We start from the raw sequence: 57,671 nt of genomic DNA on the forward strand, positions 1-57,671 counted from the left end.
TAAAGGATTCGGGTTTTTACCAAGTCGACCACCATGCCCCCGGGTATTTGCATAACGGAGTAGGTCCAGGCAAAGGCGGAAAACAAGATGCCCAACTGTACCGTCGACAGTCCCAGATCTTCCGACATCGCGCTGGCGGCCACCGAAATATTGGTCCGGTCCATGTAGTTGATGACCACACTGATGAAAATCAGCGCCAGGATGGTGCCTTTTTTACGGGGCTTGTGGGGTTGCTCGGATGCACTCATAAGATGGATACCGCGTTGTTATTGGGGGTTACCAGTTGGTGTAGGAGCCGTCCGGCTTGATCAACCGTGGTGGCTCCCAAAAGTTGAAGGTTTGCGACTGGATGGCGGCCTCATCGACGTCAATACCCAGGCCGGGGGAATCGCTGACCGTGAAGTGGTTGTCGCTCAGGGTCGGTAGGGTTCCGAAAACCCGCTCATGTTCGCTCATGTCTCCGTCGTAGGGGGAGAGCTCAAGCCAGGCAAGGTTGGGAATGGCCGCGCAGTAGTGAACAGATGCGGCCGTGCACAGCGGGCTTAGCGGGTTGTGCGGCATCATGTCAATGTAGTGGCTCTCGCACATCGCGGTGATTTTGGCCGCTTCGGTAAACCCGCCGGCATTGCATAAATCAATACGCCCGAACTGCGTCAGGTTCTGATTCACGTAGGGCGCAAAGGCCCACTTGCTGGTGAGCTCTTCACCAATGGCCAGGGGGATATCGACCGATTGGCGTAAGGCCTGGTATGCGGCGGGGCTTTCGTCCCGGATGGGCTCTTCCAGAAAGTCCAGAGTGCCGGTGGGCATGCGCTGACAAAAAGACAGGGTTTCCGCCACGGACAGTCGGTGGTGGTAGTCAATGCCCAACACGGTTTCCGGGCCAAGTTGCTCTCGGGCGCGCGTCAACCAGTGCGCCGCGCTGGCCAGTGAGCGCCGCGGGTCAAATTCGGTGGCCTGGCCCGGGCGACCGTGTTCACCGGTGGTGGCTCGTATGACGGACCAGCCCTCGCTCTGCTTTTGCAGAAGGTCGTCTACAAAAGCCTCGCCGAAGGCGAGGGTGGAGGTGATAAACAGAGGAATACGGTCGCGTTGCTTGCCGCCAAGCAACTGATACACCGGTTGGTTCAGGGCTTTACCCAGCAGGTCATGAAGCGCGATATCAATGGCGGAAATGGCGGCGGAGAGCACTCGTCCACCCTCGAAATACTGGCTCCGGTACATCTCTTGCCAGAGCGCTCCGATATCGGTGGCGGACCGCCCGATCAGAAATTCCCGGAAGTGCTCAATGGCCCCCACGACGGCCCGTTCGCGACCCGAAAGCCCGGACTCGCCCCATCCGTGAATTCCCTCGTCGGTTTCAACCTTGACCAGACAGACGTTTCGAAAGCCTAGCCAAAAGGCGTAGGGCTTGATGGCGGTAATTTTCATAGGCGTGACGTGACCTGCCGGGACCAATAGTCCCCGCCGTTGTGAATGTGTTGGACCAGCGCGGCGCGGGCAGAGGGTTTGTCACGCTGACGCAGTGGCGCAATGATGGCTTTATGCTCATCAATGGCGGCTTGAATACGCGAGTCACTGATGGGCATGTTGGCGTGCAGCGCCAGCAGTCTCAGCCGCTGGCGTTTCCAAAGGTCGACCACATCCCGGTTGTAGTGGTGGCGGTACATCTCCCAGTGGAACAGGGTGTCCAGCTCCTTGAACTGGTCGACGTCTTTGGCGGTGAGCGCCTTCATCTCTTCGAGCAAAGCCTCCAGGCGGGCCAGCGGGGCTTCCGTGTGCTCTTCGATAAACCAGTCCAGTAAATAGGGTTCCAGCAGCTGCAACAGTTCATAGACGTCGCGCATGGTGGAGTACTCAAAGTGCATGACCCGCGCGCCACTGTTGCGCTGAAAACTCACCAGACCTTCGCCCTGCAGTTGCTTGAGGGCTTCCCGCACCGGGTTGATGCTGGTGTCATAGCGTTGCGCCAGGGCGGTGGTCACCAGGCGGTCGCCACTGACGAACACCCTCTGGGCGATGTCCTCCAGGAGGCGGGTATAAACGCTTCCGGGCTCACTGAAGAGGCGGGAAAACAAAGAATATTGCGTGTTATTAGCCATAAATTATGTGCAATTATTGTATACAATAAACATAATAATGTCTGTGTTTTGATTGAATTGCAAGGGGTGAGCTAAGAGTTACCAGCGATTGCGGCTGTTCAGAGCCGTCGGGAGGCGGGGTTCAGGGGGGTAGAGCTAGGGGAGAGGCCTTATGGAGGATGAGCCCGCCCGGAAACGGGCGAGCCATAACTGGCCAACAGGAGGGGTTCATTTGGCATTTTGGACCGTTTTTAGAGGTTTTGATCCGCTTTTAGTAGCCACAGACGAGGAATCGCTGACATTGATTGCCAATCTGGCCGCCTTACCAGCGGATAGGCGATCCATCCAAGTCAAAAAAGCCACCGGACTGCTCGGGTCGGAGTTGTCCGATGGTTTGGACGATCGCTCGTGAAGCTTGCTCTACGGACGTCGGCGCCTCGTTGCCTCCCATATCGGTTTTGACCCAGCCGGGACTGATCGCCGCAGTAATGATGCCCCGCTCCGCAAGTTTGTGCGCAAGCCTGTGGGTCAGCAGATTCAGCGCCACTTTGCTCATGGCGTATTCCTCAAACGGTCCGTCGGCCCCGATATTTTCCGCAATTGACGCCAGGCCGGAACTGAGCTGGATAAGGCGGGCGCCTTGGGTGAGGTTGTCTCGCAAAACTTGTATTAGCAGTGCCGGCCCGACTGCGTTGCTCTGGTAGCTGTCGATAAAGGCGGCTCGTGTCCAGCTTCCCAGAGGCTGGTGGTTGGTGGTGCCGGCGTTGTTGATCATGATATCGATAGGACCCGCCGCCTTGAGGTGCTGAGCGCACTGTTCAATCGATAGGTCGTCCTGTAAGTCCAGCTCTACCGGCGTCAGCTGCCCGCTGGCGCTTTCCGCCAGTCCTTTCCAGCCCTCGGTGCTACTGCCGGGGCGGTGGGTCGCCAGTACCTGGTGCCCCTGGGCGAGGTATTGTTGCACCAGCCCCAGGCCGAGGCCCCGGTTGGCACCGGTAATCAGAATAGTGGCCATTGCTATTTCTCCCGTTAGTTAGTCGGTTGTATCGGCGGCCTGCGCAAACTGGTGCTCTATGGTGTCCAGGCTTAGGCCCAGCGTTGCTTGTGCGAGCCTGTTCAATGCTTGCCGATCACCCTGAAAGTGCAGGGTGGTCTGCTGGTGGCGGGCGCTTTCGCCCTGTGTGAGCCGTAGGGCGGGGGAGGAGGACTCGAGCTCGTAAAATGGACCGAAACGTTTACCGTCCTCCATTAAGCCGTCATTAAAAACGTTGATCACATCCCCTTGATAGGGCACTTGCTCTGGAGAAAGCGCCCCCGGCAGCCAGGTGGAGTTGACGTAGCGTTTGGCGGCCGGATCAAAGGAAAAGACCACGAGCGTGAGCCGCTCCAGGGCCGGGTCCCATGCGCTCATCATGGGCAGGGTATGTTCGGGTGGGAGGCCGATTTTATTCATGTACTGGGCATCGGCCCGGTAATACACAGTACCCTCCACTACTGTCGTGTGAGACGCGCGGGTGTCGTTGAAATAGGGTGTTACTCCTGTCGGTTGCCCTCGGGTCGGAATGACGACGGTGTTGTGCGGGCTGGTCTCAAAGGCACCCAGGTGCCACAGGGAGATCAGGCCGGTCTCGTCCCTCATGGCGCGCCCGGTATTGGTGATTTCCGTTTGCGCCTTGAAGCCGACGTAGTCCAGTCCCTGGGGAAGCTCGACCTTCAACGCGTTTTCGATATGGTTGGCGTCGAGAAGGTGGATACTGCGCTTAACGTCCAGATCAAGCACCTGCCCCTGATAGCTCTCCAGTTGTACCTGTTGGCTGAACACCGCTTCTGTGGCGGTGCGGTGGAGGAGTTGATAGCGCTGCGTGGAGATGGCGGGTTGAAAGCGCACGTTATCCCCCGTTTGTTCAACGCCCGGCTCAAAAAACAATGAATAGGGCCCCGTTTCCGGCCCGAAGCTCAGCCGGTCTGCGCCACCGACCGCCGCACCGGACACCCGTTCGGCTTGCGCCAAATAGTCCCGGTTGATCCAGCCGTGGCTTTCTCCTTGGTCCCCGCGGGCCGTGCTCACCATTACCCGACCTTGTAGCTCGGCGAGAGCCATCACTTTTCGATGGCCATCCTCCAATACGACCGGGGACTGGTGGCGAGAGAGAAGCGCTAAATCCTGCGCAAAGGTCGGACGTGCAGGCGCCTGAGAGCAACCCGTCATAAGCGAGATAGACATGAGCAAAACCAGAAAATGAAGAAAACAGGCGGAAATACATAGCACACCCTTAGTGTAGACAATTGTCAGTGTACAATAAGGGTGCAAGGTTGTTAACCGGCTCGGTGGATGCCCAGCCGCTGGTTGATCTTGTCCGCTGTGGCGAGCACCGCTGCCACAATGGACTCCCGGTCGTGGTGGCGCCCCAGGGTGGAGGTGAGCGAGGAGGCGGCGACCGCCGCCGTCAGCCCCGAACCCGCCATGCCCACAAAGGCCGCGCAGTCCGTAACGCCCATGGTGATGTCGCTGGGGGCGAAGTGGTAGCGGTCCCGCCGGATGGTCTCCAGTTCGGCGAGGAACTGCTGTTTTTGTTCGTCGCTGAGGTGAGGTTCCTGACCGGCGTCGATCAGCAGCTTTTCGAGCTGCTCTTCGCTGTAGTGCGCCAGCAGCACGCGCCCGGAGGTTGTCGAGAAGAGGGGAAACAGGGTTCCCTCGGAGATAGAGAGCGACACTGGCTCGGGGCTTTTTACCTGGCTGACCACCATCAGTTTTCCCTCGTAAGGCACGCTCAGGTGGCAGGACTGCCCCACGGTCTCGGCCAGCTCCATCATGGGAAGCTGCGCCGCTTGCGTCAGTTGTTCAATGGGGGAGTGGGTGTGCGAGAGCGTGTACAACTTTAGTGATAAGCGATATTTGCCGGAGGACTCGTCCCGCAGGATATAGCCGCGTGCCTCCAGCCCCACCAGAACCCGGTAGATTTCATTGGGGCTGCGCCCCAAGCCGGTAGCGATCTCCGCTTGTGACAAGGGGGCTACGTTGTCGGACAGGTGCTCAAGGATATCCAACCCCTTGTCCAGGGCCGGGGCAGAGTATTTGGTGGTTCGGTTCATCGTTGCGTAAGGGCTCCGTCGGTTAAGTGTCGGCAGTATCGCAAACTCCCGGTAGGGGCTCCACTTGGCTTGCTGGAACTCGTCAATGAATGACAAAAATGATTGTATGCTGACTGTCTACAATTTACCATAGAATTAATCATTTATATATGAATGAATTGAGCGGAGTTGAGATGAGTCAATCGGTTACTGAATTAAAAGGCATCACTTGGGGGCATACCCGGGGCTACGTGCCCATGACAGCGACGGCCCAACGCTTTGAAGAGTTGAATCCGGGGGTGCGCATTACCTGGAGCAAACGCTCCCTGCAGGCCTTTGCGGACCAGCCCATTGATGAGCTGGCGAGAGAGTATGACTTGCTGGTCATCGACCACCCCTGGGCCGGCTTTGCCGCTCAAACCGGGGTGATTGTGCCTCTGGAAGACTGGGTGGGTGAGGACTTTCTCGCAGACCAGGCGGCCAACACGGTTGGCCATTCCCACGAAAGCTACCGGTATGCCGATCAACAGTGGGCCTTGGCCATTGATGCCGCCACCCCGGTGGCTTCGGCGCGTATGGACTTGCTGGAAGAGGCGGGCGCGGGCATGCCCCAGACCTGGGATGATCTGATGGCCTTGGCCAGGCAAGGCAAGGTGGCCGTGCCCTCGATTCCGCAGGATACGTTGATGAACTTCTACATGCTGTGCTGCACCCTGGGGGAAGACCCCTGCGTGAGCGACGGGGAAGTGGTCAGCGAGGCCGTTGGCACCGAAGCCCTGCAGCGGTTGCGTGACCTGTCCGTACACCTGGATCGCCAGTGCTTTGACTGGAACCCCATCAAAGTTTACGAGGCAATGACGCAAACCGACGATTTCGCCTACTGCCCCTTCGCCTATGGGTATGCAAACTATGCCAAGCCCAATTACGCCCGTCGGCGCGTGAAGTTTGCGGACGTAGTGGTGCTGGAAAACGGCGAGCGCTGTCGCACCACTTTGGGTGGCACAGGCCTGGCCATTTCTGCCAGCTCCAGCCATAAAGAGATAGCGGCTAAATACGCCCGGTTTGTCGCCAATGCGGAAATGCAGAAAGGCTTCTATATTGAATTTGGTGGTCAGCCGGGTTATCGCCAGGCATGGTTGGATGAAACCGCCAACCAGGTTTCCGACAATTACTTTGTCGATACGCTGCCAGCACTGGATCGCGCGTTTTTGCGGCCCCGATACCACGGCCATATGAATTTTCAGGACAACGCCGGCGCCCCGATTCGCGAGTACCTGATGGACGGGGGCGACGAAAAGGCGCTGTTGAGGCACCTGAATAAACTGTACCAAACCCCGAAAGGCTGAACGTATGAAACTGCCGCTTGAGGGCCTGACGGTTCTCGAATTCAGTCAGTATTTGGCGGGGCCATACGCCGGTTTGAGACTGGCAGACCTCGGCGCGCGGGTGATCAAAGTCGAGCGCCCGGGCGCTGGCGATGCCTGTCGGAAGTCGGCGACCAAAAACCTGTGGGCGGACGGAGATTCCGTCCTGTTTCACACCATCAACCGTAACAAGGAAAGCTTTACAGCCAACCTGAAGGATCCGGACGACCTGGAGCGGGTGCGCCGCCTAGTGGCACAGGCGGATGTGATGACCCATAACTTTCGCCCGGGCATTATGGATCGTCTGGGGCTGGACTATGACAGCGTCTACGAGTTGAACCCGAGCATTGTGTACGGTGAGGTCAGCGGTTATGGCGAGTCAGGCCCCTGGCGCGACCGGCCGGGTCAGGACCTGCTGGCGCAATCGGTATCCGGGTTGACCTGGTTGAGCAACACGGCGGATAAACCGCCCACGCCCTTTGGTATTGCAGTGGCGGACATGCTGTGCGGCACCCACTTGGCGCAGGGCATTCTTGCCGCGCTGGTGCAACGCCGACGAAGTGGACAGGGCAGCAAGGTCAGCGTCAGTTTGCTGGAGTCCATACTGGATCTGCAGTTCGAAGGGCTGACGGTATTTCTGAATCAGGGGCAGCAACTGCCCCAGCGAAGCGCGGTGGCTGGAGCGCACGTCTACCTCGGTGCGCCATACGGCATTTACCCAACCGCCGATGGTCATATCGCGCTCTCTATGGGCTCCCTGGAGACACTCTGCCGTGCCCTCGGTTGTACCGGCCTGGAGACGTTCGATACGCCCCAGGCGCAGTTTGACCACCGCGATCACATCAAGGCCCACCTCTCCGAACATTTGCGCACGCAGACCACACGCCACTGGCTCTCGGTGTTGGAGCCAGAGGGCTACTGGTGCTCGGACGTGCTCGACCATCAGCGTTTGACGGAAGAAGAGGCTTACCAGGTTTTGGAAATGGAGCAGACGGTCTCCCGGGGAGACACGGTCAGTCTGCGGACGACTCGCTGCCCCATCCGAATCAACGGGGAAAAGCTGTTTTCTTCCCGGGCGGCACCGGTCTTGGGCGATTCGACCGAAAGCATTACGAAGGAGTTCTCGCTGTGACCAGACCACTTGAGGGGATACGTGTCCTCGACTTTACCCAGTTTCTGGCCGGCCCGGTCGCCACCTTGAGGCTGAGTGACCTGGGTGCGCGGGTCATAAAAGTGGAGCACCATGAGCAGGGTGATTTAACGCGGAAAATCTACGCTCCGCAGTTGAATCTCGATGGCGTGTCGGCGTTTTTTCAGGCCATAAACCGAAATAAGGAAAGCCTCAGGGTTAACCTCAAAAACGCGGAGGACTATGCGCTGATCTCTCGGCTCGTGGCGGCATCGGATGTAGTTGTTCACAATTTTCGCCCCGGTGTCATGAACCGTCTCGGCCTCGACTATGACACCCTGAAGAGCTCCAACCCGACGCTGGTGTACGGCGAGATTTCCGGCTACGGGGCGGACGGGCCCTGGCGTCACAAACCCGGTCAGGACCTTCTGGTTCAAGCGTTGTCCGGGTTGACTCAGCTCAGCGGTGCGGAGAGTGACGGCCCGGTGCCCATGGGACTGGCTATCGCCGACTACCTGGCGGGCTCGCAATTGGTGCAAGGCGTTCTGGCAGCACTGGTCAGTGGAGAAGGGACGCGTGTTGAAGTCAGTATGCTCGAAGCGATATTGGACTTTCAGTTCGAGCCGCTGACGCTGTTTTATCAGGATGGTGAACCGGTCAGTCGTGGCGAACAGAACCCCGCCCACTCACTGGTTGCCGCCCCCTATGGACTCTACCAAACGCAAAACGGTTATTTGGCACTGGCCATGGGCTCCATTACCGCATTGGCGGAACTGTTTGCGTGCGAGCCGTTAAAAGCGTACGCCGATCCGAGCCGTTGGTTTGAGCTGCGGGACCCCATCAAAAAAATATTGGCCGAGCACCTGAACACTCAAACCACTGAACACTGGCTGGGCATATTGGAGCCGGCGGACATTTGGTGCGCACCGGTGTTGAACTGGCGCGAGCTGGTTGAGCATGACGGCATTAAAGCGTTATCCATGTTGCAAAGCGTGACCAATAGCCGTGGCTTTGAGTACCAGACCACGCGTTGTCCGATCCGATTTAACAATGAGCCACTTACTTCCAGCCTCGCCGCGCCGGCATTGGGAGAGCACAGTGACGCCATAAAACAAGAGTCTGTAAAGGAGGCTCCCCATGGCGCCCAACGCTGAGACTGTCGTTTCCGTTAGCGTGGCCCGGGGCGTCGCGCAAATCACACTCAATCGCCCGCCCGCGAACGCTTACAACCTGTCGGTACAGCAAGCCCTTTACGACGCGGTGAGGGACGTCGACCAGCGCGACGATATTTTGGTGGCCGTGTTGCGTAGCGCCAGCGATCGGTTTTTCTGCGCGGGTGCGGACATCAAGGAGTTCCAGAGTAATTCCGTGGCGGACAATCAGGCCATGGTCGAGCAAGCCCGGCGAACGCTGGCCGCCATGGAATGCAGTGGTGTGTTCTTTATTGCGCAAATCGGCGGCCACGCCCTTGGCGGTGGCCTGGAGCTCGCGATGGCGTGTGATGTTCGGTTTGCCGCGCGCGGTTCGTACCGTTTGGGGCTGACGGAAATTAAGCTGGGGCTGATTCCCGGTAATGGCGGCACTCAGCGCCTGACCCGTCTGGTGGGAATGCCCCGCGCGCTGGAGCTATTGGCATCGGGCGATCCGTTTGGGGTGGAAGAGGCGGCCCAGTGGGGGTTGATCAACCGCCTCTATGAACCCGACGCGCTTGAGTCAGAAACGATGGCGTATGCCCAGCAGGTAGCGGCCGGCCCAGCGCTGGCGTTGGCGGCGAGCAAGCGGGCCGTTCGGGACGGCGGTGAACTGCCGTTGGCCGAGGGGCTGGCAAGAGAGCAGGCGCTGGCGGACGGCTTGTATGACACGCAGGACGCTGAGGAAGGTTTTCAGGCCTTCCTGGAAAAGCGGCCACCCCAATTCACCGGTCGCTAAGCCCTCGGGATTTAGGGGCTATCTGAAAGACATTGTTTGAAAAACATACTTCAATACTTGTATTCCAATAACAATCGGCGTGAACGAGGAGCAGAATCATGACTACGTCCCTGCAACACTACCCGTGTTATATCGATGGCCAGTGGGTGGACGCCTCCAATGGCGCCACCTTCACCGTAGAAAACCCGGCGACCGAAGAGGTTTGGGCAACCATCCCCGATTGCACTGTGGAAGACGCCGACCGCGCTCTGAAAAGTGCGCAAAAGGCTCAACTGGACTGGCAGTCGCTTCCCGCGATTGCGCGCGGCCGGCATTTGCTGGCAATCGTGGAAGGCTTGAAGGCACGACGAGAAGAACTTGTTCGCCTGTTGGTGCTGGAGCAGGGCAAAACCACACCGGAGGCGCAAGGGGAGGTCGACGATACACTGAATTACCTGACGTACTCCGCGGAAGCCGCCCGGCGCATTGAAGGCAATATATACCCGTCGGATAACCCCAATGAACAGATCTGGATTCAAAAAGTGCCGTACGGGGTAACGTTGGGTCTGTGCGCCTACAACTTCCCGCTGGCGTTGATCGGCCGGAAAGTCGGCCCTGCGCTGGTAACGGGCAACACCATGGTGCTCAAGCCCCACGAGGCGACGCCGGTAACGGCGTCACTGTTTTGCCAGGTTGCGCACGAGGCGGGTTTGCCGCCGGGCGTACTGAACCTGGTGAGCGGTACGGGCATTGCCCTTAGCTCCCACCTGGTCTCCAGCCCGATGACTCGCCTGGTCTCTTTAACCGGCAGCACACGTGCGGGGCAGGCGATCTATAAAGCTTCGTCTGAAAACGTCTCTGGCCTGGTACTTGAGCTGGGGGGCAAGGCGTCATTTGTGGTGCTTGAAGATGCCGACCTGGAGAAAGCGGCCGATGCCGCGGTGATTTCCCGCTTTGCCAATTGTGGCCAGGTGTGTATCTGTAACGAGCTGGTTCTGGTGCAGGAGTCCATTGCCGACAAGTTCGAAGCCATGGTGCTGGAGCGAGTCAAAAAGATTCGCTACGGCCGCCCGGACTCGGAGGTGGATATGGGGCCAAGCGTGACCGGTGCGAGCATCGAGCGGGTAAACGGCCTGGTTCAGGAAAGCATCAAAAAAGGCGCGCAGGTCGCCATCGGTGCAAAGCGTCCTGAGGGCTCCGAATTTGAAAAAGGTCACTGGTATGAACCCACGATACTGACTCAGGTAACGGCTGATATGCCAGTGGCAACGGACGAGATTTTCGGGCCGGTGCTGCCCATTATTCGGGTCAAGGATTACGAGCAAGCGCTGGCCATTACCAATGACCGGGAGGATGGTCTGTCGTCCTACATCTTCACCAATGACCTCAAGAAAATCATGCATGCCGTCCAACACATGCAAGTGGGTACGGTCTTCGTGAATCAGCCGATTTCCGGATATATTCAGGGTTATCACTCCGGCCACAAGCGCAGCGGCGTTGGTGGCGAGGACGGCGTTTACGGCATTGAGAACTATCTGCAAAAACGTGCCGTCTATTTTAATTACGAGTAATACGTTCAGTAACGAGGTTGTATCAATGTCTAGAATCAATTTGGACCTCAGCGGCCACCGCTGGCAAATGGAAAAAATGCGCCCGGGGCAGGGCATCAGGGAAGAGTTGCATCTTTTGCCCGCCGAATACCAGGGGACCACGTTCAGCTGGAATTTCGCCACGGTGCCCGGCGACGTCTACACTGACCTGTACCGCACCGGCGAGCTGGAAGACCCGTACTTTGGCCGCAATATGCACAAAGCCAAATGGGCTCAGGAATACGAGTGGTGGTACAGCCACCGGTTCGCGGTTCCGGAATCCATGAAGGGGAAAGTCATTCGGCTACTCTTTGAGGGCGTGGATTACAGCTGTGATGTCTGGCTGAATGGCCACCACCTGGGTCGCCACGAGGGCATGTTCTCCGGATTTGAGTTCGACATCACCGATTTCATCAATTTTGATGACTGGCGTGACGGCTCGAACATGCTGATGATCAAGCTGGACCCGCCGCCGAAGAACTATCGTTTGTGTGGTGGTAAGAAAGTCAACTTCTCCGGGGACTACTTTACCGGCCTGGTGCCCTTTGGCATCTGGCGACCAATCCGTATCGAAGCGACTGACGCCGTGCGAATCAAAAACGTTCGTGCTGATGTCAGCCTGCCGCAACCCGGCGAGGCGGCGGTGGATGTTCTTGTGGAGGTGTGGAACCACGGAGACAAACCGATGACTGCGGATCTGGAATTCGCGCTGTCCGGGCGTAACTGTGAGGCGACTCCCGCCGGTGAAACGAAAAGCGTTCGGTTGGAGCCCGGTTTAAACACCCTTGAACAACGTCTGACCGCGACAGATCCAAAACTGTGGTGGCCCTGGGATATGGGCGATCAGAACCTCTACAACCTGGACGTCAGCGTCAAGCAAGAGGGCGGTGGTAGTGACCAGCAGCAGGAAGTGATCGGGCTGCGGGAAATTCGAATGGAGATGAATCCAGGGTTCACCCCGGAGGAAACCGAATACCCCTGGACGTTTGTGGTCAACGGCAAACGGCACTTCCTTCGCTCGGCGTGCTGGGGTGGCCAGCCCTCGTTGCTCTATGGGCGCAATAACCTGAAGAAGTACGAGGATCGGGTGGCCATGGTCAAGGAGGCCAACATCAACAACTTGCGGATTTTCGGATGGCACCCGCCAGAGATTCCCGACTTCTACCGGTTGTGCGATGAGTTGGGTATTACCGTCTGGACCAACTTTACTCTGGCGACCCAGGCTTACTCGAAAGAAGATGCCTTTGTGAAGGATGTATTGCACGAGTGCCGGGCCATTGTTCGGGAACGTCGCAATCACCCCTCCCAAATTTTCTGGATGGGCGGTGAAGAGGTATTCTTCTCTGGCGCCCACGAAGAGAGCGGCAACCGCTATCTGATGGATGTGATCGGGGACGAGGTAAAAAGTTGCACCAACGTTCCCTATGGCCTGGCGTCGCCGCTCAGCTCGGAGTCTGCGGTCAATATGGGCTTCAAGCCCAAAGAGTCCATTCACGCCAACGAGCACTATTACCAGGGTGGTGCGGAGTTTATGGAAGAGTACTACCCGGCGTTGGACTGTGCGATTGTGCCGGAGCTGACTGCCGCTTCGGCGCCCTCGGTGGACAGTCTGAAGAAGTTTATTCCGGAAGACGAGCTGTGGCCAATGGGGGTAAGCTGGGCCTATCACTGGGCTGATATCGATGTTCTGAAAAACCTTAACTTTGAAGTTTTTGACGATTATCGAACCGGTTCGCTGGAAGAGTTTGTGGAAGCCACACAGATCGCCCAGGGGACCGTGATCCAGTTCGCGCTGGAAACCTATCGTCGCCGTAAGCCCAAGATGAGCGGTGTGGCCATTTGCCATTTTATGACGCACTGGCCGGACATCAAATGGGGTGTCATCGATTACTATGGTGAGAAAAAACGGTCGTTTGACTATCTCAAACGCACCTATCAGCCGTTATTGCCCAGTCTGCAGTTTGACCGCCGGCGCTGGCAGGCCGGTGAAGCCTTTAACGCCCAAATCTGGGTGGTGAATGACTACCAGTACGAACATGATGCCCTGACGCTAGGGTGGACGCTTCGCTACCAGGACCGGGAAACCGGTGTGGCCGGCCACAAGGTCATCGACGTCGGCGCGGATAGCTCTTCCCGTTATGCGAACATCGAGTGGTTGCTTCCCAGCAATGCGCAAGGGCAGTTTACGGTGTCGTTGGTCCTTAAAAACGCCTCGGGAGAGGTGGTGGCAGACAATGACTATGTGCTGCTGGTGGGAGACCAGAAAGCCGCTAAGGCGCAGAGCTTGGCTTATTTGGCACAAGTACAAGAGCGCCTGGACCAGTTCGGACACAACGTCTATCGCTACTGGCCAGAGCGCTGGCAGGTGGAATAAGCAAACGCCTCGACGTGTGCACCGGGCTTACTAATCCCGGTTTTTTTGAATCAAAAAAATCTAATGACTACCAACCGGAGAGACTACGCTATGAGATCGCATATATCGATGTTGGCTCGAAATGGCGCGGGCGTTTTGGTCCGAGCAAATACCGAGAAGGCCCAGCCGCTTGAACACAAGGGCTGGAAACTACTGACCACCAGTGACGCCGGTCTTGGGCTGGTATTTCTGGAAGCCGAACCCGGCGCGGACGAGTTTCCCATTCACTCCTCAGAGGACGCCTGGGTAGGAATGGTGGTTAGCGGAACGGGAACGCTTTTCGCAGGGGACCGTAATTCAGTGATCGTGGATGGTATGGAATATCGCGAAGGGGATTTTATTACCTTTGAGCCCAATACCCCGCACGCTTGGCGCAATAATGGGTCGGACATCTGTCAGATACTTCTGGCGCGACGGGATGCATAGTATAAAACCCGAATTCATATACTAAGTGCGACACTTTTTAAATTAAGAGAGGTAAGCTGTAGTATCAGTCTTTTTTCACTCCCGCCAAGAAGTTGAAAAAGCCTATGAGATACCAACAGCTTACCTCAGAGGAAAGGGTAGTCCTTTCCACCTTGAAATTACAAGGCCTTTCTATGCGGAAAATTGGCGAACAGATGGGTCGTCACCACAGCACTTTATACCGTGAGCTGGACCGCAACCGTTGCTACCACATCGATGGAGCTTATCGCCCCAGTAAGGCCCAGCGTCGCACAGTCGCCAGGAGAAGACGGTCAAGAAGAAACAGGCATTACTCGGAAGCCGATTTCAAAGAAGTTCGCCGGCTACTGAGGAAGAAATTCAGCCCAGAGCAGATCACCGGCTACCTTCGCCGCCTAAAACAACCTTGCTTTTCCCACGAAACCATTTACTTGTACATATGGCGGGACAAGGCGAACGGCGGCTACCTATGGAAGCATCTCAGACAGTCTCCGAAAATACGACGAAAGCGCTATAAGGCCTATGACAGCAGGGGCCGGCTGGCTGATAAGCGCCATATATCGGAACGCCCTAAAACCGTTGAGACCCGGCGCTACAAGGGCCATTGGGAAATCGATACTGTCATGGGCAAAGGATCCACTGACTGCATTGTGACTCTTGTAGAGCGAAAGACCGGCTTCCTAATGATTGGGAAGCTAAAAGACCGGTCTACCCATTCTTTGAACAAAAAGACAAAACGGTTAATCAGTCGAAATCCTCTGGAATTTAAAACAATTACGGCTGACAACGGTACCGAGTTCCATCAATACAAAGCTATCGAGTCCCATAGCACCGTTAAATTCTACTTTGCCAACCCTTTTCATTCATGGGAACGGGGAAGCAATGAAAACGCTAACGGCCTGATTCGCCAATACATCCCTAAGGGAACTTCAATGGAAAACCTCACGCAGCAGCAATGCGATCGGATTGCCTCTGAGTTAAACGCCAGGCCAAGGAAACGATACCACTACCAATCACCTGAGGATCTCTTTCATGTGTAGCTATTTCTGTCGCGGTTCAAAGTTGACACTAAGAAACGTTGAGAAGTGGGTAAAAAAAAGGGCACGCAAGCGTGCCCTAAAAAGGAGGAGATCAAGACAGCTAGGGTACTTCCACCAATATGACGTTATCGATCACAACCTCTGCGTTCGGGTTCCACAGGTTGGGATTAAACGAGATCATCACGCTGCGGGACGCCCAGTCATCCACATCAGTGAAAGCGTCTACATCAATATACTGCTCGAACTTGGTTAGCTCTCCGTCGGTTTCGAAGAAAAAGTTTCTGGACCTTGGCTGAACCTCTGCCTCCAGGCTGGTACCGACAGGAGAGGTGCTTCCGTCCGCTGCATCGTAGATGGCCAGGCTCATGGGGCTATTGCCGCTGCCTCCCGATGTCAGTATACGCATGTCCATGCTTAGCAGGTACTTCTTGCCGTTTTCGATGGTGCCGGCGGGCAAAGTGAGCTGAGCGCTATTCCAGCTTGTCATGTACAGGCTGTAGGAGCCACTGATGACCTGTTCAGGGTCTTCGGTGATGCTGGCATTATCCCCGTCGGAAACGATCCAGTCTCCCATGGTGCCGTCTTCAAAGCCAACATTATAAGCACCCATCTTGGCGACGTGGTTGTTGGCGATGTCTGTGGAGTAGCGCATGCCGACGACGTCATCCATATTCATACCAACCATACTATACTGGGCTGTCCGGCTGTCAGAGGACTCTGGTCCGGTGACAAAGGAGGCCGTGTGGAACGCATGCTTGGTCCATTGTTTTTCACTGCCATCGACATAAGGGGGGTGAATACCGAAACGACGGGAGAAGTCTTCGCTTTCGTCCGCACCGATAATGTTCAGAGAATAGCCGCCCCAGTTCGGTACCCGATCTACTTGGCGAACCAGGTAACCGGCATTCTCTTCTACATCGAAGTTGCCGCTCAGTTGAGGCTCACCCGTCGATACCACCTGGTAGTCTCCTTCCCAGGCATCAGCTGCTGCTTCCACCGCGATGACGGCGCTATTATCGGTTGACCAGTTGCTCAAATCTCCGGTTTCGAAGCTGCCGTTGCTGATTAGGTTTAGCGGGGCTTCACGGGTGACTTCCACAGAGAAACTCGTGCTGATTTCAAACCCATCGTCACCATCATTGACGTCGAAACTGTATTCAAATGTCTCAGTTGTGCCCACGGTGTCGATATGAGTGGCAAAATCCACCGGGTCGATAACCAGTTGGGTACCGCTGGACTTGTCAAACGAGAGCTCAGGCCCGCCATTTGTGGGGGTAACGGTGTCCCACTCAATGGTCAGCGGATCACCGTTGCGATCGACGATATATTCCGGATCATTGAGCTGTACATAGGCAATGGAGTCATTGGTAGTGAACGATCCTGAAAAGGTGCCGTTCACCATGGGAGCTTCCGGCTCATCAACGACGGCACTGATGGTTATCGCCGCTGTGCGCTCGACGGAGTGGTTTCCGTCTTCCACATTGTAGGTGAATCTCAGAGTAAGGAACTCACCAACGCCAATATCGCCGGTAAATGCCGGAATATCGATGGAGAGTTCTGAGCCAGATACGGAGTAGTTGTCCACCGGGTTTTCCGATGATGCGGTGAAACCGCTTATGGACAGTTCGTCGCCGTCGGCGTCCGTGGCACCTTGCAGAAGGTCGATCGTAACCGCATCTTCAGATGCGTCATAGGACGCCTTTAGCTGATCGAATTCGGGAGCAAAGTCTTCCCCTTCGATACGAATAGTAGCGGTCCGTTGAGTGCTGTTCTGGCCATCTGAGATGTCGTAGGTGTAGACCATCTGGTAGGTATCGCCGGTGCCAATCATCGGGGCGATCGCTGATGGATCAACGCCAATACGTACTTCCTGAGAAGCGTCAAAGCCAGTTTCATCATCTTTGCTGGCGGTGAGGTTTTCAACACGAAGAATGTCCGCATCAGGGTCCACGGCGTCTTGAAGGAGATCGATGACCTGTGCGTCGTCAGATTCATGTAGATTTACGGTGATGTCGCCGCTGTGAGTAGGAGCGGCAGCGCCGATTGGTTTTCCGGATTCGTCACCATCATCGTTACCACAACCGGTCAGTGACGCTGCGATAACGGCGGTTAATAGTGCATGTTTTTTTTGAAAAAGTTTCATAAATTCACCACTTATTGTATAGAGAAGGGTGTAGGCCTCTCGGGCCCACACCGGCTCTGTTTATGGGTTAAAAGCTCACACGTAGGCCCAGGCGGTAGGTGATGCCCGTTTTGAACTCGGAGTAGGTGCGCGACTTGGGGGTTTCTCCGTCCATCGCATTGCCTTCATCCAGCGCTACGAATTCAATGGCACCAGTCTCCTCGTTGTATACGCGGTCCACCTCAATGTCACGGCTGGTGAAATACTGGCGGAAGACGGCATCGGTCAGGTTGATGGCCTGGAAAGTAAAGCTGACATTGTCATTCAGCTCGTAACTCGCCGACAGGTCGAGCGAATCGCGCCCTTCATTCCACAATGTGCCCTGGTTCCAGGTCCGGCCAGACAGTCCAGTGTTCCAGTCAGTACCTACCAGCGAGTCACTGGAGCCGCGGTAGCTCAGACGAACCTGATGACCGTCCTGCTCCCAGAAGCCCGTGAGGTTGTACGTATGTTCGGGAGTGTCCGCCACAGGCAAGGTGGGAAGCATCTTGCTGGTGTCTATCGTGGACTGCTCCGAGTCGTATTCGCTGTCCTGGTAAGTGTAGTTGGCCTGCAAACCCAGCCCGCTCAGAAAGTAGCCCGGCAGGAAGTGATACGTCTGCTGATAGCCCAGTTCCAGGCCCGTGATGGAAGCACCCTCGCCGTTGATGACCTTTTCAAGACTGTAAATGCCGCAAAGATCGCGCAGGCTATCACTGAAGCGGTCGGGATCTCCCGGGTTCCAACCAAAGTCAGCCGTTGCTCGAAGTGGCATGCAACCTGTCAGTCCGCTGTCATCGGTTCCGTCGTTGGTCGGCAGCATGATCAGGTCGTTCGGGTCAACCGTGCCTTCAAGAGAGCGAAGGTCGGTCAGATACACCTGAGCACTTTCGGTTTCTGTGAAATTGCTCATGTCTTTGTGGAACACTGCTGCGCTTACCATGGCTGAGTCGTCAAAATACCACTCTAACGACAGGTCAAGGTTCTTGGACTCCAGCGGTTCCAGCTGTGTGTTGAATTGACGGAAACGACCGATGTTTTGATTACTGCCCCAATAGCCGCTTTCGTTGATGCTGAAACCAGATTGCAGTTTGTCGATCTCTGGGCGAGTCATGGTTTTCGACACGGCAAACCGGCCGATCAAGTCATCAGAGAAGGCGTAATTCAGGTTCAAGCTGGGCAGTACATTTTCGTACTCGTTGCTGCCAGTCGCTGCGAACGACTTTAGTTCGTTGTTGACCGGGTCAATCCAAGTGTAGGCATCAACATCCGCGTTCTCTGTGGAGATTGACGGGTCATACTCAAGAGGCGGTGTATCCAACCCGGCCTCCCAGGCACCGTTGCGCACGGTCGAGACGTCCGCGTAGCGCCACATGGTGTACCAATTGATGGCCACCTCAGGGTCCGCCAGGCTTGGATCCTGCTGGAAGGCGGCCCAGGCCGCGTAGTCCGGATCATGACAGGGGCCCTGGTCGGGGATAGGGGTCCAGCCTGATGGGGCTGGGCCGGCGGAAACGTCCCAGCCTTGGCCATCCACCCGCTGGTACTTCGATTCGTAACCCTTGCGGTTTTCGGGATCGTCAAACCCTGGCGCTCGGCACTCGGGGAGGCTGGTATCACGGAGATCCCGCAGCTCCACCAGATCAAACTCGCGCTGAATGGTCGTGGTGTTTTGCCAGAAATCTACCCCGCCGAAACCTTCGGCCTGAACTTCGGTTTTTACATAACGCACACCGAAGTCGCCGGTCAGCCGATCGTCTAAGAACGAGAAGTTGGTTTTCAGGTAGGCGGCAGTCGTATCAATGCCAATCGAGCGAGTTTTGGTTTTATCCGGGGTCCTGACGGTATTTTCGTCGTCCAGGACCAGATCGATGGTGTCTACCCCCGAGAACGGAACCCAGTTTTCTGTTCCCGGAACCCTGTAACCCAAGGAGTCCATAAAGTTGGTCCACTCAAGATTGGGCTTTCGAACATCGACGCCCCGTACGTCGTTCAAGGGACCACCGGGAACGACGACGACGTTGTCGTTTTCGTCGCGTATTACTTCGGTTTTGGTGATACTGTTGAATGTGTAGTTCTGTGCGTCAACAAATTTGTCTCGTTGGCTGGATTTCGCGCCAAATTCAATGCTTGTCAGTCCGAAGGTGTTAATGTCGTAGTCAAAATCGAGTTGGAAGTTGGTGAGTTCATCCTCAACCTTGACGTCGTTCTCAGACAGGAAGGACAGGTTCTGGGAGGCGATGTCGGCTGGGTTATAACCGGTAAAAGCCGTGTTGTCTTCCCAGGCCGCAGTTTCGGGTAGCGGATCAATTTGCTCGCCAAGATCAACAAAGCTGTTACCGGTAACCAGTTTACAAACTCCGGAGGTGCAGTCGAAACCCACAGGTTCGATATCTCTGCCTGCGTCGTATAGAAGACGCGAGGGGACCTGAACAAAGTTTTGCATTACCGCGTAGGCGTTGGGCAGACTTTCTGACTCGCTGCTGGAGTAGCCCAATTTGCTTTCCACGCGGAAGCGGTCGGTAAACTCGTGAGAGAAGTCCAGGGTTGCACTGATGTTCTCACGCTCGTCCCCTCGTACGGCGGATACGATGTCACCACTACCAAAACGGTCCAGCCTTTTTATAAAAGTGCTGGTGTCGGTATCGATGGTGTACCAGTCTTCCTGAGGGTCAGTGAAGGGAGCGGGTGGACGAATATCGCCTGGGATAACGTTCCGACCTTCTACGAAGTTTTCGGTATTCGATTGTCGAACAGAAAATGCGTCTTTGTCTTGGGTCTCTTCCTGTTTGGTATATGTTGTGTTTAACATTACCTCAGTACGATGCGTGGGGGCCCATTGTATGCCCAGGTTTAAACCCTGACGGTCATTAGTGCTCTTTGTCTGCTCGTAGTTTGTGGCGACGGGTTCAATGGCTTTTACGCCCGAAATGATGTCCCCGTTCTGATCGCGGGCCACTTCTATTAAGGGTGATGCCTCAAAGTCTGTGACCCGGTATTGATCTCGACGGTAGGTGTTGGTTTCGTCATAGATAGTCAACGCAACACCGAGTGTTTCGTCGAGAAAGGTTTCGGAAATAGATCCCTGGATTTTGTAATTACCTTCCTCGCTGAAATCGCTGTAACGCCCTTGGACGGTCAGAGAGCGAACATCTTCAGCGCGGTCCAGCGGGCGAGTGGTCACCAGGTTAATGGAAGCACCCAGGGAGCCTTCGTCGTGGTCGGCGCTGGGGGTTTTGACCACTTCCAGCTTGGACAGAATATCGGTGGAGAACGAGCTGAGGTCTACCGCTTGGCTATAAGAGGTAGAGGTCAGCTGCTGGCCGTTGATGGAAATGTTGTTCTGGTTGGCGCCTGCGCCACGGACAGTGACCTGAGCCCCTTCACCGTTGCGCTCAACAACGGAGACACCAGTAATCCGACCAAGCGCGTCAGCGATGTTTTGATCGGTGTTTTTACCCATGTCCTCGGCGTTGATGGTATCCATGATGTTCTGGGCGGTGCGCTTGTCGTCAATGGACTGCTGAAGGGCTCCACGGATACCCGTTACCACAATCTCCTCTAGCAGCTCGATATCGTTCTCTCCGTTTTGAGAGTCGGCATCGTCGGCTTGCTGGGCATAGGCGGAAAACCCGTGGGTGGCAAAAATGGCCGCAGACAGGGCGGTCAACTTAAAGTGCTTGGCAATAGATGGCATCTTGAACCTCGCTGGTAGTTGCTCATTATTTTTATGGGAGCGCCCGAAGGCGGGGCTCTCAAAAGGATAGTAGGTCTGCTCGACAGGCAGGTTGGTTATACCCTTACCGTAATTGTGAACCAATACAAATTATTGTCAATAGGAGATTGGTGACAATAAACAAAAAGGGTAGGAAAAATAGTGGGTGGTTTACGTAGGCTTATATGAAAAAGGAATATACCGGCGGAGGATAAGAAGAGCGAGGGCGGAAGGCGCCCCCACAGCGCAGGCCGTGGGGGCGAAAGGGGTGGGTTAGCGTTGTGGTTGGGTAGAGAAGTCCCACACCGTCAGGTTTGATACCGTCAGCTCACCGTTATGGCGGAAGTCCGCCAGTATCTGGTTATTGCTTTGAAGAACGCTGACCGGCACCGGTATTTCCAGGGTGGCGAAGTACCGTGAGGCGTTGTTCTTTTTCGGTCCGCGCCAATCAATGGGGGGCTCCACTTCGGTGCCGTTGATTGTCAATGAGTCCAGCGTCAGGTTGCCGTTCTCGATGTCGTCTTCGGCTGGGAAGAGCGCAACGGTGAGTCGCAGCATCGCCTCCGCAGCGCCGGAGGGGACCTGCACATCGTTGATATTGAGCTCGACGGCGCCGCCGTTCACAGATATCCGATGAGGCTCGCTGCCACCGCTGACGCTCTCGCCCAGGTACTTGTGTTCCTGTACCTCGTGATTGATGGCGATGTTGGCGCTGGAGCTGTAGCGCAGTACCACCGTGCCGTCGGCTTCGAGCGTTACCGTGGAGGGCGACTGGCTCATGTGGCGACGATCCAGCAGTACGCTGTCGTCATTTGGGTAGTACATCTGACGAAGCTCAACATTGTTGACGCTATTGCCTCCCAGGCCTGCGACGTTCAGGTCAATGGTGGTCGCAGTGGATTCAAGGTTGTTGATGATCACGAACACATCGGAGCCGTCAACGTAGGCGTCCACTTGCACATCCGGGTCAGTGGAGGCGGTATCGACGCGTGTCCCCTCGATGTCCTTCCACAGCTCGTAAAACTGAATGAAGGGGGTCCACTCCCAGTTGCCGCTGTTAATTTCATCCTCTATGAGCATGGCAGAGTGGTACTGGTAGTCGCACGGGACTTCATCGTCGTAGCCGCAACCACCGGGCAGGTAGCCCCACAAGGGTTTAACAGGGGTGAAAGGCATGGATTTGATCACGTAGTCGAGACCTCCCCCAATAAAGTAGACGCTTATCTCAACGAAGAGGTAGGCGAAAAATGGCTAAGATACTTAGCGAAAAGAGGGTGGTAGAGTATTCTGTTGAATACAAATTGAAAGTGATTGAGCTTACTGAGAATCTGGATGTAAAAGCTGTCCAGATAGCTGAAGTTCTGGGGTTGCACCCGATGATGGTGTACCGCTGGCGGCAGGAGTACCGCGAAGGTAAGATTGTTGCCCGCGGCGTCCATAAAGCCTTTCCACATGACATCCCATTGGTACCAAGGTTGACCGCGGGTATCGTCCACCGGAGTGGCCATCGCATTGCGATAAAACGCTTCGGCTTCGGCCTCGACCTCAGGGTCTTCGTGGGTAATCCACTGATCGTAGTGGTCATCGGACACCCGGGCGATACCGTCACGGCTATAAAAGTCATGCTGTCCCCAGGTTATCCCGCCAATCAGTGGCGCTTCGTCGCCAAGCCGGCTGCGGATCTGGTTGGCCACCAGATTGTGGTATTCCCAGATTGCCTCCTGATTGGTGACCATGAACTGTCCGGTTTTCATCTTCATGTCCGGCTCGTTGATCACTTCCCAGAATGTGGGCATCGGCTCCCCGACATTGCCATTACCGCTGTGAGCGAAGTAGTGCTCGAGGTATTGGCCCATCCATTCTGCGGAGGTCTGGATGTCCTTGGGCTGCCAACCATCCCACGTAAACGCGCCTGGATACCACGACAGCGTGGGGTAGGTTGGGTGGGGGTTGGTGCCGACGATCATTTCGGTTTTGCTCTCCGGAAACCGGTCATACAGCGGTGTGTTCTCGTAAAGCTGCCGGAGCTCTTCGCCGCGCGTCACCATGTATTCCAGGTCAGGGTGGTTGGGTCGCTGATCGTCTTCCACCGTATCCTGAATTCGCCATGTGGCGGAGCCGTTGTCTCGGCCGAAATAGACATCCAGGGTGTTCAGAACATAGTTAAGCTTATCAGTGTGGCCTTCCCAGTCCTGTTCGAACACAGTGGTGTGCATGGTCATGTGCCGATCACGTCCAAAGTCGGACACACCGTTGACGATGTGCTCGATATTGGCGTTGACGTTAACGGTTACTGTTTCCGCATTGCTCACCTGGGAAGACGAGCAGCCATTGCGGTTGGCAAACTCGCCAGCGGGGGTAGCAGAACAGGTGTCTTCAGCGTTGACGACACCGTCCCCGTCGTTGTCACGGCCGGAAGCGCTGCAACCGTCGGGGCCAACATTGACCCCGAACGCGGTTGTGGGGCAGCTGTCGCTCTCATTCATGACACCATCGAAGTCATCGTCATCGCCGCCAGAGCTTTCGCAGCCCTGTTCATCCACAAAGGCGTTTTGAGGCGTGGAAGGGCATTGGTCTATCAGGTCGCTGAAGCCGTCCTCATCCCCGTCGCGCTGGGAGGCAGAGCAGCCCTCGCCGTTGGCGACTTCCGAGTCGGGGGTGTCGGGGCAAATGTCGTTGATATCCGAGATGCCGTCCCCATCACCGTCCAGATTATTGTCCACGGCTCCGATTCGGCGGAACTCAATGGCGTTGATATTGAACTGGAAGTCCTCCGACCCCGCGCCCGTAATCCGAATGCGGGACTCGCCGGGAAAGATGTTAAAGCGAGTGCTGGAGGTTTGGTCATAGAAAGTGTCCCAGTCCCCCTGACTGGTAATAGGAGTGGTGTTTTTCAGCACCAGGTCACCGTTGTGGTCAGTGACCATCAGGCCGGCGGCAGTTCCACTGCTATTACCGGTGGCGACCCGGTACACCGCTTCATACAGCCCCCCGTCGTTGTGATTGATCACGAACTCAATGTGGTCACCCGCGTTGAAATAGTTCACCGCGGTTCCGCCGTCCACCGGATAGGTTTCCAGCTCGCCTGCGGACGCTTGGTAGTGCTCTGCTTCCAGAGTGAAAGTGCCCGAAACAGGGATCGGATCACCGGACGGAGGCGCGCTTGAGGCGGTGGACGACGCACTTGAAGACACGCTGGATGTCACGCTTGAAGAAGCGCTCGATGAGGCGCTGGAAGAGGGCATGGACGAGCTGGACGAGGCGCTCGAACTGCTGCTGGAGGCGGTGCCTGCAAAACTCAGCTCAAAGGCGTCCAGGTTCCACTGCCAGTCATCGCTGCCCGCGCCCTGAAGTCGAATATCGACTACCCCTTGGGGCAGGTAGACGCTGCTCGTGGCCCCCAGAGCGTTGAACGTGTCCCAGCTACTGGCGGGGACAGACGTGGTGTGCTTGGAAACCCAGCTGCCACTTTCGTTGACCAATAATTCAACGGCGGCGCCGTCGCTGATGGCCGTGCCGATGTAATAGGTCAGATCGTAAAGGCCGGCCTGTGGCACCGACACCTGATAATCAGCGTAGTCGCCACGGTTGACGTAATTCAGGGCCGTCGCGCCGTTTACCGTATATACGCTGATGGGGTCGGGCTGGCCGTCGGCATAGGTGCCACCAATGGCATGGTAGTTTTCGGCTTCTTGCCGCAGCCCCGGAGTGGGCTCGGGTTCAACGTCGCTTTCCATCAACGTCAGCCGGAATTTATCCATGTTCCACTGCCAAGCATTGCTGCCGGAGCCGTGCAACCGAATGCGTACCGTACCGGCCGGCAGTTGAACGGTATGGGGCGCGAGGACGGACTCGAAGTAGTCCCAGTGGCCGGTGGGCACGGTGGTCTGGCCCTGGCTGTTCCAACTGGAGCCGTCGTTGACCAGAAACTCGACTTCCGAGCCCGAGCTCACAGAGGTGCCCACCAAATACTCCACACCGTAGGTGCCGGCGTCGGCAAGCTCTATCTCGTATTCGACGTAATCCCCATGATTGACGTAGTTGATGGCATCAGTGCCATTGACGGTGTAGACGCTCACCGGCTGTGGCTGTCCATCAGCGTAACTTCCACCGGCCCCGTCAAAGGCCTCTGCCTCGACTTCTAACGTTTGCGCGACCGCGTGGTACCCCGCCAATGTGCCGCCCGAGAGGGTGGCAATCATCAAGGGGAGCGTCGCTAGCTGCTTTTTATTCATAAAAACCTCTAAGCACGATTAGTTATAGGATTATTGATGTCTAGCAAGCCATACCGCTGGGCTGTTACCGGAATTCCCTTTCGTTACCGCTCGAGGTGAGAAAGCACTCGCGTGACCCCTGTAAAGGAGGGGCGGAGTGCGAACACATCGACCCATGCCCGCGATTGTCGGTGTAGCGCCTGGGCATGGGGCGAAGTGAAAGGGACCTTGGCCTTATGTGTTGGTGGCGGGCCTTAATTGGGTTTGGTGACCGTATATTGTCGACAATACATGCTTCTGCCGTAGGCCAATAGGAGGGGCGGCGGGCTTTGGCGCCAGTTATCCAATTTTGGGAGGGCGGTCACAGTTAGAGGATGATTTGTGCGTCCATTCGGGGCTTGAATGCCCTGCCCACTGGGCTGGCGCTTTCCCGCTGTCGCAGGTAAGCACGGCTAAATGACGCGCTGCAGTTGATATTTGCTGAGAGGGCGTTCTCGGTTGTTGCCGTTGTCTGCTCGTTTAAGGTTGTTATGACGCTTAATCTGTGCTCAAATAACAGTTCATTGTCAACAATAAGCACAATAGTTGAGGTACCTATGATTCAAATGCGCCGATTTTCCAGCGTTTTCCCCACGAAGCTGGCTGCCCTGATGCTGGTCAGCACAATGATTGTTTCCTGTGGAAGTAATGGGTCTGACGACCCCGAGTCTCCTGGCTCCAGCAGTAGCTCGAGCGTCTCGTCCAGCTCATCCATGTCTTCTTCAAGCGAGACATCGAGCGTATCGTCAAGCGAGACATCCAGCATATCCTCAAGTGCGTCATCCATGTCTTCTTCAAGTGTGGCAGCGAGCGATCCGGTCATTTCTGTGTCATCTGACTATGAAATGCCGTACTCCGCAGAAGGGGACCTGGTTAAGCAGGTAGTGCTGGACGTCTCTATTGAGTCGGGTTATGCACACATCAGCGTCCTTTCGGGTGACAATCGCCTGGTGGATAACATGAACATTCCCAACGCTGGCGCGCATCAGCTGACCGCGCTGGTGGAGTTTGAGTCTGCTGGTGATAAAACGCTGACCTTGACGGTGCGCGGGGAGCCCGTAACGCTGCAGGGGATTGAGTTCCGGGATCCGGTAGAGGAATCGATCCCTCTGTTTGCTGACATTACGAGTGATATCGGCATGGAAACCGAGAAGACGCTGAAATATGGCGGTCCAACGGTCGCAGACCTCAACAACGACGGCCACTACGACATGGTTTTGAATAACCACAATGTTATTCCGGCTCAAGTCTATTGGAATAACGGTGATTCAACGGTCACAGAGCAGGCTGAACCTTTGTTTTCCTGGCCGCCGGACCTCCACGGCACGGCCGCTGGCGATTACGACAATGACGGCGACCTGGACCTGTTGATGACCAAAGGCGGTGGTAATGGCACCAACCCCGCTCCGCCCTTTTTGATGCGCAACGACGAGGGAACCTTTACTCGAGTTGAAGACGTCGCGGGCATCACCAAAGGTGCACGGGGCCGTGCCGCACGCTGGATCGATATGGATCTGGATGGTGATCTGGATCTGGCGCTGATCAACGCCGCTGGTATCAATGGTGATAGTGGCGAGCAGCACATTTTCTATAAGAATATCGGCGACGGCTCTTTCGAACCGGTGAGAATTCCGGGTATCGAAAACGCCCAGGCCGAGCGTACGATGGTGCTTGATTTTAACCGCGACGGCATTGACGACATTTTGTTGTTTTCACCGACGTCTCTCTGGCAGGGAAACGGTGACTTCACGTTTACCAACGTGACCACGACTTGGCTTCCAGAGTCCGCCCGGAATGTGCATCAGGTACATGCGGCCGCCAATACTGATATTGACAACGACGGGGACTACGACATCTACCTCGCTCGCGGCAAGCCCTACTATCAGATGGCCAACAAGTCTCTGGATTTTGACCCACAGGCTCAGCAGCTGGATTTCAAAGACGAAGGCAACGCGGGTACGACCGAGCTCTCCTTCACCGCTCCGGGATCTGTTGAGCTTAACGAGCTGGATTTGACCTACCGCGGGTATGACGGCGATTTCCCTGTATTTTTGGGCTCTGCTAAAACCCCAGAGATATTGGACTTCGAGAGCGTCCTTGAAATTTCCCGTAGCGACGCTGATGGCTGGCCCGAAGAGCGGGCTGAAAATGGCATTTATATTGGTCACACGGGAGATGGTGAGTGGCGCGTTGAGTCGGTTCGAAACCAGAATGTGTACTGGAAAGTCGACTTCACCTTGAAAGGCGTATCCTCGGTGGACACCAGTTGGGAGCCGAACAACCGCAACGTGCAGGATCTCCTGTTGATCAACGAGGGCGATCATTTTGTCGAAGCCGGCGAAGCGTGGGATATCCCCAAAGGGGGCAACCATTGGGGCGTCACTTATGGCGACTTCAACAACGACGGCTTTAGTGATTTTTACGTTTATCGCTTCGGGTTTATGAAGCAGCCGGTTGCCGATTACCTGCTGCTCAACAATGGCGGTAGTGGGTTTAGCACCACCACCATGCACAACGCCTTTGACCCGAATGATGGTGGGCACAGCGATATGGGCCAGGCATTCGACTTCGACCTGGATGGCGGCGTCGATATGCTCAACGGTTCGGATGAGTACGGTAAGTGGTACCTTTATAAAAACCGCAAGGTGGATACCGGGAACTACGTCCTCATTCAGGTGGGCTACAGCCCCTTGGCGGGAATTGACCCCATATCGGCGGAAGTGGTTGTGGAAACACCCTCGAACACCTATGTGAAGCGTGTCGCTTCGGCAGGGGAAGTCTTTTCACAGAGCGTGCTGAACACCGTTCACTTCGGTCTTGGAGACGCGGAAACCATCACTTCTGTCTCCGTTCGCTGGCGCAATGGTGAGTCAATTTCCAGTGATGAGGTGACGGTTAACGCCCTCTTTAAGACTGATGACGCGGAGCTGCCGGCACCGAACTCAATTACCCTGACACCGGACCCGCTTACCGTGAGGGAAGGGACGTCAGAGCAACTGAATGTTGAGCTTGACCCGCCAAACGCAGACCCGTCTATGACGTGGACGTCCAGCGATGACGCTGTTGCCAGTGTCGATGGTAGTGGCCTGGTTACAGGGCACCAAGCCGGCGCAAGTGCGACAATTACCGCCACTTCCGATGCCGATGGCACCACGGCTGAGGCAATGGTAGATGTGACCGAGTACTTCGGCATCCCGGTTGAGGGCGTGTCAGTAACCCCGGGAGCGGCGACGGTCTTCGTCGGAACCACCGATACATTGACCGCCGAAGTCTCCCCGGAAGACGCTGACGACCCCTCTGTCGAATGGACGGCAAGTGATGAGTCTGTTGCGACCGTCGATGCAAATGGCGTGGTGACGGGGGTGGCTTCTGGCCAAGCCTCAGTGACCGCCACGACGGTGGATGGTGGTTTCTCAGATAGCGCCACTATCGACGTCGAGGAGTATCAAGATCCCAGTGTTGCGTATGATGACGAAAGCTATTACAAAAACACAACGTTCTATACCAACGAGAACCTCTCAGTCAGTGCCGATTATCATGCAGGATCAGGGAATACGGTGATTGATTCGAGCTATGGTGGTTTCCGGTTCATGCTGCGCCACCTCAACGGGTCTTGGGGCGTGGAACAAGACATAACCACTGTATACTCCGATGCGATTGGAACCACCTCGGGAACGGCTACTGTGTCTATTTCTCTTGAGGGGTTGACGCCAACGTCGGAACTGCCAGAAGGGCACTTCTACTTCCTGTTTGTGCAGTTCTCGTCAAGTGATGGTACCAAGCCCGAAAAAGGGGTGTGGCCCATTAAAATAGAAAATGCTCCATAGTCGGTAAGGCTAGAGCTGTTTGGCGGGTGAGGTTGCGTGCCTCACCCGTCTTTTGTGAAACTTTCTCACGCTTTTATTTTTGATTAACCTCCCTGCGAATATGCCGTTTTCATAGGAATACCATCCGAAGGCATCGGTTGGTTGATCATCCTGCAAGAGCTTCTGGAAGATTGAAGAAGTATAAGAATGGATTGCTGGTCACCTCTAGTAAGTGCCGGCGGATCAGTTTGAAAAAGAGGTACACATGCCCGCCAAATACGGTTTTTTTGAACCAATGCTTTTTACATTGGGAGTAGTCCTTGCCAGTGCCACTGGCACCAGCGCTATTGCGGCTCCCTCTTCGGTGGAGGTTAGAGTTATCACCTCGGAAAAGGCCAGAGAGGCGGCAGAATCCGTGGAGAATGCGCAGGTGGTAAAGCTGGCCAAAGGCATCAAGGTTGATCTCTGGGCCAGTGATGCCCTGGTGGACGACCCGGTGGCCATCAGCATGGACTCCGCGGGGAATGCCTGGCTGACGGTGACCAACCGCAGCAACAATTCCGAATTCGATATTCGTGGCTGGCCTCACTGGGAGGCCGACACTCTGTCTTTCAATCAGGTCGCCGACAGGCGCAAGTTTCTGCGCGAGTACTTTTCGTCCGCTAAATCCCTTGGGGCGGACGATATCCCCGACCGTAATAAGGACGGCGTTCATGATTGGCGGGACCTGGCGGTACTCAAAGAAGAAGTGTTGAAAGTTTCTGATACCGACAGTGATGGCCTGGCGGACCGGTCGCAGGTAGTGCTGAAAGACTTTTCGGATGAAGTCAGCGGTGTCCTCGGGGGCGTTTACTACGATGATGCATCGGATTCGGTTTTCCTAACGGTTGCCCCCAATGCCTGGCGAGCCCGGGACACCACCGGAGACGGTTATCTGGATGAAAAAACATCTCTTGCCGAAGGTTTCGGTGTGCATATTGGGTTCAGTGGCCACAATATGTCCGGCGTCACAATGGGGCCCGATGGCCGCATTTACTACGGCATTGGTGATATCGGGGCATATATCACCGACCTAGCGGCAACAAGTACGATTACGCCCATGAAGGGGTCATCGTGCGCAGTGAGCCCGACGGCAGTAACTTCGAAGTGTTTGCCAGCGGGCTTCGCAATACGCACGAGTTCACCTTTGATAAATACGGGAATTTGATCAGTGCGGACAATGATGGTGATCATGCCGGAGAATTTGAACGCTTGGTCTATTTAATCGACGGCTCGGATACCGGCTGGCGAATACATTGGCAGTTTGGAAAATACTCCGACCCCAAGAACAACGCCTACAAAGTTTGGATGGACGAGGGCTACTATAAAGCCCGCTTTGAGGACCAGTCTGCGCTTATCCTGCCGCCGATTCAATCTTTTTACGGCGGCCCCACCGGGATGGTCTACAACCCGGGCACCGCACTCGGAAAGCAGTGGCAGGACTACTTCTTTCTGGTCCAGTTTACCGGCAGCGCGGGTAACTCCGGTATCAATGCGTTTACGCTTGAACCGGAGGGTGCCGGCTTTACCCTGGGCGAGGACAAGACCTTTCTACGCGGCATTCAAGCCACCGGGCTAGACCTGGGCCCAGACGGTGCGCTTTACGCGGCCGACTGGGTGGAGGGATGGAAAACCAACAACACCGGCCGCATCTGGCAAATTGATACCGATGACCCCGACCCACGGCGAGTCGAGACTCGGACACTGCTTCAACAGCCGTTTTCGCCTTTGGCCGCCGAGCAGCTCATTACACACCTGCAACACCCCGACCAGCGAGTTCGGTTCAAGGCTCAATTCGAACTCGCGGAGCGCAAAGCGCTCTCTAACCTTGAGCATGCATTGCGCCTGGAAGATCAATTGGCTCGCATCCACGCCATTTGGGGCATTGGTCAACTGGCTCGCGAGAATTGGAAGCTGGCCGAGGTTCTGGTCCCGTTATTGCGAGATTCCGACCCCGAAATCCGAGCCCAGGTCGCCAAAGTGTTGGGCGATGCCGGGTACCCGCGAGCGACCGAGCCACTTATCGACAACCTCTCCCACCCCAATGCGCGAGTGAGAATGTTCTCGGCCAAGGCCCTGGGGCGAATCGGGGATAATCAATCCTTTGACGGCATTGTGTCAATGTTGGAAGCAAATAACGGAGAGGATGTGTACCTGCGCCAAGCCGGTGCCATCGCACTTGCGCGTTTGGGCGCCGAGGAAAAACTCGCGCAACTGGCGACCCATCATTCGGATGCGGTACGGGTCGCAGCCGTTATCGCGCTGGACCGTTTGGCGAGCCCCGCCATCGCTGAATTTTTAGACGATAGCGACGACTATGTCGCCACCAATGCCGCCCGGGCGATTAACGACGATGCCTTTATTGAGGCGGCCCTACCACCGTTGGCGGCTCAGTTGCCCGTGCCGCGCGTTCTGAACGAACCGTTCGTCCGCCGGGCCATTAACGCTAACGCATTCCTATCGACCGCTGACAGTGCCCAGAGGCTGGTCACCTTTGCGGACAACGATCGCGATAGCGCTGCTCTCCGAGCTGAGGCGTTGAATGCTTTGAGCGTCTGGGAGTCGCCTTCAGCCTACGATCGCGTCAGCGGTCGCTATCGCGGTGAGCGCAGTGGTCAGGTCGATCAGGCCGCAGCGGCATTGGAGCCTCACTATAAAGCCTTGTTGGCCGATGAAAGCGCCCGGGTGCGCGCCGCCGCCGCGAACGCGGTCGGTCGGCTCGGCATGGCTGAGTCCGTGGATACCCTGGCCGTATTGGCTGAGAAGGACCCCAAAGCTGACGTTCGTCAATCCGCCTTGGAGAATCTGCACAGACTGTCTTACTCGGGGTTAACCGACACCGTGTTTACTGCCTTGGAGGATGGCGCCGAAGCCGTCCGCCGAACGGCGTTGGGCCTGATTCCCTACCTGTCTATTCCCCCGTCGGACAAGGTGCGCATGTATGAGGTGCTTTTGGATAAGGGCAGTCTGGGAGAGCAGCAGGAAACCTATCTCGCATTGGCCCAGGTTGAGTCGCCGGAAGCCTATCAGCTACTGTCGAAGCATCTGCAAAAACTGATCGATGACCAGGTTCCGCCCGAAGTGCAGCTTGAACTGGTGCAGGCCGCAGAGTTGAGCAGTAGCGAAACCGTGCAGGCAATGTTACAGCAATACCAGCGGACAAAGCCCACTGGCAATGTCACCGGGCAATACCGGGAAGCTCTTAAGGGCGGCGACGCGCATATGGGTAAACTCTTTTTCTTTTATAACACCACCGCCCAGTGTATTCGCTGCCACGTGATGGGAGAGTTCGGCTCCGCCGTTGGGCCCGACCTGACGGATATCGGTAGCCGTTTAACCCGTGAAGAGCTGGTGGAAGCGATGGTCGCGCCGGGCGAGCGGGTCCCTCCGGGTTTCGGCCGCGTGAGTGTCACGCTACAGTCGGGAGAGGAGATCGACGGTCAGTTCACCACCGAAGACGAAGACAGCGTCACCATTACCACCGATGACAGTGAAACCATCACCGTTGAGAGAAAGCATATAGTTGAGCAGAGTTTTTCAGGATCCGGTATGCCGCCGATGGGCTTAATGCTGGAAAAGGAAAATGTCAGGGACATTGTGGAGTTTCTGGCAAACCAAAAGGGGCAAGATAACACCGTAAGTCACTAGTTTATTGCGAGGTTCACCATGAACATAAAAAAGATTGTCGCCGTTTTTCTGGGTTTGGTCCTTGTGTCTCCTCTGGCGCTGAGCCAGGAGTCCCTCGATCACAACATTTTGTACATTCATCAGGGGGAGGGGGTCGCTCCCTGGGAGCTAAGCCTCCAATTCGGTCAGGTGTTACTGGAAGAGAAGCGTGGCGCGACCGTCAAGAACAGCTTGGTAGCTGAGCCCGCCTCTCGCGACACTGAGAACGACGCCATACGGCTTACCTGGAACAAGCGGAAAGTATTGACGGAGTGGGCCGGTCAGAACGAAGCCGTCTCGACCGTCACCCTGACCAATAAGACCGGGGCTATCGATCTGGCGGGGGTGAAAGACCAGGTCGCATTGGTCTTGGATATCAGAATTATTGACCGGCCCAGCGATCATGTGACCCTTTCTCTGGAAAGCAATTGGGACTGGGAAACCCGCGCCTCCATTCCGCTAAAAACTGTCCTGCGTAGACTGCCCAAGAAAGAGTGGTTCAGTCTGCCTCTCCCTTTACAATGCTTTAAAGGCGGAGATCTTGACTTCGGGAAGCTGACTTCAATGATGCAGCTGCATACCGATGGTAACCTTGAGCTGGAAATCTCTGGTGCGAAGCTAGCTGCTTTTCCTCCTGATCAGGTCACTTGCCAATAGTAATGGCGCCTTGGTTTGCGTGCCTCGTGCATAAGCCTGTCTTGACATTGATACCACTATAGCGGTAGATGTATGATTAAATCCTACTTATTGTTTTCAGACTCGCGTCGTCTCGGTCTCGTTATTCTGTTCGCTTTCTTAGCCAGCGGTTGTGGCGATATGCGAGGAGGATCCCGCTCGTTTAACGTCGCGCCCTCGGAACCCATTACTATCGAACGCGAGGTGAACGACAGTGTCACTCAGCGGCTGACGCTACAGCTGAATAATCCCACTCAATATGCCAGTATTAGCGTTTACACAGACGGTCATGTTCTTGTGGAAAGTCTCGACATTCCCATGAGCGGCCCACAAAAACTAAGTGCTCTGGTTCAGTTTCCGGCACTAGGGGCATCCGATATGACCTTAATCGCCAATAACGCGGAGTTAATAATTAGCCGAGTGATGCTTGATCCGGTTGAGGATCTAACCATACCTCAGTTTGAGGATATTACGGCAAAGGCGGGAATGGACCGGGTAAACTCGCTTAAATATGGGGGGCCTACCATAGCGGACCTAGATGGCGACGGCCACTACGATTTCATCGTTAATAATCACAATGATGCGAGCAGCAAGCTTTACTGGAACAACGGCGATGGCACGGTCTCTAAGCACGATGCTAACCTGGCGCGTTGGTTTATGCATGATCTCCACGGTACGGCACCTGGCGATTACGACAACGATGGTGATTTGGATCTGGTGGTAACGCAAGGTGGGGGCAATGGTACCAATCCTTCCAGGGCCAACTTCTACCGCAATAACGATGGCACTCTGCTGTTGTACACCGGCGATGTGGGCATTGACAAAGGGGGGCGCGGTCGTGGCGCACGCTGGTCCGACATGGACCTGGATGGCGACTTGGACTTGTTGCTGTTTAATGAGGTGAGTCTGCACGGTGATAAGCCTCAGCACTTCTTTTACGAAAATCTAGGGAATGGTCGTTTCGCGATACGTTCAGTCTCGGGTATTCAAAATGTTCACCAGTCGAGATTGTTGTTAACGGATTTCAACGGGGATGGGATCGATGATTTCATCATGTACGGTCCCTTGAGTCTGTGGAAAGGCAATGGCGACTTTACCTTCACTGATGTGACTGACCGAGTTCCTGAGTCTGTTTCAGCGTTAAACGGCGTTATGGCGGTAGCCGATGTTGATATCGATAATGACGGAGATCTTGATATATTTATGGCTAGGGGAAAACCGTTTGAGGGGGGAGAGGGAGAATCTCCTTCTGTTGATTTCGATCCCTTGGAAAAAGTATTTTCTATTAGGCCTCGTGGCTTCAAAGGTGTGGATACCTTTTCGTTTAGCGCCGATGGAGTGGTGACTCTGTCAGACTATTACTTTCTGGCCCAAGGTTCTCAGCGTGGTGAGGACTACCCCCTATTTTTGGGGCGAGATAAAAATTCAACGGTGTTGGAAAGCGGTCAAGACTGGACGCTTGATCCGAGTCAAGCGCAGGGTTGGCCCAATGATATATCGGCCAACGGTATGTACTTTGGTCATCTCGGCGGAGGCCATTGGAAGGCGGCGCTGGTTCGCAATGGCGATGACTTCTGGGGGTTTGAGTTTACCCTGACTGGCGTGACGGATGTGGCGACTACATTTACGCCACAAAATCGAAATGAGGCCGACATTCTACTGCGCAACGACGGTGATCGCTTTGTAGATGTTTCATCCCAATGGAAAATACCACCAGGAAGCAATTCTTTGGGGGTAACGGTAGGAGACTTTAACAACGATAGTCATCAAGATGTTTTTGTCAGCCGCTGGGGTAAGGTTCACGGTAAAACCTCAGATTATCTTCTGCTCAATACCGGCCTCAATAGCTTTGAGACCGTTACCATGCACGGCGCGAATGATGTCGGTGGTCCAGGAAATGGTGACATGGGGCAGGCATTTGATTTTGATCTTGATGGTGGTCTCGATCTTTTGCTTGGCAGTGAGGGCGGTCAGTGGTATTTATACAAGAACAGCCAGTACGAGCAGGGGGCCTTTAGTTTAGTAAGAGTGGGTTATTCTCCCGAGCACCGAGTAGACCCAATGGGTGCCTACGTAACACTACACACTTCCGACCACAGCTATCGACGTCGGGTCGGGTCGGCTGGAGAAATATTTTCACAAAGCTTACTCAATACTGTTCACTTTGGGTTAGGCGAACAACGACATATTGAGAAATTTGACATTACTTGGCGCAATGGTGAAACCGTTGAGTTTGTTGACCCCGACGTTAATACTTTGATTGCCACTGACCAGCGTCAGCCGTTGAGTGTGGACCTTGGTAGTGGACCGCTACAGGTTCGGGCGGAAAGCTCCTATCGGTTGAATCCAACCTTCCGCCCAAAACAAGTCGATACGCGTTTGAATTGGCGGTCGGACAACCCCAGTCACATCACTGTTAGCGATCAGGGCGTAATAACGGCCAACGATCAGGTGGGAGAGCGGGCGACAATATCGGCCACTAGCCTCGTCAGCGAGGTGAGTGATTCGGTGGTGGTTGAGACGGTTGCATGGCATCCGGTTGACGCCTTGTCGGTCGTCATTTCTGACAAGCCGGTGCGGCTATACGAGGGCCAATCAGAACGTTTGAACGCCGTTGTTAGCCCGGCGCATGCCGACAACAGGAATGTACAATGGGAAAGTAGCAATTCACAGGTTGTCAGTGTTGACGCGTCTGGTGTTTTGCAGGCCCATAAAGCTGGCCGTGCTGACATTACGGCCAAGGCGGTTGACTCTGCGGAGGTTTCCGATACGTTTACCTTGCAGGTGGACCCGCACCGTGAGGGTCGTATTGTTATCACTAACCGTGATCGTTGGGCGAGTCGCCCGATTGTTGTCGGTCAGTCGATTGCGCTGAAGGTGAGTTACGATGCAGGCTCTGGCAACGAAGTGATCTCCGCTGATCAAGGTGGACTACGATTTTGGTTGCGACACTTCAAGTCGCGCTGGATTCCAGTGAACGATCTTGTGAAGGTAGATGCTGACGTTTTACACACTCAGTCAGGCGATGCTGAAGCCTATTTTACAACCGAAGGGTTGACGCCGACGGCCGAGCTACCAGAGGGGCACTTTTATCAGCTTAGAGCGTCGTTTACCGCTAGCGATGGTCAGAATTACAATGCGACAATTGATGAGATAGATCTGGTTGCACCGTAGGGTAGGACCAGCACTGTTGGGGCACTCAAACGGTGATCCGGCACCCTATTGTACAATCGACGTTTAGCGAACAACCCCGCCCGAAAGCGGGGTAAAGCTTACTTCCCGTACCGCTCACGGTAGAGATCGAAGTTGATCTCCTTCGCCGTTTCCACCATATCCGGATAGGGAATGTCAGTCACGGTCACAAATCCGATATTGGCATTCTCGCCGTCAAAGGCCCGGCCGGTTACCGGCTCATCCACATACTGGAACCAGTGGGCACCCACCATATAGTCTTTCTCCAGTACGCTCTTCATATAGGCCTTGTACATGCGAGCGCGGTCTGCCTGGCTGGCGGCGCTGACGATCCCCGGGTGGTAGTTATCTGAGTCGGTGGTTGCTCCGATATGGAACTCGCCAATGACCACCGGTAAATCGATCTCCTCGAGGAAGTCCCACTGATGGGGTTGCATCCCCTCTTCATAAATATTGAAGCTGAGCACGTCGCTATACTTGAGCGAGGCTTTGATGATTTCATCAGGCATACCCCAGTTAGCCATGCGCGCGCCCATGTACAAGTGGTTGGGCAGGTACTCCTTCAACGTGCCATGAACCACTGTAAAGTACTGCTCACCGAGAGCTTCCAGCAGCAATGACAAATCGGCCACTTGCGCTCCGGTGTGCTGGCTCACAGAGGCGTCGGCGGCGAACGAGTCCCAGTTATCAAACTGACTGTTCCAGGCGCGGTTGAGTGCCTCGACGGTGCCGTACTTTTCTTTCAGACGGTCGGTAAACGCGTACTTGGCAGGGCTTTTCGAGGCGTCTTTGCTCAGGGCATCCAGAATGACGCCATAGCGTTCAGCTACGGTGCCCTCACGCTCCCCCCAGCTTTTCTCGTTGTCGATAAATACACCGACACACCAAGGTGAGGCCTGCACATCCTTGGCAATCACCTCAATGGTGGCGCGAGCGCGTTCGGCAAACACCGGGTCGAAGAAGTCCGGCATCAACCCCCAGTGATTGGTGTGGCCGGACAGCGTCTGGTAGTCACCAATAATCCAGCCGTTGGCAAAGTAGGGGACTTTTTCATTCGGGTAGAAGGCCGGGTCAACCCAGTTTCCGAAGGAGGTGAAGCCCCAGCTGTTCATGCGCTGAAGGGTGACGTCCTCCCATTTTCTAACGTAGGATTGCGGTGCTGACTCTCCGTAGCGGCGCTCCAGGTTGGCTCGGTAAAAACTGTAAGTTTCCCCGTGAGGGATTGGCCCTTTGTGTGTGGATCGGCGGTAGCTGTAATGATCCGCCAATGGGTGATCGTACCCGGGCAACCACTCGAACATGTCGTGGCGGGTCTCGTTAATAATGTAACGGCTTTCGCGCACCTCATCCGAAACCTTCACAATGCCCATGGAGTCTTCAGGAGTGACTTCGTCTTCGTGAACCACGCGTACGGAGGGGTCTTTGAAGTCCACCCCGGTCAGGGTGGTCAGGTTGGACATCCGCACATTGGCGGGACCGTGAGAGAAGAACAGATAGCCTTCAGGGTCCACCAGCCACCACTTTCCGTCGACCTTTTCGGTTCGAAAGTAACCGGTCGCTTCCAGCCGGGGGCCGTCTTTGTATCCCCCAAAACGGGAGCGATCTTTGGGGCCTGTGTTTTGCGCGAGCGTTTGTAGTTCCTGCTCCGCCAGGGCCCTGAGCTGCGCCTCTGACTTCACCTTCAATGGAGTGTCTTTCTTGGCGGCTTGGCCGAAACGGTCTACCAGGTTTTGGGTCCAGTCCTCGCCGGCGTCGGGGTTGGGTCGCAGTTGAATATTGCCTACTTGCAGCTCGCGATCCTGCAATATCCCGATTGTGTAGAACGATATTTTCGTGATCTGGCCAAGATCCAGTTCGCCGTGCCCCTTTGAGCGCCAGACCATTTTTAGCTCATCGGTCGGCCATGGCATGGGGTTGGCCCACATGCCGAGGTCCTTCGCCTTTTCCCCCACGAGAGGAAAAAAGACTTTGCCTTCATAGCCTTTCGGCACACTTAACTCGCGTGATTGACTGTTGCCAGCTGCATCCAGTAGCTCCACATAGAAGTGCGCAGAAACAGGCGACAAATTGGTGACGTCAAACGCGAGGTTGTAATCGTCTAATCGTGAAACATCCCAGGGTTGATCGGGCGCTATGCTCAACACGGGCGTATGGACCGAGGCGGGAAAGCGTATATTGAGGGCTTGCGAGCGGCCGTTATCGGCGGCGCTGATCTCGGCCTGCTCCGGCTCTAGCCAGCCGCGCTCACTGGCAATGGCGAAATCCACAATAGTGGCGGGTAGCTGCCGGGGGGCCAGTTGGGCGGCAGGGCTTTCCCCAGAGCCATGGACCTCAGGGTTATGGGCATGCTGGCTGCAGGCACTGGTCAGGGCGGCCGTAACCGCCACGGCGTAGACTAAGGGCTTTAGGGTCATTTTTTTGTCCTTTATTAGTGTGAAATTGATAGTTTTACCGGAGGCTCTGCCTTAGAAAAGAGCTTACAGAATGCCACAATAGTCAACTGTCTACAATAGTCGCGCACGATCAAGCCTCGGATCAACACTATTAACAGCCGATAACCTTGCGGGAAACGGTGGAAGTAGCAGGCGAACCAGTTCAATCAGTTGGAATGAGAGAGCTTCCGGTCAAAACCGTCAGCTGATACCTCAAAAAGGTGCTCTGCAGCCAGTCCATCTAGTCTAGTCTCTCGAAAAGCCACAACACATACAAAGTCTGCGGCGTGGGAATGAGGGGGCAGGGGGGATTACCTAGTTTTAGCTAGATTCGGGCTTTTCAAGTGCGTTGTGAGCATGAAGCTCGCCAAACTTTCAAAGTTTATGAGATGAAAAGGATAAGTCAGATATTTGGGCGAACTTATAACCCTTTGATATTAAATGATATTTCTCTTTCCGGCTCGGTTTTAGCTCACTCTTCCCTGAGTAATGCCGCGCATGATTATCTAGTCTCAAACTTTATTGCAGTCTCAAACCTTATTGTTGAGTCTCAAACTTTATTGTCCATCGACAATCAGTTCAACTAATCCCTGTAGTTGTCTATGCTCGGGCAAGAACACACCAAATTCCGGTCCCCGAACACATTATCAATCCGATTGACCGTCGGCCAAACCTTGTGCTCCTTCAACCACGCCGCCGGACGTGAGGCGGTGTTGCGGCTGTAGGGGCGCTCCCAATTCTCATCCATCATATCGTCCTGGGTATGCGGAGCGTTGCGCAGCGGGCTCTGCTCCAGGCTGTATTCGCCGCTTTCGATCTGGGCGATTTCCTTGCGGATGGTGATCATGGCTTCGATGAAGCGGTCCAGCTCTTCTTTGGACTCGGATTCGGTCGGCTCAATCATGAGCGTGCCGGGCACCGGGAAGGACATCGTGGGCGCGTGGAAGCCGAAGTCCATCAGGCGCTTGGCGATGTCTTCTTCGGTCACGCCGCTGCCGTCTTTCATGGGGCGCAGATCCAGCAGGCATTCGTGGGCGATGGTGCCGTTTTTGCCTTTGTACAGAATGGGGTAGTGGTCGGCGAGCTTCGCGGCCACGTAGTTGGCGTTCAGGATGGCGATTTCGCTGGCCTGGCGCATGCCGTTCTTGCCCATCATTTTGATGTACATCCAGCTGATCGGCAGGATGCTGGCCGAGCCCCAGGGGGCGGCGCTGATGGTGCCGTTGGCCGGGCTGGTGTCGGGCACGCTGCGCACCGGGTGGCCGGGCAGGAAGGGTGCCAGATGTTCGGCCACGCCGATGGGGCCCATGCCCGGGCCGCCGCCGCCGTGGGGAATGCAGAAGGTTTTGTGCAGGTTCAGGTGCGAGACATCGCCCCCGAACTGCCCAAAGGCGGCCAGACCCACCAGGGCGTTCATGTTGGCGCCGTCGATGTACACCTGGGCGCCGATGCCGTGGATCAGCTCGCACAGCTCGGTGACCCCTTCTTCAAACACCCCGTGAGTGGACGGGTAGGTGATCATGATCGCGGCGATGCGGGTGCCGAATTCCTCGATTTTTTTGCGCAGGTCGGCCAGATCGACGTTGCCGTCTTTGTCGCAGTTGACCACCTTGACGCCCATGCCCGCCATCTGGGCGGAGGCGGGGTTGGTGCCGTGTGCGGAGGCGGGGATCAGGCACAGATCCCGCTCGGTCTCGCCCCGGCTTTCGAAGTACTTTTTGATGGCCACCAGTCCGGCGTACTCACCCTGGGAGCCGGCATTGGGCTGCAGGCTGATGGCGTCGTAGCCGGTGCAGGCCTTGAGCATCTGTTGCAGCTCGTCAAACAGCTGCTGATAACCCTGGGTCTGTTCCTTGGGCGCGAAGGGGTGCAGCTGGCCGAATTCGGGCCAGGTGACCGGGATCATCTCCGCCGTTGCGTTGAGTTTCATGGTGCAGGAGCCCAGCGGGATCATGGACTGGTTGAGCGCAATGTCCCGGCCCTCCAGGCGGCGCAGGTAGCGCAGCATCTCGGTTTCGCTGTGGTAGCGGTTGAACACCGGGTGGGTCAGGACCGCGTCCTGACGCTCCAGTACGCTCGGAATGCCGGCGGGGCGGTTGTGGGCGGAGATTTCAAAATCCAGCTTGTCCAGGTTCAGGGCGTGGTCGCCGGCGCAGAAGGTGTTCAGCAGCAGGTGCACGTCTTCCAGGGTCGTGGTTTCATCCAGGCTCAAGCCCAGGGCAGTATCGCCCACCTTGCGCAGGTTGATCTCGTGGGTGAGGGCGGCCTGATACAGGCCCTGCTGCTTTTTCTCGCTGCCGAGCTCGACCACGACCGTGTCGAAGTAGGTCTCGTTGCGCAGCTCGAAGCCCTTGTCCTTGAGGCCCTCGGCGGTCAGGGTCGCCAGGCGATGAATGCGCTCGGCAATACGGCGCAGGCCCTCGGGGCCGTGATACACGGCGTAGCAGCTGCTCATCACCGCCAGCAGCACCTGGGAGGTACAGATGTTGGAGTTGGCTTTCTCCCGGCGGATGTGCTGCTCGCGGGTCTGCATGGCCATGCGCAGGGCGGTTTTGCCCCGGCTGTCGACCGAAACGCCGATAATCCGGCCGGGCGCGGAGCGCTTGTAGGCGTCGCGAAAGGCGAAGAAGGCGGCGTGAGGGCCGCCAAAGCCCATGGGAATGCCAAAGCGTTGGTTAGTGCCCACGACCACGTCGGCGCCCATATCGCCCGGTGATTTGAGCAGCATCAGGGCCATGAGGTCGCTGGCGACGGTGATCAGGGTGTTCTGTTCGTGCGCCCGGGTGATGATGTCGGTCAGGTCGTGCAGCTGACCGGTGGAGCCGGGGTAGCTCAGCAGGGCGCCGAAGCACTCCGTGCCTGGCAGCTCCTCGGCGGAGCCAGTGGCGATGTCAAAGCCGAAGTGCTCGGCCCGGGTCTGCAGCACCGCCAGCGTCTGCGGGTGGGTGTCCTCGTCGACGAAAAAGCAGTTAGACTTGTTCTTTTTGTTCTGGCGCTTGCACATGGCCATGGCTTCGGCCGCCGCGGTGCCCTCGTCCAACATGGAGGCGTTGGCCAGCTCCATGCCGGTCAGGTCCATGATCATCTGCTGGAAGTTCAGCAGCGCCTCCAGGCGGCCCTGGGAGATTTCCGGCTGATAGGGTGTGTAGGCGGTGTACCAGCCCGGGTTTTCCAGCACATTGCGCTGGATGACCGGGGGCACAAAGGTGTTGTAGTAGCCCATGCCGATGTAGCTTTTGTACAGCCGGTTTTTCCCGGCGATGGCCTTCAGCTCCGCCAGTGCCTCATGCTCGGTGGTGGGCTCGCCCAGCGCCAGGGGTTCGCGCTGGCGGATGGCCTCGGGCAGGGTCTTGTCCAGCAGCTGCTCCAGCGAGTCCAGCGACAGAGTCTCCAGCATGGCCTGCGACTCGGCCTGGTCGGGGCCGATGTGGCGGTGGATGAACTCGTCAGGGTAGGCCAGTTGCGCCAGGGGCGCGGAGCGGAAATCGGCGGACATAGAAAGGCTCGTGTGAAGTTGCTGAAACCGGAATATGGGGCGTGAACGGCCGCCTCGGAGGCGACCGTCAAAGGGCTGTTATGGTAGCAATTGCAGCCTCGGCGAGCAATTGCTGAATCAGCCGCATAGCCGCCCGGCGGGGGCTGCCCGGAGGGTAAAGATACGTCAGGCCTGGTCTTTGGTTTGCCGAGGGCGGGAATATCGGTTTATACTGCCAAGCTTATAGTAAGATTAACTATATACGCTGGCTCCGGCGACACAAGGGTAGGGCGTAAGTCGGCGGAGTCAGCTACAATTCCGGGCTACGCTGGTGACGTGAGGGAGGCGGATGGCCTTTCTTGAATGTTAACGACTCAACAATAAGATCCTGAGCGCTATGAATAATCAGTCGCAAGTACTCACAATCAGAGAGAAGGTAGGCTATAGCCTGGGCGACCTGGCGGCGAACCTGGTGTTCCAGACCATGGTGACGTTCATCGCCTACTACTATACGGATGTCTATAAGCTCGAACCCAGCACCGCCCAGTGGGTGATTGCCACCTGTGGCATCCTCGGTGGTGTATTGTTTGCTCCTGTGATGGGCGTCATCGCCGACCGGACCCGCACTCGCTGGGGCCGCTATCGTCCCTGGATTCTATGGACGTCGGTGCCATTTGGTGTGATGGTGTTGCTGACCTTCACCACGCCCGATGTCAGCTATGAGATGAAAGTGGTGTATGCCTTTGCCACTTACCTCGCGCTGGTGACCCTCTATACCGCCAACAATCTGCCGTACTCGTCGCTCAGCGGTGTTCTGACCGGCAACATGTCCCAACGCAACAGCCTGTCCAGTTACCGCTTTGTGGCGGTGATGGTGGCCCAGTTCACCGTTCAGGTGCTGCTGCGCCCGATCGTGCTGATACTGGGTGACGGCGATGAGGCGGTCGGTTTTGAAAAGATCATGACGATCTTTGCCATCGTCGGTGTGATCTTCTTTCTTATCACCTTTTTCACCACTCGAGAGCGGGTGATTGAAAAACCCGGCGAGACAAGCACCATTCGCCAGGACCTGGGCGATCTGTTGCTACGTAATATTCCCTGGGTCATTCTGCTATGTGTCACGATCCTGGTATTCACCAACCTGGCCTTGAAGGGCGGCACCTATGTGTATTACTTCAAGTACTATGCCAGCCAGGTGGCGATTACCCAATTCCTGAGCGGTATCGGCTTTACCGGTCTGATCGCCGGAATCCAGGATATTTGGCCCAACTTCCAATGGCCGGAAGACCCCGACGCCTCGGCATTCGCGCTGTTTAACGGTGCGGGCATCATCATGATGATTGTCGGTATCGGTTTCGCCCGGCCTCTGGCTGATCGTTTTGGCAAGCGCAACGTGTTCGGGATATTTCTTTTCCTGTCGGCACTGCCGCTGATCGCGTTCATGGGGGTCCCCCGCGAATCCATCGGCTTGATGTTCTTCTTACAGATTCTGCACGGCTTTTTCTACGGCGTGACCATTCCCCTGCTCTGGGCCATGACCGCCGATGTCGCGGACTACTCCGAGTGGCGCAACTACCGCCGTGCTACCGGCATCATCTTCTCGGCCATGATTCTGGGCCTGAAAGGTGGCTTGACGCTGGGCGGCACCCTGGTGGTGACCTTCCTGGCGGCCTATGGGTATGAAGCCGGTGTGGCCGAGCAGACAGCCGAATCCATTCTGGGCATCAAGCTCACCATGAGTGTTTACGCTGCGGTTCCGTTCCTGATTGCCTGTGGCCTGTTGTTCTTCTACCGGATCAACAAGTCGCTCGAGGACGAGATCGAGCAGGAGCTGGGTTCTCGTCGCACTGAGCCCGAGCCCGCACCAGAGCCGGATGAGCCTACGCTGTAAGCGGTAGGTTCAGGTACAAAAAAAGGCGAGCCAACTGGCTCGCCTTTTTTTGTGTTGGGTTGTGGCGGATGCGCCTTAGGCTTATCCGCCCTACGCGACCTACAGTGCTATCCGTAGGGCGGATAAGCGTCAAGCGCATCCGCCGCAACCCAACCGCTACCTACACAGTCCCATCCCGCACCGAGTTGCGCGCATGAATGAACATGGAATGCGACACATGGATCAGCTCGGACACCTGGCGGATTAACGCCTCTTCGTACTTGTCCAGTTCGCCGTCGGCGTAAGCCACTTCCCACATTGCCTTGATCAGTTCGTACTTCTCTTCGGCGCTGCAGGCCTGGTTGACCTGGTGGGTGAACTGGTGCAGAGAGGTCGCATCATTCTGTTCCTCGTGGGCCAGCTCGCTCAACTCATTGAGGCGCTCCGGGTCGAGGTTGAATTTGCGTTCCAGAATGGTGCGCAGGGTGGCGAGTTCGGTCTCGTCCAGCAAACGGTCGGCGGTGCCCACCTCTATGAGGAGGGCGGCTACCGCCAACTGCTTCTGCTCGAAAGACAACGCGGGCGCGTTGTCTTCCGGTTGCAGGTGCTGCTCAATAAACTGCGTGATTTTATTAAGCACGAGACTTCAACAGATCTTCCAGCTTCACCTGGTCTTCCGCAAACTTGCGGATGCCTTCGGCCAGTTTCTCGGTGGCCATGGGGTTGTCGTTCAGCGCAAAGCGGAAGCTGGACTCGTTGTCGTTAGGCTTGGCAATGGCTTCGCCGGTGTCTTCCGGGTTCAGCTTGCGCTCCAGAGTGCCGGTGTCATTGCTCAGCTCTTCCAGCAGCTGCGGGCTGATGGTCAGGCGGTCACAACCGGCCAGGGCTTCGATTTCACCCATGTTGCGGAAGCTGGCACCCATGACGACTGTGTCGTAGCCGTGCTGCTTGTAGAAGTTGTAGATGTGACGCACGGACAGTACACCGGGATCTTCTTCCGAGGCGTATTCGCTCTTGCCGGTGTCTTTCTTGTACCAGTCCAGAATACGGCCCACGAAGGGAGAAATCAGGTACACACCCGCTTCGGCACAGGCGGCGGCCTGGGTGAAGCTGAACAGCAGCGTCAGGTTACAGTTGATGCCTTCTTTCTGCAGAACTTCAGCGGCGCGAATGCCTTCCCAGGTGGAAGCCAGCTTGATCAGGACGCGCGACTTGTCGACGCCACTTTTCTCGTAAAGATCGATCAGGTGGTGTGCCTTCTCGATGCTGGCCTTGGTGTCAAACGACAGGCGTGCATCCACTTCAGTGGAGATCTTGCCCGGGATCAGCTTCAGCACTTCGCAACCCACGGCAACGGCCAGGTGGTCAGCGGCGTAGCTGATCTGCTCGGCTTCGGTGCCGCCTTCTTTCTTACCCGCAGCGATGGACGCGTCGACCAGCTCGGCGTACTCGGGGATCTGCGCGGCCTTCAGCAGCAGCGATGGGTTGGTGGTCGCATCCTGGGGCTGATACTTTTTAATCGCAGAGATTTCACCGGTGTCCGCGACCACATCGGTCATTTTCTTCAGCTGTTCGAGTTTCGTAGTCACTGTTATCCCGTCCTATTTGCTTGTTGAGTGAATGTGTTGTGTCAATCGTGTGTGACTCGACGAGCGTCTGTTTTGCCCGCTATTGCCGACGGAAGCGTCGACTGAGCCACGTTGGTGCTTTTGTTGTCCGTATTGTAATACAAATAGCGTCCTGCTTGAAGTCTGGGCTTTCGCCTCTCCAGAGTGCCACCCGTTTGCGTCGGGCGGCTTATTGTCGGTTCAGCCGACCAGCGTCTGGGCTGGCGCGGGCTCGCGGTAGCGGTCCGGGTCGACCGCTTCCCGTGCGGCGGCCAGCACTTCCAGCCCCGCACCCGGTTTGTGGGCCCGTTCGCTGATCACCCGGCGAAATTGCCGTCCGCCGGGCTGACCATGATACAGGCCCAGAATATGTCGGGTCATATACTTCAGGGACACGCCAGCGGCCAGCTGGGTTCCAACATAGTCAGTAAAGGCATCCAGTATCTCGGCCCGGCTGAGTGGCGGCTTCTGCTGATTGAACAGTGTCTGGTCGACCTCCGCCAACAGGTAGGGATTGGTGTAAATCTCCCGCCCGATCATGACGCCATCCAGGTCCTCAAGTAGCGTCCGGGTCTGCTCCAGGGTGGTGATGCCACCATTGACGATGATTTCTAACTCGGGGTGCTCCCGCTTCAGTGCCTGTACCCGCTCGTAGTCCAGTGGCGGCACGTTGCGGTTTTCCTTGGGACTCAGACCCTTCAGCCAGGCCTTGCGTGCGTGCACGATAAAGGTTTTGCAGCCCGCCTGGGCGACGGTATCCACGAAATGTGAGAGGCCTTCGTAGGCATCCATGTCGTCCACCCCGATGCGGTTCTTGACGGTCACCGGGATGCTCACCGCGTGATTCATGGCGTCGACGCATTCGGCCACTAGCTCCGGTTCGGTCATCAGGCAGGCGCCAATCTTGTTGTTCTGTACCCGGTCGCTGGGGCAGCCACAGTTGAGGTTGACCTCATCGTAGCCCCAGTCCTGCGCCATTTTGGCGCATTCGGCCAATTCGGCAGGATTGCTGCCGCCAAGCTGCAGGGCGAGTGGGTGTTCGGCGGGATGGTAATCGAGGTGCCTGGCCCGGTCGCCGTAGATCAGGGCGCCGGTGGTGACCATTTCCGTGTACATCAGGGTCTGCTGGCTCATCAGGCGCCAGAAATACCGACAGTGGGTATCTGACCAATCCATCATGGGAGCGGCGCAAAAACGTCGATTCAGGTGAGCGCGATCAAACGCAGACATACTGGCCTTTAGCGTAAAAGGCCTATTGTAACACCCTTTGGGGGTTGGCGAAAAACGGACTTTTGTGGTGTATAGTGACGCTTTTTCATTTTTTGGAGAATAGATCCCACTATGCTGACACGAGTGACTGCATTGGCCGCCGGTATTGCCGCTGCGGCTCTGGCCACCCCGGTAATGGCCCAGGAAGAGGGCGAGGACAAGCGCTGGAAAGCGACAGCAGAGCTGGGTGCCATTGCGACCTCCGGTAACACCGAATCCACCAGCTTTCAGGGCAAAGTCGATGCGACTCATGAGCTGCGTCGCTGGAAAAACCAGTACGTGTTCAGCACCCTGTTCCAGGAAGACGAGATCACCCAGCCGGATGGCTCGACGGAGACCGAAACAACGGCCGAGAAGTTCTCCGCCTCGGTCAAGAGCGCCTACAAACTCGCCCGTGAGAACACCAACCTCTTCGTGTTCGGTTCGCACACCGACGATGAGTTCGGCGCTTACAGCACCTACAGCACGATCGCGGTCGGTTATGGCGCGCGGCTGTACGACGCCGAGACCATGCAGCTGGACGTCGAGCTCGGTCCGGGTTATTTCTGGGCGGAGCAGGAATTTGAAGATGGCACCAGCGAGAGCGAAGACGGCGCCATCATCCGGGGCGCGGCCCAGTACGAATGGCAGCTATCCGACAACGCTGAATTCAAGCAGGTGCTCAGCGTTGAATCCGGTCAGGACAACACCCGTACCGTGTCCGACACGTCATTGAGCGCCCGGATCAACAGCTCCATGCAGATGAAAGTGGGCTTCAACCTCTCAACCGATACCGAAGTCGCACCGGGTAAGGAAAAAACCGATACCACCACCTACGCCAACATCGTTTATAAGTTTTAAGCCTGTCGCGGCTTAATCCGGGTCGCTATTGCTTGCTGGGACTACAGACCTGGCTGGCAATGCGGTAGTTGGGGCGTTGGGTGCAGCGCTCCAGCCAACCGTTCACCTGCGGAAAGTCATCCAACTCCAGGTGGTCGCCTGCCTGGTAGAACGTCTCCAGGCAGTCCACCCAGGGGCAGATGGCCATGTCGGCGATACTGTAGCTGCCGCCGAGCATGAATTCGTGGTGGGCCAGGTGTTGCTCAAGCACGCCGAGCAGACGGCGAGTCTCGTCGGTATAGCGCTTGAGCGGGTAGGGATGATCGCACTTGTCCCGGGCAAACAGGTAGAAGTGCCCGAACTGCCCGAACATCGGGCCAATGTGGCCCATCTGGAAAAACAGCCACTGCAGACAGGCGCTTTTGCCCTCGGGGTCCAGCGGGATGTACTCCCCCGTTTTTTCCGCCAGATAGAGGAGGATGGCGGCTGACTCCATCAGGCTGACAGGGTGCCCGTCCGGGCCCTCCGGGTCGTACAGCGCCGGAATCTTGCCGTTGGGGTTGATCCAGAGGAACTCGGGTCGGTGCTGATCGCCCCTGGTAATGTCAATCGTATGGGCCTCATAGGGGACCCGCATTTCTTCGAGCGCGAGCGCGACTTTGATGCCATTGGGCGTGTTCATGGAGTAAAGTTGAATCAACTCCTTGTTACGCGGGGGCCAGCGGCGAAAGAGGGGTGGCTGCGACATGGCGCTTCTCCTGTGTATACTCAATAGCGGCTTCGGGCTTGGATTACCAGCTTAAGGCCCCATATCCTGATTATAAAGCCCTTTTGTCGCCGAACAGTAGCGGCACCACACACTCGGTCGAAACCAGTCGATACGCCAGCCCCGCCCAATGTGCCGGGGCTGGCATCTCAGGCCGCCTTGGCCTAATCTCTACATTATTGATGGATTAACTTCAGCAAACCGTGAGGCACTTATGGCAGACTCCTATCAAGCCGTCGACACCCTGTCCGTCGGCGGAAAAGACTATCGCTACTATCCCTTTACCCAGGTTCAGGAGAAGTTCTCAGTCGACAAGCTGCCCTTCTCACTGAAGATTCTTCTGGAGAATCTGCTGCGCAACGAAAACACCGGCCTGGTCAGTAAAGAGGACATCGAGGCGCTGGCGAGCTGGGACCCCAAGGCCCAGCCCTCGCAGGAGATTGCCTTTGTGCCCGCGCGGGTCGTGTTGCAGGATTTCACCGGCGTGCCGGCCATCGTCGACCTGGCGGCCATGCGCGATGCAGTGAAAAGCCTGGGCGGCAAGCCCGAGCAGATCAATCCGCTCTCGCCGGTAGAGCTGGTCATCGACCACTCGGTCATGGTGGATTACTTCGGCGGTGAGGACTCATTCAAGAAGAACACCGCGCTTGAAGTCGAGCGCAACCGCGAGCGCTACCAATTCCTGCGCTGGGGCCAGAAGGCCTTTGACAACTTCAAGGTGGTGCCGCCCGGCACCGGTATTGTGCACCAGGTGAACCTGGAGTACCTGGCGCGCAGTGTGTTCACCCGCGAGGTGGACGGCAAACTCGAAGCCTACCCCGATACCCTGGTGGGCACCGACTCCCACACCACCATGATCAACGGCCTGGGCGTGCTCGGCTGGGGCGTGGGCGGTATTGAAGCCGAGGCGGCCATGCTGGGCCAGCCGATTTCCATGCTGATTCCCCAGGTGGTGGGCTTCCGGGTGACCGGGGAGCTGCCCGAGGGGGCCACCGCTACCGATCTGGTGCTGACCGTGACCCAGATGCTGCGCAAACTCGGTGTCGTGGGCAAGTTTGTGGAATTCTTTGGCCCCGGTCTGAAACATCTGACCCTGGCGGATCGGGCTACCATCGGCAACATGTCACCCGAATACGGTGCCACCTGTGCCATCTTCCCGGTTGACCGGCAGACCGTGGATTACCTGAAATTCACCGGCCGTTCCAGTGAGCAGGTCGAGCTGGTCGAATCCTATATGAAGGCCATGGGTCTCTGGCACGATGATGACAGCCCCGACGCCGAGTACAGCGAAGTGCTGGAGCTGGACCTGAGCACGGTCGAGCCCTGTATTGCCGGGCCCAAACGGCCTCAGGATCGCATCTCGCTGCGTGAAAGCAAGAGCGCGTTTCACCAGCTCCTGGATGAGAAAGCCAGTGAGCACCAGAATACCATCGCCTCCACCGAGGCTAATTTTGCCGCCGAGGGTGGCGCGGCTGCCGTGGGCAGCGTGCCGCTGGCCGACCAGGGCGCGGTGGAAGTCAACTACAACGGCGAAGACTTCATGCTCAAACACGGTGCTGTGGTCATCGCCGCCATTACCAGTTGCACCAACACCTCCAACCCGGCCGTGCTGATGGCCGCCGGCCTGCTGGCCAAACGCGCGCGGGAGCTGGGCCTGACCACCAAACCCTGGGTGAAAACCAGCCTGGCACCCGGCTCCAAGGTGGTGACCGACTATCTGGAGAAAGCCAACCTGATGGATGAGCTCGAAGGCCTGGGCTTCTATCTGGTGGGCTATGGTTGCACCACCTGTATCGGTAACTCCGGGCCGCTGCCCAAAGAGATTCATGAGGGCATCAGAGAGGGTGATCTGACCGTGTCCTCGGTCCTGTCGGGCAACCGCAACTTCGAGGGTCGCATCCACCCGGATGTGCGCACCAACTACCTGGCCTCACCACCGCTGGTCGTGGCCTATGCGCTGGCGGGCACCATGGATATTGACCTGCAGAAAGAACCGCTCGGTTATGACAAGGACAACAAGCCGGTCTATCTCAAAGACGTCTGGCCGTCCACCGAGGACATCCAGAAGGCCATCACCGACAATCTGGATCCGGAGATGTTCTCCGAGAAGTATTCGGATGTCTTCAGCGGCGATGAGAGCTGGAAATCACTGCCGGTGGAAGAGAGCCAGCTGTACGCCTGGCCCGATTCCAGCTATGTGCGCAAGCCGCCGTTCTTTGATGGCATGAGCGCGAAAGCGGGAGAGATCGAACCGATTGAAGGCGCGCGCTGCCTGGTCAAGGTGGGCGACAGCATCACCACCGACCACATTTCACCGGCCGGGGCGATCATGCCGGACAGCCCGGCGGGCCGCTACCTGCAGGAGCAGGGCGTGGAGCCGGCGGACTTCAACTCTTACGGCTCTCGCCGCGGTAACCACGAGGTGATGATGCGCGGCACCTTTGCCAACGTGCGCCTCAAAAACCAGATGGCGCCCGGCACCGAGGGCAGCTGGACCACCTATCTGCCCAAAGGTGACGTGATCAGCATCTTTGATGCAGCGGAGCGCTATCGCAAAGACGACACCCCGCTGGTGGTATTGGCCGGTAAAGAGTACGGCTCCGGCTCCTCACGCGACTGGGCGGCGAAAGGCCCGGCGCTCTTGGGTGTGCGCGCCGCCATCGCCGAAAGTTACGAGCGTATCCACCGTTCCAACCTGGTAGGCATGGGTATCCTGCCGCTTCAGTTCAAAGAGGGCGATTCGGTCGAGTCGCTGGGGCTGACCGGCGAGGAACACTTCAGCATTCCCGCTGTGGAGAAAGACAGCAAAACGCTGACGGTCACCGCCAAAAACGACAAGGGTGAAGAGAAAACCTTTGAAGTGAAAGTGCGGATTGACACGCCCAACGAGTTTGCCTACTTCCAGAACGGCGGCATTCTGAAATACGTGCTTCGCAAACTGGCCGACAAGTAAGTCGGATTAACTACCCCTAAACGCCTACCCCCTCACGGTAGGCGTTTTTTTTGGGTATGATTCAGACTGTTCAATAACCATGGCAACTGTCTTATGAGTTTGACCCACACCGACCCCCAGGGTCGCGCCAGTATGGTCGATGTATCGGAAAAAGACGCCACCGTGCGCGAAGCGCGCGCGGGGGCCTTCATCCGCATGCAACCGGCCACACTGGCGCTGATCCGGGAGAATGGTCTTAAAAAGGGCGACGTGCTCGCCGTGGCCCGCATCGCGGGCATCCAGGCCGCGAAAAAATCCTCCGACCTGATCCCCCTGTGCCACCCACTGGCGCTGAGTAAAGTCGCCGTGGAGTTTGAGCTGCAGGACGACCCCTGCGGCGTGGCCATTGAAACCTGGTGCAAGCTCACCGGCCAGACCGGCGTGGAGATGGAAGCGCTCACCGCGGCCAGCGTGGCGGCACTGACCATTTACGATATGTGCAAAGCCGTGGATATGGGCATGGTGATTGAAAACATCTGCCTGCTGGAAAAAGCCGGTGGCCGTCGGGGCCACTACGTCCGCGGGCGCGACGCCATCGGGGAGGACCGGATATGATTCAGATTCTGTTTTTTGCCCGCCTGCGCGACCAGCTGGGTTGTGATGCGCTCGAAATGGAAGCGGTTGAAAACGACAATGTCGGTAAACTGTGCGAGCGCCTGATCGCTGAGCACCCGGACTGGCGCGAACCGCTCAGCCAGGAGGGGCTGCTGATCGCCGTGAATCAATCCCTGGTCAAATCGGCGCACCCGGTGGGCGAGGGCGATGAAGTGGCGTTCATGCCACCGGTAACCGGAGGCTGATGTGATCTCAGTACAGACCGAAGCGTTTGATGTGGGCCGGGAATATCAGGCCCTGACCGAGGGTGACACCGGCGCCGGTGCAGCGGTCTTTTTTGTCGGCCGGGTGCGCGAGCGCAACGATGGCCGCTCGGTCAGTGGCATGACACTGGAGCACTACCCGGGCATGACCGAAAAAGCCCTGGAGCAGATTGAAGCCCAGGCGCGCGAGCGCTGGTCGCTGGATCGGGTGCAGGTGATTCACCGGGTCGGAACGCTGCACCTCGGGGAAGAGATTGTCTTCGTTGGAGTCACCAGTCACCACCGCGAGGCCTCTTTCGAGGCGGCCCAGTTTATAATGGACTACCTGAAAACCCGCGCCCCCTTCTGGAAGCGCGAAGATACCCATGACGGCCCCCAGTGGGTTGAGGCTCACACCAAAGACCAGCAAGCTGCCCAGCGCTGGTCCTGATCTTTTGCAACTAATAAATTGCGAATATTATGAAATTGAAAGAGATTCCCGGCTCGCTGCTGACAGCGCTGCGATTGAAGTGGTTGCGCCTCGGGCCGCTGCATCAACACACCGATGACCCCATACCGGTGATCGTCTCCCTGACGTCGATCCCGTCGCGGCTGCCCATCATCCACCTGACCATTCGCAGCCTGCTCGCCCAGCGGCGCAAACCCGAGCTGGTGGTCCTGTGGTTGAATGAGCGGTTGCGCGGCCAGCTGCCGGCGGCACTGACCCGCCTGGAGGGCCCGCTGTTCAGCATCCGGTTTGCCGATATGGATTGCCCGCACCGAAAGCTGGTGCACGCCCGGGCCGCCTTTCCGGGTAAAACAATCGTCACCTGTGATGATGATCTGATGTACGATGATTCCTGGTTGCAGCGATTGTATGCCGATCATGAGCCGTTTCCGGATGCGGTAATCGCGCACGAATGTCGCTACATTACCCGGGACGCGGCCGGTGAACTGCTGCCCTACAAGCAGTGGCCCACGGCGCTGGAGCCGGGCGTGAGCGCGCCCAACCTGATGCCCATTGGTTACGGTGGGGTGCTGTTTCCCCCGGAATCGCTCGACCCCCGGGTGGATGATCGGGAGCAGTTTCTGGCACTGACGCCGCGTGCCGATGATCTGTGGTTCAAGGCGATGGCGCATTTGCGCGGTACCGTCACCCGGCGCTCCCGCGACCCCGGCCGGAAGCCGACACCCATTGGCGGCTCGCAGAAAGTATCGCTCAAGAAAACCAACGTCCGCCAGGATGGCAATCGGGAAACATGGCAGACGTTGTGTGATCATTTTGGTATCAACATCTGAAAACACACCAATGGAGGTGGATATGTTCAAGCTCAAAGCAATGGCATTAATCCTGGCCGGCACCGCACTTGTGGCGTGCCAGTCCGAAGAAGAACCGGCCGAGGAGCAGGCCGCCGCGTCCGAGTCCTCCGCGCAGGCCAGCTCAGCGTCCGCTGAAGAGGCTCCCTTTCGCGAGGGTTCGCTGGCCGATATTCTGGCAGGCGATCATCGCAGTGAGGAAAATCGGGCGCGCGACCTGTACCGTAATCCCGAGGCCACGCTGTTCTTTTTCGGGTTATCCCCGACCGATACCGTCATCGAGATCAATCCCGGTGGGGGCTGGTATATGGAAGTGATTGCGCCTTTTGTCAACGAGGAAGGTCAGTACATTGCCGCCCATCCGGATCCCTCGCTGGATGATATGCCCTCCTACGTGGTCGATCAGGCCAAGCAGATCGAGCAGCGCGTTGAGGCCCAGGATGCGCTCTTCGGAAATGCCGAAGTGCAATTCTACGACCCGAGCGAACCGGTACTCGGTGAGCCCGGATCGGCCGACAAGGTGCTGACTTTCCGCAATGTGCACAACTGGGTCAATGGTGGCCAGGCCGAAGCCATGTTCAAGGCCTTTGCCGACGTGTTGAAGCCCGGTGGTGTATTGGGTGTGGTTCAGCACCGCGCCGACGATGGCTCCTCAGCGGAAGAAACCGCCAAAACCGGCTATGTCTCTGAAGAAGAGGTGATTGCCTTGGCCGAAGCGGCCGGTCTGAGTCTGGAGGAGCGCAGTAATCTCAATGCTAACCCGAAAGATACCCGCGACCATCCGGAAGGGGTCTGGACTCTGCCGCCGAGCCTGGCGCTGGGTGAAGAGCGCAAGGGCGAGTTCGAAGCCATTGGTGAAAGTGACCGCATGACGCTGAAGTTCGTCAAACCCGCCAACGACGAGTAGTCGATTGACTACTCTACCTTGCCGGCTCCTTCGGGAGCCTTGGCGATCCCGTTGGGTGTCCAGTAGCGTCGGGTACGCTTCACTTCAGCGCGGATCGCCCGGTTCCTGGCCCAGGTTTCCGGGTTGTCATAACCCCGGGGATGATCCAGGTGCAGGCACGAGGTGCTGTAGCGGATCTGCCTGGGCTTGAGGCCGTAATTGATCAACCGCTCCCCCAGCTCCCGATCGAGCCCGCCGTACTGCATATCCTCGTTAAAGCCGTTCACCGCCCGAATTGCCTCGGTCCAGGTCGAGCTGTTCATGCCGTTCCAGGTGGCCCCCGTGGGGGTGAGCCGGTTCATGGTGCGCTTGAATAGAGGGTTTTTGATCAGCTTCCACAGCTTGTGGTTGTCCGGCTGCCCCTGTCGGGTCAGCCAGTCCCGCCCGAAAATGATGCCGCTGGCAATGTCATCCTCGGTAATTGCCTCGGAGACTGGCAGAGTCAGTTTGATGTAACCCCCGGACAGAAACTGCCCCGGCCGGGCCTCGCGCCGATGTACCGCCACAAAGTCGGGTTCGGGAATACAGTCGCCATCGGTAAAAATCAGATAATCGCACTGGGTCTGGGCAATGGCCTTGTTCAGAATCACACATTTCTGAAAGCCCGCATCCGGATGCCAGACGTGCTCGATCGACAGCTGGCCGCGCTGCTGAAACTCCCAGATCAGCGTCTCGGTTTCGGGGCCGGAGCCGTCGTCGGCGATGATGATCTGAAAATCACGGTCGGTCTGGGCCTCATAGCCGTAGAGCACCTTGCGCAGCCAGGCCGGCGCGTTATAGGTGGTAATGACCACCCCGATGGTGCCCGGTGTTTCAGGCGTGCCGGCGCGGGACATCATGCCATTGCCTCCTGCAGGCGGCGCCACACAGTCGAGGCGTGAATGCCGCTGAGGCAGGGTGGTGTGTCGTTACTGCCCTCGGGCAACAGGCGGCACTCGCGCTTGTGGCAGGGCATGCAATCGAGGGCCGGGCTCAACTGCACATTGCGGGTGTGATCGCCAATCAGGCCCACTTTGTCGGGCGAAGTGGCGCCGTACAGGGCCACCGTCGGGGTTTCCAGGGCGCCGGCCAGGTGGGCAAAACCGGTATCCAGCCCGACCACCGCCGTGGCCGCCACCAGTTTCTCCGCCACCTGCGGGATCGTCAGCCGCTCAATGGACCGGGTCGCTTCGGGCACCTGCTCAATCACATTGTCGGCCAGCTCGCGCTCATCGTCACTGCCCCAGATCATCTCCACCTGGTAACCCTCGCGCACGGCCGTACGCGTCAGTTCCTCCCAGCCCTCGGGCGACCAGAGCTTGGTGAGCCAACTGGTCCCCATGATGAACACCAGCTGGTTCGGCTCTTTTTTGACGTGGGCAAAATGCTCCTGGATGCCAAAGCGCAGGGTGTCGGGTTGCTCGTAGTCAAAGGCGGCGGCAAACAGCTGGCGGGTGCGCTCCACCGCGTGCTGTTGCTGGGGGACGGGGTGCTTGACCTGGTAAAACCAGCTGGCGATGGATTCACGCGCCGACTCCCCATCGTAGCCGTGGCGGCTGTCGGTATTGGCGAGCTTGGCGATGACCGCACTTTTGAGTAGGCCTTGGGCGTCGAGCACCAGATCGTAGCGCTCGGTCTGGAACTCATTGCGCCAGGCTTTGAACTGCTGAAGGTCGCTTTTGCCGCGGTGTTTCACCCAGTGGCGCAGCGAGATCGGGATAACGCGATTCACGGCCGGGTGCCAGGCGGCGATCTCGGCAAAATTCTCCTCCACCACCCAGTCGATACGTACGTCCGGCCGGCAGCGCTGCAAGTCAGTAAGCGCGGGGAAGGTGTGGAACACATCTCCCATCGATGACATCTTGATCAGCAGGCTATGCATGGTGGCTGAAATCCCGGTCGACCTGAGCAGCGTGGGCTCGGGTTATTGGTAGTCTCGGTACGACTTTTCTTCTACCAGTTCAGAGCCAAATGCCAGGTTGATGTCCTTTTTAACCGCAGCGCGGCGATCATTGGTAATGTAGACAGAACGGGCCAGATCGATAAAAAGCTGACCGAACTCTTTGTCCCGCTCACAGTCACGGATGTCGTCTTCAATCACCCAGAGCGACTCGTTGATCTCTTTCAATGCTTTTTTCAGGGGCTCGAGCTTGAGTATGTCATCGTCGCTCAACAGCTGGTCAAGCTTCTGACTCAACACGTCCCGCTCGTGTTTTACGTTGTGCAGCTTGTCGGGATCACTGATCTTGACCTGCTTGATTTCCAGAATCGTGATTTTGTCGACCAGCTCGCCCAGCGAGATGGGTGCTTCAATCAGCATCGAATGCCCCTTGGTTGAAGATGGATAACGGCGCTAATACTAACAAAAAAGCCTCGTGACTGAATCCCCCGAGTGCAAATTTACTTTGTCCGGTGGCTGTGTTGCCGGTTTCAGAGTTGGTATACAATGCCATCTTTTGCCGCAACCGCCTGGATTGTTATGAAAGTTCTGATCGTCAAACTCAGCTCAATGGGGGACCTGGTGCAAGCCTTGCCCGCCCTGAGCGATGCGGCGCAGGCGGTGCCGGGCATCGAGTTTGACTGGGTGGTCGATGAGGCTTTCGCCGAAATCCCCCAGTGGCACCCGGCCGTGCGGCGTGTGGTGATCTCGGCCCATCGGCGCTGGCGCAAGCAGCTGTTGAGCTCCGCCCGGCGTGGGGATCTGCGCCTTTTCTGGCGCACGCTCCGAGAGGAGCGCTACGACCTGGTGATCGACGCCCAGTCCGGCCTGAAGAGCGGGCTGGTCACCCGGATGGCGCGCGGCACCCGCGCCGGGCCCGACAAGCGCTCGGTGCGTGAATACGGTGCGCACTGGG

General features: G+C 56.8%; 42 protein-coding genes (2 of these 42 cut by a window edge). 22 read left to right on the forward strand and 20 right to left on the reverse strand.

The window, feature by feature from the left end; genetic code table 11:
- From AAE484_RS10215 to AAE484_RS10240, 6 genes are all read right to left on the reverse strand, one after another.
- Nucleotides 1-248, reverse strand: partial view of an MFS transporter gene (locus AAE484_RS10215; RefSeq protein ID WP_341938285.1) — the 5' end (the start) only. 1,033 nt of this gene lie to the left of the window's left edge; the window shows 248 of its 1,281 coding nt (coding positions 1-248); it begins with the start codon at nucleotides 246-248; the stop codon falls past the left edge of the window.
- A 28-nt stretch (nucleotides 249-276) separates the two neighbouring features.
- Nucleotides 277-1,431 carry a mandelate racemase/muconate lactonizing enzyme family protein gene (locus AAE484_RS10220; protein WP_341938286.1) on the reverse strand — a complete coding sequence of 385 codons (1,155 nt, stop codon included), beginning with the start codon at nucleotides 1,429-1,431 and terminating at the stop codon, nucleotides 277-279.
- Nucleotides 1,428-2,102, reverse strand: a complete 675-nt coding sequence (locus AAE484_RS10225) for a GntR family transcriptional regulator (protein WP_341938287.1) — start codon at nucleotides 2,100-2,102, stop codon at nucleotides 1,428-1,430. The genes AAE484_RS10220 and AAE484_RS10225 overlap by 4 nt, the downstream gene beginning before the upstream one ends.
- Nucleotides 2,103-2,403: 301 nt before the next feature.
- Nucleotides 2,404-3,096, reverse strand: coding sequence for an SDR family oxidoreductase (locus tag AAE484_RS10230; RefSeq protein WP_341938288.1), 693 nt, complete (start codon nucleotides 3,094-3,096; stop codon nucleotides 2,404-2,406).
- An 18-nt stretch (nucleotides 3,097-3,114) separates the two neighbouring features.
- Nucleotides 3,115-4,305: a DUF6786 family protein gene (locus tag AAE484_RS10235; protein WP_341938289.1), complete on the reverse strand. Its 1,191-nt coding sequence runs from the start codon at nucleotides 4,303-4,305 to the stop codon at nucleotides 3,115-3,117.
- A 92-nt stretch (nucleotides 4,306-4,397) separates the two neighbouring features.
- Complete coding sequence (locus AAE484_RS10240; protein ID WP_341938290.1) at nucleotides 4,398-5,174, reverse strand: IclR family transcriptional regulator; 777 nt, start codon at nucleotides 5,172-5,174, stop codon at nucleotides 4,398-4,400.
- Nucleotides 5,175-5,347: 173 nt separating this feature from the next.
- On the opposite strand from AAE484_RS10240, the gene AAE484_RS10245 reads away from it, so the two are divergent.
- The 8 genes from AAE484_RS10245 to AAE484_RS10280 all read left to right on the forward strand — a co-directional run bounded on the left by AAE484_RS10245 (nucleotide 5,348) and on the right by AAE484_RS10280 (nucleotide 15,040).
- Nucleotides 5,348-6,499: an extracellular solute-binding protein gene (locus AAE484_RS10245; protein ID WP_341938291.1), complete on the forward strand. Its 1,152-nt coding sequence runs from the start codon at nucleotides 5,348-5,350 to the stop codon at nucleotides 6,497-6,499.
- A gap of 4 nt (nucleotides 6,500-6,503) precedes the next feature.
- The gene (locus AAE484_RS10250; protein WP_341938292.1) at nucleotides 6,504-7,649 is read left to right on the forward strand and encodes a CaiB/BaiF CoA transferase family protein; all 1,146 of its coding nucleotides are present in this window, start codon (nucleotides 6,504-6,506) and stop codon (nucleotides 7,647-7,649) included.
- Entirely contained in the window at nucleotides 7,646-8,800 is a 1,155-nt protein-coding gene (locus AAE484_RS10255) for a CaiB/BaiF CoA transferase family protein (protein WP_341938293.1), read from the forward strand. Before AAE484_RS10250 ends, AAE484_RS10255 begins: the two co-directional genes overlap by 4 nt.
- Nucleotides 8,784-9,575, forward strand: coding sequence for an enoyl-CoA hydratase/isomerase family protein (locus tag AAE484_RS10260; RefSeq protein ID WP_341938294.1), 792 nt, complete (start codon nucleotides 8,784-8,786; stop codon nucleotides 9,573-9,575). The genes AAE484_RS10255 and AAE484_RS10260 overlap by 17 nt, the downstream gene beginning before the upstream one ends.
- 98 nt (nucleotides 9,576-9,673) lie before the next feature.
- Nucleotides 9,674-11,125 carry an aldehyde dehydrogenase family protein gene (locus AAE484_RS10265; protein ID WP_341938295.1) on the forward strand — a complete coding sequence of 484 codons (1,452 nt, stop codon included), beginning with the start codon at nucleotides 9,674-9,676 and terminating at the stop codon, nucleotides 11,123-11,125.
- A 25-nt stretch (nucleotides 11,126-11,150) separates the two neighbouring features.
- The gene (locus AAE484_RS10270; RefSeq protein WP_341938296.1) at nucleotides 11,151-13,517 is read left to right on the forward strand and encodes a glycoside hydrolase family 2 protein; all 2,367 of its coding nucleotides are present in this window, start codon (nucleotides 11,151-11,153) and stop codon (nucleotides 13,515-13,517) included.
- Nucleotides 13,518-13,607: 90 nt separating this feature from the next.
- Nucleotides 13,608-13,982, forward strand: a complete 375-nt coding sequence (locus AAE484_RS10275; protein ID WP_341938297.1) for a cupin domain-containing protein — start codon at nucleotides 13,608-13,610, stop codon at nucleotides 13,980-13,982.
- Between the two features lie 104 nt (nucleotides 13,983-14,086).
- Complete coding sequence (locus AAE484_RS10280) at nucleotides 14,087-15,040, forward strand: IS30 family transposase (RefSeq protein ID WP_341938298.1); 954 nt, start codon at nucleotides 14,087-14,089, stop codon at nucleotides 15,038-15,040.
- A gap of 100 nt (nucleotides 15,041-15,140) precedes the next feature.
- Here the strand turns inward: AAE484_RS10280 and AAE484_RS10285 are convergent, their stop codons facing one another.
- From AAE484_RS10285 to AAE484_RS10305, 5 genes are all read right to left on the reverse strand, one after another.
- Nucleotides 15,141-17,183, reverse strand: coding sequence for an Ig-like domain-containing protein (locus AAE484_RS10285; protein ID WP_341938299.1), 2,043 nt, complete (start codon nucleotides 17,181-17,183; stop codon nucleotides 15,141-15,143).
- A gap of 67 nt (nucleotides 17,184-17,250) precedes the next feature.
- Nucleotides 17,251-20,898 carry a TonB-dependent receptor domain-containing protein gene (locus tag AAE484_RS10290; RefSeq protein ID WP_341938300.1) on the reverse strand — a complete coding sequence of 1,216 codons (3,648 nt, stop codon included), beginning with the start codon at nucleotides 20,896-20,898 and terminating at the stop codon, nucleotides 17,251-17,253.
- A 291-nt stretch (nucleotides 20,899-21,189) separates the two neighbouring features.
- Entirely contained in the window at nucleotides 21,190-22,092 is a 903-nt protein-coding gene (locus tag AAE484_RS10295; protein WP_341938301.1) for a hypothetical protein, read from the reverse strand.
- 44 nt (nucleotides 22,093-22,136) lie between these two features.
- Complete coding sequence (locus AAE484_RS10300; protein ID WP_341938302.1) at nucleotides 22,137-25,151, reverse strand: carbohydrate-binding protein; 3,015 nt, start codon at nucleotides 25,149-25,151, stop codon at nucleotides 22,137-22,139.
- Between the two features lie 580 nt (nucleotides 25,152-25,731).
- A complete protein-coding gene (locus AAE484_RS10305; protein ID WP_341938303.1) occupies nucleotides 25,732-25,992 on the reverse strand; it encodes a hypothetical protein in 261 nt (86 codons plus the stop codon).
- 4 nt (nucleotides 25,993-25,996) lie between these two features.
- On the opposite strand from AAE484_RS10305, the gene AAE484_RS10310 reads away from it, so the two are divergent.
- From AAE484_RS10310 to AAE484_RS10330, 5 genes are all read left to right on the forward strand, one after another.
- On the forward strand, nucleotides 25,997-28,996 hold the full coding sequence (locus AAE484_RS10310) for an Ig-like domain-containing protein (protein ID WP_341938304.1): 3,000 nt from the start codon (nucleotides 25,997-25,999) through the stop codon (nucleotides 28,994-28,996).
- Nucleotides 28,997-29,240: 244 nt separating this feature from the next.
- The gene (locus AAE484_RS10315; RefSeq protein ID WP_341938305.1) at nucleotides 29,241-30,182 is read left to right on the forward strand and encodes a DUF7133 domain-containing protein; all 942 of its coding nucleotides are present in this window, start codon (nucleotides 29,241-29,243) and stop codon (nucleotides 30,180-30,182) included.
- Entirely contained in the window at nucleotides 30,089-32,662 is a 2,574-nt protein-coding gene (locus AAE484_RS10320) for a HEAT repeat domain-containing protein (RefSeq protein ID WP_341938306.1), read from the forward strand. Before AAE484_RS10315 ends, AAE484_RS10320 begins: the two co-directional genes overlap by 94 nt.
- Before the next feature lie 18 nt (nucleotides 32,663-32,680).
- Complete coding sequence (locus AAE484_RS10325) at nucleotides 32,681-33,337, forward strand: putative glycoside hydrolase (RefSeq protein ID WP_341938307.1); 657 nt, start codon at nucleotides 32,681-32,683, stop codon at nucleotides 33,335-33,337.
- A 72-nt stretch (nucleotides 33,338-33,409) separates the two neighbouring features.
- Nucleotides 33,410-36,529 carry an FG-GAP-like repeat-containing protein gene (locus AAE484_RS10330; RefSeq protein WP_341938308.1) on the forward strand — a complete coding sequence of 1,040 codons (3,120 nt, stop codon included), beginning with the start codon at nucleotides 33,410-33,412 and terminating at the stop codon, nucleotides 36,527-36,529.
- A gap of 98 nt (nucleotides 36,530-36,627) precedes the next feature.
- Here AAE484_RS10330 and AAE484_RS10335 read toward each other — a convergent pair whose 3' ends face one another.
- Together AAE484_RS10335 and gcvP are read right to left on the reverse strand one after the other, a co-directional pair.
- Nucleotides 36,628-38,961, reverse strand: a complete 2,334-nt coding sequence (locus tag AAE484_RS10335; protein ID WP_341938309.1) for an agarase — start codon at nucleotides 38,959-38,961, stop codon at nucleotides 36,628-36,630.
- A gap of 601 nt (nucleotides 38,962-39,562) precedes the next feature.
- Nucleotides 39,563-42,475 carry an aminomethyl-transferring glycine dehydrogenase gene (gene gcvP / locus AAE484_RS10340; RefSeq protein ID WP_341938310.1) on the reverse strand — a complete coding sequence of 971 codons (2,913 nt, stop codon included), beginning with the start codon at nucleotides 42,473-42,475 and terminating at the stop codon, nucleotides 39,563-39,565.
- Between the two features lie 376 nt (nucleotides 42,476-42,851).
- Between gcvP and AAE484_RS10345 the strand changes: the two genes are divergently transcribed.
- A complete protein-coding gene (locus AAE484_RS10345) occupies nucleotides 42,852-44,345 on the forward strand; it encodes an MFS transporter (protein WP_341938311.1) in 1,494 nt (497 codons plus the stop codon).
- 160 nt (nucleotides 44,346-44,505) lie between these two features.
- Here AAE484_RS10345 and AAE484_RS10350 read toward each other — a convergent pair whose 3' ends face one another.
- The 3 genes from AAE484_RS10350 to dusA all read right to left on the reverse strand — a co-directional run bounded on the left by AAE484_RS10350 (nucleotide 44,506) and on the right by dusA (nucleotide 47,161).
- Nucleotides 44,506-44,964: a tellurite resistance TerB family protein gene (locus AAE484_RS10350; protein ID WP_341938312.1), complete on the reverse strand. Its 459-nt coding sequence runs from the start codon at nucleotides 44,962-44,964 to the stop codon at nucleotides 44,506-44,508.
- Nucleotides 44,957-45,913, reverse strand: a complete 957-nt coding sequence (gene tal / locus AAE484_RS10355; protein ID WP_341938313.1) for a transaldolase — start codon at nucleotides 45,911-45,913, stop codon at nucleotides 44,957-44,959. Before tal ends, AAE484_RS10350 begins: the two co-directional genes overlap by 8 nt.
- Nucleotides 45,914-46,132: 219 nt before the next feature.
- Complete coding sequence (dusA, locus tag AAE484_RS10360) at nucleotides 46,133-47,161, reverse strand: tRNA dihydrouridine(20/20a) synthase DusA (RefSeq protein ID WP_341938314.1); 1,029 nt, start codon at nucleotides 47,159-47,161, stop codon at nucleotides 46,133-46,135.
- Nucleotides 47,162-47,272: 111 nt separating this feature from the next.
- Here dusA and AAE484_RS10365 point away from each other — a divergent pair, with 111 nt between their 5' ends.
- The gene (locus AAE484_RS10365; RefSeq protein ID WP_341938315.1) at nucleotides 47,273-48,040 is read left to right on the forward strand and encodes a DUF481 domain-containing protein; all 768 of its coding nucleotides are present in this window, start codon (nucleotides 47,273-47,275) and stop codon (nucleotides 48,038-48,040) included.
- Between the two features lie 25 nt (nucleotides 48,041-48,065).
- Here the strand turns inward: AAE484_RS10365 and AAE484_RS10370 are convergent, their stop codons facing one another.
- On the reverse strand, nucleotides 48,066-48,767 hold the full coding sequence (locus AAE484_RS10370) for a glutathione S-transferase N-terminal domain-containing protein (RefSeq protein WP_341938316.1): 702 nt from the start codon (nucleotides 48,765-48,767) through the stop codon (nucleotides 48,066-48,068).
- Nucleotides 48,768-48,999: 232 nt separating this feature from the next.
- Here AAE484_RS10370 and acnA point away from each other — a divergent pair, with 232 nt between their 5' ends.
- From acnA to AAE484_RS10400, 6 genes are all read left to right on the forward strand, one after another.
- Nucleotides 49,000-51,738 (forward strand): aconitate hydratase AcnA, encoded by a 2,739-nt coding sequence (gene acnA / locus AAE484_RS10375; protein ID WP_341938317.1) that lies wholly within the window; start codon nucleotides 49,000-49,002, stop codon nucleotides 51,736-51,738.
- Between the two features lie 93 nt (nucleotides 51,739-51,831).
- Nucleotides 51,832-52,332: a cyclic pyranopterin monophosphate synthase MoaC gene (moaC, locus tag AAE484_RS10380; RefSeq protein WP_341938318.1), complete on the forward strand. Its 501-nt coding sequence runs from the start codon at nucleotides 51,832-51,834 to the stop codon at nucleotides 52,330-52,332.
- A complete protein-coding gene (gene moaD, locus AAE484_RS10385; RefSeq protein ID WP_341938319.1) occupies nucleotides 52,329-52,577 on the forward strand; it encodes a molybdopterin converting factor subunit 1 in 249 nt (82 codons plus the stop codon). The genes moaC and moaD overlap by 4 nt, the downstream gene beginning before the upstream one ends.
- A 1-nt stretch (nucleotide 52,578) precedes the next feature.
- Nucleotides 52,579-53,025: a molybdopterin synthase catalytic subunit MoaE gene (gene moaE / locus AAE484_RS10390; RefSeq protein ID WP_341938320.1), complete on the forward strand. Its 447-nt coding sequence runs from the start codon at nucleotides 52,579-52,581 to the stop codon at nucleotides 53,023-53,025.
- Between the two features lie 29 nt (nucleotides 53,026-53,054).
- Nucleotides 53,055-53,873, forward strand: a complete 819-nt coding sequence (locus tag AAE484_RS10395) for a glycosyltransferase family 2 protein (protein ID WP_341938321.1) — start codon at nucleotides 53,055-53,057, stop codon at nucleotides 53,871-53,873.
- Nucleotides 53,874-53,895: 22 nt separating this feature from the next.
- Nucleotides 53,896-54,798, forward strand: coding sequence for a class I SAM-dependent methyltransferase (locus AAE484_RS10400; RefSeq protein ID WP_341938322.1), 903 nt, complete (start codon nucleotides 53,896-53,898; stop codon nucleotides 54,796-54,798).
- An 8-nt stretch (nucleotides 54,799-54,806) separates the two neighbouring features.
- Here AAE484_RS10400 and AAE484_RS10405 read toward each other — a convergent pair whose 3' ends face one another.
- From AAE484_RS10405 to AAE484_RS10415, 3 genes are read right to left on the reverse strand one after another with little or no spacing between them, the layout of a single operon-like run.
- Nucleotides 54,807-55,676 (reverse strand): glycosyltransferase family 2 protein, encoded by an 870-nt coding sequence (locus AAE484_RS10405; protein ID WP_341938323.1) that lies wholly within the window; start codon nucleotides 55,674-55,676, stop codon nucleotides 54,807-54,809.
- A complete protein-coding gene (gene waaC / locus AAE484_RS10410) occupies nucleotides 55,673-56,698 on the reverse strand; it encodes a lipopolysaccharide heptosyltransferase I (RefSeq protein ID WP_341938324.1) in 1,026 nt (341 codons plus the stop codon). The genes AAE484_RS10405 and waaC (AAE484_RS10410) overlap by 4 nt, the downstream gene beginning before the upstream one ends.
- Before the next feature lie 42 nt (nucleotides 56,699-56,740).
- The gene (locus AAE484_RS10415) at nucleotides 56,741-57,136 is read right to left on the reverse strand and encodes a DUF6165 family protein (protein ID WP_341938325.1); all 396 of its coding nucleotides are present in this window, start codon (nucleotides 57,134-57,136) and stop codon (nucleotides 56,741-56,743) included.
- A 159-nt stretch (nucleotides 57,137-57,295) separates the two neighbouring features.
- Here AAE484_RS10415 and waaC (AAE484_RS10420) point away from each other — a divergent pair, with 159 nt between their 5' ends.
- A protein-coding gene (waaC, locus tag AAE484_RS10420; RefSeq protein WP_341938326.1) for a lipopolysaccharide heptosyltransferase I crosses the window boundary here: on the forward strand, nucleotides 57,296-57,671 show its 5' end (the start). The gene runs 659 nt beyond the window's last position; the window shows 376 of its 1,035 coding nt (coding positions 1-376); its start codon is at nucleotides 57,296-57,298; the stop codon falls past the right edge of the window.

This window comes from Marinimicrobium sp. C2-29, assembly GCF_038419845.1.
Taxonomy (GTDB): domain Bacteria; phylum Pseudomonadota; class Gammaproteobacteria; order Pseudomonadales; family Cellvibrionaceae; genus Marinimicrobium.

Excerpts from the sequence above, each read along its gene's own strand:
- AAE484_RS10405 (WP_341938323.1), bottom strand. The coding sequence starts at position 55,676 with ATGATGTCCCGCGCCGGCACGCCTGAAACACCGGGCACCATCGGGGTG.
- AAE484_RS10295 (WP_341938301.1), bottom strand. The coding sequence starts at position 22,092 with ATGCCTTTCACCCCTGTTAAACCCTTGTGGGGCTACCTGCCCGGTGGT.
- waaC (WP_341938324.1), bottom strand. The coding sequence starts at position 56,698 with ATGCATAGCCTGCTGATCAAGATGTCATCGATGGGAGATGTGTTCCAC.
- AAE484_RS10415 (WP_341938325.1), bottom strand. The coding sequence starts at position 57,136 with ATGCTGATTGAAGCACCCATCTCGCTGGGCGAGCTGGTCGACAAAATC.
- AAE484_RS10315 (WP_341938305.1), top strand. The coding sequence starts at position 29,241 with ATGCCCGCCAAATACGGTTTTTTTGAACCAATGCTTTTTACATTGGGA.
- AAE484_RS10305 (WP_341938303.1), bottom strand. The coding sequence starts at position 25,992 with ATGACCGGATCGCTCGCTGCCACACTTGAAGAAGACATGGATGACGCA.
- dusA (WP_341938314.1), bottom strand. The coding sequence starts at position 47,161 with ATGTCTGCGTTTGATCGCGCTCACCTGAATCGACGTTTTTGCGCCGCT.
- moaD (WP_341938319.1), top strand. The coding sequence starts at position 52,329 with ATGATTCAGATTCTGTTTTTTGCCCGCCTGCGCGACCAGCTGGGTTGT.
- moaC (WP_341938318.1), top strand. The coding sequence starts at position 51,832 with ATGAGTTTGACCCACACCGACCCCCAGGGTCGCGCCAGTATGGTCGAT.
- AAE484_RS10275 (WP_341938297.1), top strand. The coding sequence starts at position 13,608 with ATGAGATCGCATATATCGATGTTGGCTCGAAATGGCGCGGGCGTTTTG.
- AAE484_RS10235 (WP_341938289.1), bottom strand. The coding sequence starts at position 4,305 with ATGTCTATCTCGCTTATGACGGGTTGCTCTCAGGCGCCTGCACGTCCG.
- AAE484_RS10395 (WP_341938321.1), top strand. The coding sequence starts at position 53,055 with ATGAAATTGAAAGAGATTCCCGGCTCGCTGCTGACAGCGCTGCGATTG.
- AAE484_RS10270 (WP_341938296.1), top strand. The coding sequence starts at position 11,151 with ATGTCTAGAATCAATTTGGACCTCAGCGGCCACCGCTGGCAAATGGAA.
- gcvP (WP_341938310.1), bottom strand. The coding sequence starts at position 42,475 with ATGTCCGCCGATTTCCGCTCCGCGCCCCTGGCGCAACTGGCCTACCCT.
- AAE484_RS10225 (WP_341938287.1), bottom strand. The coding sequence starts at position 2,102 with ATGGCTAATAACACGCAATATTCTTTGTTTTCCCGCCTCTTCAGTGAG.
- AAE484_RS10365 (WP_341938315.1), top strand. The coding sequence starts at position 47,273 with ATGCTGACACGAGTGACTGCATTGGCCGCCGGTATTGCCGCTGCGGCT.
- AAE484_RS10370 (WP_341938316.1), bottom strand. The coding sequence starts at position 48,767 with ATGTCGCAGCCACCCCTCTTTCGCCGCTGGCCCCCGCGTAACAAGGAG.
- AAE484_RS10335 (WP_341938309.1), bottom strand. The coding sequence starts at position 38,961 with ATGACCCTAAAGCCCTTAGTCTACGCCGTGGCGGTTACGGCCGCCCTG.
- acnA (WP_341938317.1), top strand. The coding sequence starts at position 49,000 with ATGGCAGACTCCTATCAAGCCGTCGACACCCTGTCCGTCGGCGGAAAA.
- AAE484_RS10300 (WP_341938302.1), bottom strand. The coding sequence starts at position 25,151 with ATGAATAAAAAGCAGCTAGCGACGCTCCCCTTGATGATTGCCACCCTC.
- AAE484_RS10400 (WP_341938322.1), top strand. The coding sequence starts at position 53,896 with ATGTTCAAGCTCAAAGCAATGGCATTAATCCTGGCCGGCACCGCACTT.
- AAE484_RS10245 (WP_341938291.1), top strand. The coding sequence starts at position 5,348 with ATGAGTCAATCGGTTACTGAATTAAAAGGCATCACTTGGGGGCATACC.
- AAE484_RS10265 (WP_341938295.1), top strand. The coding sequence starts at position 9,674 with ATGACTACGTCCCTGCAACACTACCCGTGTTATATCGATGGCCAGTGG.
- AAE484_RS10325 (WP_341938307.1), top strand. The coding sequence starts at position 32,681 with ATGAACATAAAAAAGATTGTCGCCGTTTTTCTGGGTTTGGTCCTTGTG.
- AAE484_RS10230 (WP_341938288.1), bottom strand. The coding sequence starts at position 3,096 with ATGGCCACTATTCTGATTACCGGTGCCAACCGGGGCCTCGGCCTGGGG.
- AAE484_RS10260 (WP_341938294.1), top strand. The coding sequence starts at position 8,784 with ATGGCGCCCAACGCTGAGACTGTCGTTTCCGTTAGCGTGGCCCGGGGC.
- AAE484_RS10330 (WP_341938308.1), top strand. The coding sequence starts at position 33,410 with ATGATTAAATCCTACTTATTGTTTTCAGACTCGCGTCGTCTCGGTCTC.
- AAE484_RS10290 (WP_341938300.1), bottom strand. The coding sequence starts at position 20,898 with ATGCCATCTATTGCCAAGCACTTTAAGTTGACCGCCCTGTCTGCGGCC.
- AAE484_RS10250 (WP_341938292.1), top strand. The coding sequence starts at position 6,504 with ATGAAACTGCCGCTTGAGGGCCTGACGGTTCTCGAATTCAGTCAGTAT.
- AAE484_RS10285 (WP_341938299.1), bottom strand. The coding sequence starts at position 17,183 with ATGAAACTTTTTCAAAAAAAACATGCACTATTAACCGCCGTTATCGCA.
- AAE484_RS10220 (WP_341938286.1), bottom strand. The coding sequence starts at position 1,431 with ATGAAAATTACCGCCATCAAGCCCTACGCCTTTTGGCTAGGCTTTCGA.
- AAE484_RS10280 (WP_341938298.1), top strand. The coding sequence starts at position 14,087 with ATGAGATACCAACAGCTTACCTCAGAGGAAAGGGTAGTCCTTTCCACC.
- AAE484_RS10345 (WP_341938311.1), top strand. The coding sequence starts at position 42,852 with ATGAATAATCAGTCGCAAGTACTCACAATCAGAGAGAAGGTAGGCTAT.
- AAE484_RS10240 (WP_341938290.1), bottom strand. The coding sequence starts at position 5,174 with ATGAACCGAACCACCAAATACTCTGCCCCGGCCCTGGACAAGGGGTTG.